This is a genomic window from Enterobacter chuandaensis (assembly GCF_039718975.1).
Classification (GTDB): Bacteria; Pseudomonadota; Gammaproteobacteria; order Enterobacterales; family Enterobacteriaceae; genus Enterobacter; species Enterobacter chuandaensis.
Map to the genome: position 1 here is coordinate 286930 of NZ_CP097173.1, position 54530 is coordinate 341459.

The 54530-nt window shown below is 55.9% G+C and carries 61 protein-coding genes and 2 pseudogenes (2 of these 63 only partly in view); 42 read left to right on the forward strand and 21 right to left on the reverse strand.

What is annotated here, in order from left to right; all coding sequences use genetic code 11:
- From MX657_RS01335 to MX657_RS01365, 7 genes and pseudogenes are all read left to right on the forward strand, one after another.
- Positions 1-1266, forward strand: partial view of a maltoporin LamB gene (locus MX657_RS01335; RefSeq protein ID WP_154643332.1) — the 3' portion only. Its footprint begins 72 nt before the window's first position; 1266 of the gene's 1338 nt are visible here — the last part of the coding sequence; the start codon falls outside the window, past its left edge; the stop codon is at positions 1264-1266.
- A 113-nt stretch (positions 1267-1379) separates the two neighbouring features.
- Positions 1380-2333: a maltose operon protein MalM gene (gene malM, locus MX657_RS01340; RefSeq protein WP_119916536.1), complete on the forward strand. Its 954-nt coding sequence runs from the start codon at positions 1380-1382 to the stop codon at positions 2331-2333.
- Positions 2334-2513: 180 nt separating this feature from the next.
- Positions 2514-3011, forward strand: coding sequence for a chorismate lyase (ubiC, locus tag MX657_RS01345; protein WP_119916537.1), 498 nt, complete (start codon positions 2514-2516; stop codon positions 3009-3011).
- Between the two features lie 12 nt (positions 3012-3023).
- Positions 3024-3893, forward strand: a complete 870-nt coding sequence (gene ubiA, locus MX657_RS01350; RefSeq protein WP_119916538.1) for a 4-hydroxybenzoate octaprenyltransferase — start codon at positions 3024-3026, stop codon at positions 3891-3893.
- Between the two features lie 200 nt (positions 3894-4093).
- Positions 4094-5066: pseudogene (locus MX657_RS01355) on the forward strand (TRAP transporter substrate-binding protein).
- Between the two features lie 12 nt (positions 5067-5078).
- Positions 5079-5588 (forward strand): TRAP transporter small permease, encoded by a 510-nt coding sequence (locus MX657_RS01360; protein ID WP_119916539.1) that lies wholly within the window; start codon positions 5079-5081, stop codon positions 5586-5588.
- A 10-nt stretch (positions 5589-5598) separates the two neighbouring features.
- Positions 5599-6885 carry a TRAP transporter large permease gene (locus MX657_RS01365; protein WP_119916540.1) on the forward strand — a complete coding sequence of 429 codons (1287 nt, stop codon included), beginning with the start codon at positions 5599-5601 and terminating at the stop codon, positions 6883-6885.
- Positions 6886-6977: 92 nt separating this feature from the next.
- On the opposite strand, the gene zntA is transcribed toward MX657_RS01365, so the two are convergent.
- Complete coding sequence (gene zntA, locus MX657_RS01370; protein WP_346807052.1) at positions 6978-9149, reverse strand: Zn(II)/Cd(II)/Pb(II) translocating P-type ATPase ZntA; 2172 nt, start codon at positions 9147-9149, stop codon at positions 6978-6980.
- A 76-nt stretch (positions 9150-9225) separates the two neighbouring features.
- Complete coding sequence (locus tag MX657_RS01375; protein WP_013099145.1) at positions 9226-9852, reverse strand: lysoplasmalogenase; 627 nt, start codon at positions 9850-9852, stop codon at positions 9226-9228.
- A 129-nt stretch (positions 9853-9981) separates the two neighbouring features.
- On the opposite strand from MX657_RS01375, the gene MX657_RS01380 reads away from it, so the two are divergent.
- Complete coding sequence (locus MX657_RS01380; protein ID WP_219366643.1) at positions 9982-10338, forward strand: DUF2500 domain-containing protein; 357 nt, start codon at positions 9982-9984, stop codon at positions 10336-10338.
- Between the two features lie 60 nt (positions 10339-10398).
- On the opposite strand, the gene MX657_RS01385 is transcribed toward MX657_RS01380, so the two are convergent.
- Positions 10399-10680: a DUF1145 family protein gene (locus MX657_RS01385; RefSeq protein WP_014882110.1), complete on the reverse strand. Its 282-nt coding sequence runs from the start codon at positions 10678-10680 to the stop codon at positions 10399-10401.
- Positions 10664-11266 carry a 16S rRNA (guanine(966)-N(2))-methyltransferase gene (rsmD, locus tag MX657_RS01390; protein WP_080329939.1) on the reverse strand — a complete coding sequence of 201 codons (603 nt, stop codon included), beginning with the start codon at positions 11264-11266 and terminating at the stop codon, positions 10664-10666. Before rsmD ends, MX657_RS01385 begins: the two co-directional genes overlap by 17 nt.
- A gap of 127 nt (positions 11267-11393) precedes the next feature.
- On the opposite strand from rsmD, the gene ftsY reads away from it, so the two are divergent.
- The 6 genes from ftsY (at position 11394) to livJ (ending at position 18379) form a co-directional block, all read left to right on the forward strand.
- Positions 11394-12854, forward strand: a complete 1461-nt coding sequence (gene ftsY / locus MX657_RS01395) for a signal recognition particle-docking protein FtsY (RefSeq protein ID WP_217480673.1) — start codon at positions 11394-11396, stop codon at positions 12852-12854.
- 2 nt (positions 12855-12856) lie between these two features.
- Positions 12857-13528: a cell division ATP-binding protein FtsE gene (gene ftsE, locus MX657_RS01400; RefSeq protein ID WP_346807055.1), complete on the forward strand. Its 672-nt coding sequence runs from the start codon at positions 12857-12859 to the stop codon at positions 13526-13528.
- Positions 13515-14570 carry a permease-like cell division protein FtsX gene (gene ftsX, locus MX657_RS01405; protein WP_119916543.1) on the forward strand — a complete coding sequence of 352 codons (1056 nt, stop codon included), beginning with the start codon at positions 13515-13517 and terminating at the stop codon, positions 14568-14570. Before ftsE ends, ftsX begins: the two co-directional genes overlap by 14 nt.
- 251 nt (positions 14571-14821) lie before the next feature.
- Positions 14822-15679, forward strand: a complete 858-nt coding sequence (rpoH, locus tag MX657_RS01410) for an RNA polymerase sigma factor RpoH (protein WP_028015143.1) — start codon at positions 14822-14824, stop codon at positions 15677-15679.
- A 136-nt stretch (positions 15680-15815) separates the two neighbouring features.
- Positions 15816-17081: a 4-aminobutyrate--2-oxoglutarate transaminase gene (locus MX657_RS01415; RefSeq protein WP_346807058.1), complete on the forward strand. Its 1266-nt coding sequence runs from the start codon at positions 15816-15818 to the stop codon at positions 17079-17081.
- 197 nt (positions 17082-17278) lie between these two features.
- Positions 17279-18379: a branched chain amino acid ABC transporter substrate-binding protein LivJ gene (gene livJ / locus MX657_RS01420; protein ID WP_072201786.1), complete on the forward strand. Its 1101-nt coding sequence runs from the start codon at positions 17279-17281 to the stop codon at positions 18377-18379.
- Between the two features lie 35 nt (positions 18380-18414).
- On the opposite strand, the gene panM is transcribed toward livJ, so the two are convergent.
- Positions 18415-18804, reverse strand: a complete 390-nt coding sequence (gene panM, locus MX657_RS01425; protein WP_119916546.1) for an aspartate 1-decarboxylase autocleavage activator PanM — start codon at positions 18802-18804, stop codon at positions 18415-18417.
- 424 nt (positions 18805-19228) lie between these two features.
- On the opposite strand from panM, the gene livK reads away from it, so the two are divergent.
- The 10 genes from livK (at position 19229) to ugpQ (ending at position 29273) form a co-directional block, all read left to right on the forward strand.
- Positions 19229-20338 (forward strand): high-affinity branched-chain amino acid ABC transporter substrate-binding protein LivK, encoded by a 1110-nt coding sequence (gene livK / locus MX657_RS01430; RefSeq protein ID WP_080329945.1) that lies wholly within the window; start codon positions 19229-19231, stop codon positions 20336-20338.
- Between the two features lie 46 nt (positions 20339-20384).
- The gene (gene livH, locus MX657_RS01435) at positions 20385-21311 is read left to right on the forward strand and encodes a high-affinity branched-chain amino acid ABC transporter permease LivH (protein WP_013099131.1); all 927 of its coding nucleotides are present in this window, start codon (positions 20385-20387) and stop codon (positions 21309-21311) included.
- Positions 21308-22585: a high-affinity branched-chain amino acid ABC transporter permease LivM gene (locus tag MX657_RS01440; RefSeq protein WP_080329946.1), complete on the forward strand. Its 1278-nt coding sequence runs from the start codon at positions 21308-21310 to the stop codon at positions 22583-22585. The genes livH and MX657_RS01440 overlap by 4 nt, the downstream gene beginning before the upstream one ends.
- The gene (livG, locus tag MX657_RS01445; RefSeq protein ID WP_080329947.1) at positions 22582-23349 is read left to right on the forward strand and encodes a high-affinity branched-chain amino acid ABC transporter ATP-binding protein LivG; all 768 of its coding nucleotides are present in this window, start codon (positions 22582-22584) and stop codon (positions 23347-23349) included. The genes MX657_RS01440 and livG overlap by 4 nt, the downstream gene beginning before the upstream one ends.
- Before the next feature lies 1 nt (position 23350).
- Entirely contained in the window at positions 23351-24064 is a 714-nt protein-coding gene (livF, locus tag MX657_RS01450; RefSeq protein ID WP_008500102.1) for a high-affinity branched-chain amino acid ABC transporter ATP-binding protein LivF, read from the forward strand.
- Between the two features lie 247 nt (positions 24065-24311).
- Positions 24312-25628, forward strand: coding sequence for a sn-glycerol-3-phosphate ABC transporter substrate-binding protein UgpB (gene ugpB, locus MX657_RS01455; RefSeq protein ID WP_021242738.1), 1317 nt, complete (start codon positions 24312-24314; stop codon positions 25626-25628).
- A 106-nt stretch (positions 25629-25734) separates the two neighbouring features.
- Complete coding sequence (gene ugpA / locus MX657_RS01460) at positions 25735-26622, forward strand: sn-glycerol-3-phosphate ABC transporter permease UgpA (protein WP_080329949.1); 888 nt, start codon at positions 25735-25737, stop codon at positions 26620-26622.
- The gene (gene ugpE / locus MX657_RS01465) at positions 26619-27464 is read left to right on the forward strand and encodes a sn-glycerol-3-phosphate ABC transporter permease UgpE (RefSeq protein WP_028015153.1); all 846 of its coding nucleotides are present in this window, start codon (positions 26619-26621) and stop codon (positions 27462-27464) included. The genes ugpA and ugpE overlap by 4 nt, the downstream gene beginning before the upstream one ends.
- 1 nt (position 27465) lies before the next feature.
- Complete coding sequence (locus MX657_RS01470; RefSeq protein ID WP_346807063.1) at positions 27466-28536, forward strand: sn-glycerol-3-phosphate import ATP-binding protein UgpC; 1071 nt, start codon at positions 27466-27468, stop codon at positions 28534-28536.
- Complete coding sequence (gene ugpQ, locus MX657_RS01475; RefSeq protein ID WP_080329951.1) at positions 28533-29273, forward strand: glycerophosphodiester phosphodiesterase; 741 nt, start codon at positions 28533-28535, stop codon at positions 29271-29273. The genes MX657_RS01470 and ugpQ overlap by 4 nt, the downstream gene beginning before the upstream one ends.
- On the opposite strand, the gene MX657_RS01480 is transcribed toward ugpQ, so the two are convergent.
- On the reverse strand, positions 29263-29634 hold the full coding sequence (locus MX657_RS01480) for a DUF2756 family protein (RefSeq protein ID WP_119916551.1): 372 nt from the start codon (positions 29632-29634) through the stop codon (positions 29263-29265). The genes ugpQ and MX657_RS01480 overlap by 11 nt on opposite strands.
- A gap of 123 nt (positions 29635-29757) precedes the next feature.
- On the opposite strand from MX657_RS01480, the gene ggt reads away from it, so the two are divergent.
- Complete coding sequence (gene ggt / locus MX657_RS01485; protein WP_218728182.1) at positions 29758-31503, forward strand: gamma-glutamyltransferase; 1746 nt, start codon at positions 29758-29760, stop codon at positions 31501-31503.
- An 87-nt stretch (positions 31504-31590) separates the two neighbouring features.
- On the opposite strand, the gene yhhY is transcribed toward ggt, so the two are convergent.
- On the reverse strand, positions 31591-32079 hold the full coding sequence (yhhY, locus tag MX657_RS01490; RefSeq protein WP_346807064.1) for an N-acetyltransferase: 489 nt from the start codon (positions 32077-32079) through the stop codon (positions 31591-31593).
- 256 nt (positions 32080-32335) lie between these two features.
- Between yhhY and MX657_RS01495 the strand changes: the two genes are divergently transcribed.
- From MX657_RS01495 to gntU, 5 genes are all read left to right on the forward strand, one after another.
- Complete coding sequence (locus MX657_RS01495) at positions 32336-33373, forward strand: oxidoreductase (protein WP_346807066.1); 1038 nt, start codon at positions 32336-32338, stop codon at positions 33371-33373.
- A gap of 123 nt (positions 33374-33496) precedes the next feature.
- Complete coding sequence (locus MX657_RS01500; protein ID WP_000639796.1) at positions 33497-34192, forward strand: pirin family protein; 696 nt, start codon at positions 33497-33499, stop codon at positions 34190-34192.
- A gap of 91 nt (positions 34193-34283) precedes the next feature.
- Positions 34284-35279, forward strand: coding sequence for a gluconate operon transcriptional repressor GntR (gene gntR / locus MX657_RS01505; protein WP_080329955.1), 996 nt, complete (start codon positions 34284-34286; stop codon positions 35277-35279).
- 126 nt (positions 35280-35405) lie between these two features.
- Positions 35406-35933, forward strand: coding sequence for a gluconokinase (gene gntK / locus MX657_RS01510; RefSeq protein ID WP_014882134.1), 528 nt, complete (start codon positions 35406-35408; stop codon positions 35931-35933).
- 3 nt (positions 35934-35936) lie between these two features.
- Complete coding sequence (gntU, locus tag MX657_RS01515; protein ID WP_014833577.1) at positions 35937-37277, forward strand: gluconate transporter; 1341 nt, start codon at positions 35937-35939, stop codon at positions 37275-37277.
- A 117-nt stretch (positions 37278-37394) separates the two neighbouring features.
- Here gntU and plsB read toward each other — a convergent pair whose 3' ends face one another.
- Positions 37395-39815, reverse strand: coding sequence for a glycerol-3-phosphate 1-O-acyltransferase PlsB (gene plsB / locus MX657_RS01520; protein ID WP_119916554.1), 2421 nt, complete (start codon positions 39813-39815; stop codon positions 37395-37397).
- A 154-nt stretch (positions 39816-39969) separates the two neighbouring features.
- On the opposite strand from plsB, the gene MX657_RS01525 reads away from it, so the two are divergent.
- The 4 genes from MX657_RS01525 to MX657_RS01540 all read left to right on the forward strand — a co-directional run bounded on the left by MX657_RS01525 (position 39970) and on the right by MX657_RS01540 (position 42786).
- A complete protein-coding gene (locus tag MX657_RS01525; protein WP_014830281.1) occupies positions 39970-40338 on the forward strand; it encodes a diacylglycerol kinase in 369 nt (122 codons plus the stop codon).
- Positions 40339-40446: 108 nt separating this feature from the next.
- Complete coding sequence (gene lexA / locus MX657_RS01530; RefSeq protein ID WP_008503366.1) at positions 40447-41055, forward strand: transcriptional repressor LexA; 609 nt, start codon at positions 40447-40449, stop codon at positions 41053-41055.
- 63 nt (positions 41056-41118) lie between these two features.
- A complete protein-coding gene (gene dinF, locus MX657_RS01535) occupies positions 41119-42456 on the forward strand; it encodes an MATE family efflux transporter DinF (protein ID WP_346807069.1) in 1338 nt (445 codons plus the stop codon).
- Between the two features lie 120 nt (positions 42457-42576).
- The gene (locus MX657_RS01540; protein WP_014882139.1) at positions 42577-42786 is read left to right on the forward strand and encodes a CsbD family protein; all 210 of its coding nucleotides are present in this window, start codon (positions 42577-42579) and stop codon (positions 42784-42786) included.
- Positions 42787-42834: 48 nt separating this feature from the next.
- Here the strand turns inward: MX657_RS01540 and zur are convergent, their stop codons facing one another.
- Positions 42835-43347 (reverse strand): zinc uptake transcriptional repressor Zur, encoded by a 513-nt coding sequence (gene zur / locus MX657_RS01545; RefSeq protein ID WP_346807070.1) that lies wholly within the window; start codon positions 43345-43347, stop codon positions 42835-42837.
- A 115-nt stretch (positions 43348-43462) separates the two neighbouring features.
- On the opposite strand from zur, the gene MX657_RS01550 reads away from it, so the two are divergent.
- From MX657_RS01550 to MX657_RS01565, 4 genes and pseudogenes are all read left to right on the forward strand, one after another.
- On the forward strand, positions 43463-43951 hold the full coding sequence (locus MX657_RS01550; protein WP_080329958.1) for a cupin domain-containing protein: 489 nt from the start codon (positions 43463-43465) through the stop codon (positions 43949-43951).
- Between the two features lie 225 nt (positions 43952-44176).
- Positions 44177-45436 (forward strand): conjugal transfer protein TraF, encoded by a 1260-nt coding sequence (gene traF / locus MX657_RS01555; protein ID WP_286088789.1) that lies wholly within the window; start codon positions 44177-44179, stop codon positions 45434-45436.
- Positions 45437-45470: 34 nt separating this feature from the next.
- Positions 45471-45590, forward strand: a pseudogene (locus MX657_RS01560) (tRNA dihydrouridine(20/20a) synthase DusA); the annotation flags it as partial.
- A gap of 284 nt (positions 45591-45874) precedes the next feature.
- Entirely contained in the window at positions 45875-46447 is a 573-nt protein-coding gene (locus tag MX657_RS01565) for a Panacea domain-containing protein (protein WP_322921305.1), read from the forward strand.
- 467 nt (positions 46448-46914) lie between these two features.
- Here the strand turns inward: MX657_RS01565 and MX657_RS01570 are convergent, their stop codons facing one another.
- The 10 genes from MX657_RS01570 to MX657_RS01615 form a co-directional block, all read right to left on the reverse strand.
- Complete coding sequence (locus tag MX657_RS01570; protein ID WP_322921306.1) at positions 46915-47187, reverse strand: pyocin activator PrtN family protein; 273 nt, start codon at positions 47185-47187, stop codon at positions 46915-46917.
- A gap of 38 nt (positions 47188-47225) precedes the next feature.
- The gene (locus MX657_RS01575; RefSeq protein WP_032620634.1) at positions 47226-47795 is read right to left on the reverse strand and encodes a 3'-5' exonuclease; all 570 of its coding nucleotides are present in this window, start codon (positions 47793-47795) and stop codon (positions 47226-47228) included.
- The gene (locus MX657_RS01580) at positions 47795-47998 is read right to left on the reverse strand and encodes a hypothetical protein (protein ID WP_322921309.1); all 204 of its coding nucleotides are present in this window, start codon (positions 47996-47998) and stop codon (positions 47795-47797) included. The genes MX657_RS01575 and MX657_RS01580 overlap by 1 nt, the downstream gene beginning before the upstream one ends.
- A complete protein-coding gene (locus MX657_RS01585) occupies positions 47988-48719 on the reverse strand; it encodes a DNA-methyltransferase (protein WP_182115537.1) in 732 nt (243 codons plus the stop codon). The genes MX657_RS01580 and MX657_RS01585 overlap by 11 nt, the downstream gene beginning before the upstream one ends.
- Complete coding sequence (locus MX657_RS01590; RefSeq protein ID WP_322921313.1) at positions 48716-49042, reverse strand: hypothetical protein; 327 nt, start codon at positions 49040-49042, stop codon at positions 48716-48718. The genes MX657_RS01585 and MX657_RS01590 overlap by 4 nt, the downstream gene beginning before the upstream one ends.
- Positions 49039-49239 (reverse strand): hypothetical protein, encoded by a 201-nt coding sequence (locus tag MX657_RS01595; protein ID WP_322921314.1) that lies wholly within the window; start codon positions 49237-49239, stop codon positions 49039-49041. The genes MX657_RS01590 and MX657_RS01595 overlap by 4 nt, the downstream gene beginning before the upstream one ends.
- Entirely contained in the window at positions 49224-49766 is a 543-nt protein-coding gene (locus MX657_RS01600) for an HD family hydrolase (RefSeq protein WP_322921316.1), read from the reverse strand. The genes MX657_RS01595 and MX657_RS01600 overlap by 16 nt, the downstream gene beginning before the upstream one ends.
- Before the next feature lie 134 nt (positions 49767-49900).
- Positions 49901-50728 carry a YfdQ family protein gene (locus tag MX657_RS01605; RefSeq protein WP_322921317.1) on the reverse strand — a complete coding sequence of 276 codons (828 nt, stop codon included), beginning with the start codon at positions 50726-50728 and terminating at the stop codon, positions 49901-49903.
- A 56-nt stretch (positions 50729-50784) separates the two neighbouring features.
- Complete coding sequence (locus MX657_RS01610; protein ID WP_032634314.1) at positions 50785-51156, reverse strand: hypothetical protein; 372 nt, start codon at positions 51154-51156, stop codon at positions 50785-50787.
- A gap of 356 nt (positions 51157-51512) precedes the next feature.
- Positions 51513-51668: a hypothetical protein gene (locus MX657_RS01615; RefSeq protein WP_346807074.1), complete on the reverse strand. Its 156-nt coding sequence runs from the start codon at positions 51666-51668 to the stop codon at positions 51513-51515.
- Between MX657_RS01615 and MX657_RS01620 the strand changes: the two genes are divergently transcribed.
- Positions 51667-51921, forward strand: coding sequence for a hypothetical protein (locus MX657_RS01620; protein ID WP_346807076.1), 255 nt, complete (start codon positions 51667-51669; stop codon positions 51919-51921). The genes MX657_RS01615 and MX657_RS01620 overlap by 2 nt on opposite strands.
- Here MX657_RS01620 and MX657_RS01625 read toward each other — a convergent pair.
- Both MX657_RS01625 and MX657_RS01630 read right to left on the reverse strand, forming a co-directional pair.
- On the reverse strand, positions 51899-52093 hold the full coding sequence (locus MX657_RS01625) for a hypothetical protein (protein WP_322921321.1): 195 nt from the start codon (positions 52091-52093) through the stop codon (positions 51899-51901). The genes MX657_RS01620 and MX657_RS01625 overlap by 23 nt on opposite strands.
- Before the next feature lie 391 nt (positions 52094-52484).
- Complete coding sequence (locus MX657_RS01630; protein ID WP_322921323.1) at positions 52485-53138, reverse strand: LexA family protein; 654 nt, start codon at positions 53136-53138, stop codon at positions 52485-52487.
- A 93-nt stretch (positions 53139-53231) separates the two neighbouring features.
- Between MX657_RS01630 and MX657_RS01635 the strand changes: the two genes are divergently transcribed.
- The 3 genes from MX657_RS01635 to MX657_RS01645 all read left to right on the forward strand — a co-directional run.
- A complete protein-coding gene (locus MX657_RS01635; RefSeq protein WP_322921325.1) occupies positions 53232-53429 on the forward strand; it encodes a Cro/CI family transcriptional regulator in 198 nt (65 codons plus the stop codon).
- Between the two features lie 28 nt (positions 53430-53457).
- Entirely contained in the window at positions 53458-54015 is a 558-nt protein-coding gene (locus MX657_RS01640) for a YmfL family putative regulatory protein (RefSeq protein WP_322921327.1), read from the forward strand.
- A 172-nt stretch (positions 54016-54187) separates the two neighbouring features.
- Positions 54188-54530, forward strand: partial view of a phage regulatory protein/antirepressor Ant gene (locus MX657_RS01645; protein ID WP_322921328.1) — the start only. 359 nt of this gene lie beyond the right edge of the window; the window shows 343 of its 702 coding nt (coding positions 1-343); its start codon is at positions 54188-54190; its stop codon lies off the right edge, out of view.

Here is a 54530-nt window from a genome sequence, read left to right on the forward strand (position 1 = left end):
GCCGTGGATTTCCATGGTTATGCTCGTTCCGGTATCGGCTGGACGGGTAGTGGCGGCGAACAACAGTGCTTCCAGGCAACCGGTGCTCAAAGTAAATACCGTCTTGGTAACGAATGTGAAACCTATGCGGAATTGAAACTGGGCCAGGAAGTGTGGAAAGAAGGTGACAAGAGCTTCTACTTCGACACCAACGTAGCGTACTCCGTGGCGCAGCAGAACGACTGGGAAGCGACTGACCCGGCGTTCCGTGAAGCTAACGTGCAGGGTAAAAACCTGATCGAATGGCTGCCGGGTTCCACCATCTGGGCCGGTAAGCGCTTCTATCAGCGTCACGACGTCCACATGATCGACTTCTACTACTGGGATATTTCAGGTCCTGGTGCGGGTCTGGAAAACATTGACGTCGGTTTCGGTAAGCTCTCTCTGGCTGCAACCCGTTCTTCTGAAGCAGGCGGTTCTTCATCCTTCGCCAGCAACAGCATCTATGATTACACCACCCGCACGGCGAACGATGTCTTTGACGTCCGTTTAGCCCAGATGGAAATTAACCCGGGCGGTACCCTGGAGCTTGGCGTTGACTACGGTCGCGCAAACCCACGTGATGATTATCATCTGATCGATGGCGCATCCAAAGATGGCTGGATGTTCACCGCTGAACACACGCAGAGCATGCTGAAAGGCTACAACAAGTTCGTTCTGCAATATGCAACTGACTCTATGACCTCTCAGGGCAAAGGTCTGTCGCAGGGTTCGAACATCGGTACCTCCGACGATATCAACTACGGCATCAACAACAACGGTCACCTGTGGCGCGTACTTGACCACGGTGCTATCTCTCTGGGCGATAGCTGGGACCTGATGTATGTCGGTATGTACCAGGATATCAACTGGGATAACAACAACGGTACCAAATGGTGGACCGTGGGCGTTCGTCCTATGTACAAATGGACGCCAATCATGAGCACCCTGCTGGAAGTGGGTTATGACAACGTCAAATCCCAGGAAACCGGCGAAACCAACGACCAGTATAAAATTACCCTGGCCCAGCAGTGGCAGGCAGGCGACAGCATCTGGTCACGTCCGGCAATCCGCGTATTCGCAACCTATGCGAAGTGGGATGAGAAGTGGGGTTATGCGCCAACCGGTAAAAACTCCGTTGCGGGTTACACCCCAGGCATGGCCTATAGCGATACCACTGCGAAAAGCTTCAGCCGCGGCGACAGCGATGAGTGGTCCTTCGGCGCCCAGATGGAAATCTGGTGGTAATCCCGTCTTAATCTGACGTAATGACCAAACTGAGGGGCGCAAGCCCCTCAATCCTTGGGACGGCGCGCTATTGCCTGGCTACCGCTGAACCTGTGCATTTTGAGGTGATAACAATGAAAATGAACAAAACTCTCCTTGCCCTTTGTTTATCCGCAGGGCTGCTGGCAAGCGCGCCTGCCGTAACGCTCGCTAACGTCAATTTCGTTCCGCAAAACACAACATCTGCGCCAGCCATTCCGACAGCGGCATTGCAACAGCTTGTCTGGACGCCTGTCGATCAGTCTAAAACCCAGACCACCCAGCTCTCAACGGCCGGCCAGTCGCTTAATGTTCCGGGTATTACCGGCCCGGTCGCTGCGTATAGCGTACCCGCCAATATCGGTGAACTGGCCATTACCCTGACCAGTGAAGTCAACAAGCAGACGAGCGTATTTGCGCCTAACGTGCTGATTCTCGATCAGAACATGACGCCATCTGCCTTTTTCCCAAGCGAATACTTTACCTATCAGGAACCCGGCGTGATGAGCGCAGATCGTCTGGAAGGCGTCATGCGCCTGACGCCTGCGCTGGGCCAGCAAAAACTCTACGTGCTGGTCTTTACCACCGAGCAGGATCTCCAGAAGACCACCACGCTGCTCGATCCGGCTAAAGCCTACGCAAAAGGCACCGGTAACGCGGTTCCGGATATTCCAGACCCGATCGCCCGTCACGTCACCGACGGAACGTTAAAGCTGAAGGTGAAAACAAACAGCGGTTCCAGCGTGCTGGTTGGCCCGCTGTTTGGCTCCTCCGGTAACGGCCCTGTTACGGTGGGCAACACGGCTGCACCTGCTTACGCCGCCCCAGCTGCCGCGGCAGCCGCACCGGTCGCTACCGCAGCGCCAGCCCCGGCGAAGAAAGCCGAACCGGTACTGAACGACACCGAAGAGTACTTCAACAACGCCATTAAGCAGGCGGTGAAGCGCGGCGACGTTGATAAAGCGCTGAAACTGCTTGATGAAGCCGAACGTTTAGGTTCAACCACTGCCCGTTCCACCTTTATCAGCAGTGTAAAAGGCAAGGGGTAACCGTTTCCCCACAGTGCTGATTTGTTAGTAGTTTAGTGCGCCTGAGTGGGCGCACTTTTTTTCGTATCCGCCAGGCTGTTGCGCCCATGTTGCGATCGTGATCGTTAAATAACGTTTGGCCCCCCTCAATCCGTGTTTCTGCGATACAATGCCATTACGTTATGTATCGGAGAGTCTGGCATGTCACACCCCGCGCTAACGCAACTGCGTGCGCTGCGCTATTTCGACCAAATACCTGCGCTTGATCCGCAGCAGCTGGACTGGTTGCTGCTGGAAGATTCAATGACCAAACGTTTTGAGCAACAGGGTAAAACGGTCACGGTAACCCTGATACACGAAGGGTTTGTCTCCGGCGATGAGATCGCCAGCGAGCTGCCGCTATTGCCGCAAGAGGAACGCTACTGGCTGCGCGAAATTTTGCTCTGTGCCGATGGCGAACCCTGGCTTGCCGGGCGCACCGTGGTACCCGAATCCACCCTGTCCGGGCCTGAGCTTGCGCTGCAACGGCTGGGGAAAACGCCGCTGGGACGTTATCTTTTCACCTCATCTGAGCTGACCAGGGATTTCATTGAGATTGGGCGTGATGCCGAACTGTGGGGACGCCGTTCCCGCCTTCGCCTGAGCGGTAAGCCGTTAATCCTGACGGAGCTATTTTTACCGGCATCACCGTTGTACTAAGAGGAAGAAAAAATGGAGTGGAGCCTGACGCAGAATAAGCTGCTGGCGTATCACCGCTTAATGCGTACTGATAAACCCATCGGCGCGTTGCTGCTACTGTGGCCGACCTTATGGGCGCTGTGGGTGGCCACGCCGGGCGTGCCGCCGCTGTGGATCCTGGGCGTGTTTGTTGCCGGCGTCTGGCTGATGCGCGCGGCGGGCTGCGTGGTGAATGACTATGCCGATCGTAAATTTGACGGCCACGTAAAGCGTACCGCCAATCGCCCGCTACCCAGTGGACAGGTCACCGGGAAAGAAGCTCGCGTGCTGTTCCTCGTTCTGGTGCTGCTCTCTTTCCTGCTGGTATTAACCCTGAACACCATGACGATTCTGCTGTCCGTCGCGGCGCTCGCACTGGCCTGGGTTTATCCCTTTATGAAGCGCTATACCCATCTGCCTCAGGTGGTGCTGGGGGCGGCGTTTGGCTGGTCAATTCCGATGGCGTTTGCGGCAGTTAGTGAGTCCTTACCGCTTAGCTGCTGGCTGATGTTCCTGGCGAACATCCTCTGGGCCGTGGCGTATGACACGCAATATGCGATGGTTGACCGCGACGATGACCTGAAAATTGGCATTAAATCCACCGCCATTCTCTTTGGACGCCAGGACAAACTTATCATTGGCATTCTGCAGGTTGCGGTACTGGCGCTGATGGTCGCGATTGCGCGCCTGAACGGACTGAACTGGGAATTTTACTGGTCGATACTGGTAGCAGGACTGCTGTTTGCCTACCAGCAGAAGCTGATTGCAAAACGCGAACGCGAAGCCTGCTTTAAAGCGTTTATGAACAATAACTATGTCGGTCTGGTGCTGTTTTTAGGACTGGTCATGAGCTATTTTTCCTGATTGACGTGCGGTCATGCCCAGCCGGGTATGACCGCATCGTTACCCGGCATTACCGCCCTCACAAATTTAAACCATCGTTTCATAAATTCGCGCTTTTGTGAGGCGCTTCACCTACGCTTCTCCCGGGCTAGTCTATTTTCTAAGCGTAAAAAAATAAAACACTGTTTTAACGCTGACATCACTACCCTGGAGCTGACTCAATGAAAACGACCCTCAAGCCGTTACTGGCCGCGCTGTGCCTGTCTGCTTTTGCCTGCACCGTTTCTGCCCAAACCATCAAAGCTGCCGATGTGCATCCTGAAGGCTACCCGAACGTGGTCGCGGTTCAGCACATGGGTGAAAAACTCAAACAGCAAACCGACGGCAAGCTGGAGATTAAGGTCTTCCCGGGCGGCGTGCTGGGGGATGAAAAACAGATGATTGAGCAGGCGCAAATGGGGGCGATTGACATGATCCGCGTCTCCATGGCGCCGGTTGCCGCTATCCTGCCGGATATCGAAGTCTTCACGCTGCCGTACGTTTTTCGCGATGAGGACCACATGCACAAGGTGATCGACGGGGATATCGGCAAGCAGATCGGCGACAAGCTGACCGCGAACCCGAAATCCCGCCTGGTGTTCCTCGGCTGGATGGATTCCGGTACCCGTAACCTCATCACCAAAGAGCCGATCGTGAAGCCGGAAGATCTGAAAGGGAAGAAAATCCGCGTGCAGGGCACCCCCGGTGGCGCTCGCCACGCTGAAGGACATGGGGGCGAACTCGGTGGCGATGGGCGTTAGCGAGGTGTACAGCGGCATGCAGACCGGCGTGATCGACGGCGCGGAGAACAACCCGCCCACCTTTATCGCCCATAACTACATGCCGGTTGCCAAAAACTACACCCTCAGCGGCCACTTTATCACTCCTGAAATGCTGCTCTACTCCAAAGTGAAATGGGACAAACTGAGCGCTGATGAACAGCAAAAAATTCTGACCCTGGCCCGTGAAGCGCAGTTTGAACAGCGCAAGCTGTGGAATGCGTATAACGACCAGGCGCTGGCGAAAATGAAGGCGGGCGGCGTGCAGTTCCACGACATCGATAAGTCAGTCTTCATCAAGGCCACAGAGCCGGTGCGCGCCCAGTATGGCGACAAGCATCAGGATCTGATGAAAGCCATTGCTGACGTCCAGTAATCCGGAGTACGTATGTCCGAACTCTACCTGAAGTGGATGGACCGTCTGTACCTCTTCGCTATGGCTGTGGCGGGTATTTCGCTGCTGGTGATGACGATTGTCATCCCCATCGGCATTTTTTCACGCTACGTGCTCAATCGCGGCGAATCCTGGCCGGAGCCGATCGCCATTATCTGCATGGTGACGTTCACCTTCATCGGCGCGGCGGTGAGCTACCGTGCCGGGTCGCATATCGCGGTCAATATGCTCACCGACCGTCTGCCCGCGTCGCTGCAAAAGCTGTGCGCGCGGGTGGTGGATCTGCTGATGCTGCTGATCTCCGGCCTGATGTGCTGGTACAGCTACTGGCTGTGCGTCGAGCTGTGGGAGCAACCGGTGGCGGAGTTCCCGATCCTGACCTCCGGCGAAAGTTATCTGCCGCTGCCGATCGGGTCGGCGATTTTGATCCTGTTTGTGCTTGAACGCCTGCTGTTTGGCTCACAGGAAAACCGTCCGGTCGTGCTGATCGGCAATCACAGTTAAGGGGTGAACGATGGATGCTTTTGTTTTGTTATTCACCCTCGCCATTTTGCTGGCGCTGGGGATGCCGGTGGCGTTTGCCGTGGGGCTGAGCGCCGTGGCAGGTGCGCTATGGATTGATTTACCGCTGGAGGCGCTGATGATCCAGATCACCAGTGGGGTGAACAAATTTACCCTGCTGGCGATCCCGTTCTTCATCCTCGCCGGAGCGATCATGGCGGAAGGGGGCATTGCCCGACGGCTGGTCAACTTCGCCTATGTGTTTGTCGGCTTTATTCGCGGCGGGCTGTCGCTGGTGAACATTGTTGCCTCAACGTTCTTCGGCGCGATTTCCGGATCGTCGGTGGCGGACACGGCGTCTATCGGCAGCGTGATGATCCCGGAGATGGAGAAGAAGGGCTATCCGCGCGAATACGCTGCGGCGGTCACGGCGAGCGGGTCGGTGCAGGCGATTCTGATCCCGCCCAGCCACAACTCGGTAATTTACTCCCTGGCGGCGGGGGGCACGGTCTCTATTGCCACGCTGTTTATTGCGGGCGTACTGCCGGGTCTGCTGTTGGGTATGAGTTTGATGGCGCTCTGCCTGTGCTTCGCCCGCAAGCGCGGCTATCCGAAGGGGGACAAAATCCCCCTTAAACAGGCGCTGAAAATCATGCTCGATGCCCTGTGGGGGCTGATGACGGTGGTGATTATCCTGGGTGGGATCTTGTCCGGGATATTCACGGCGACCGAATCCGCCGCTGTGGCCTGCCTGTGGGCGTTCTTCGTCACCATGTTCATCTACCGCGACTACAAGTGGAATGAACTGCCGAAGCTGATGTGTCGCACGGTCAAAACCGTCACCATCGTGATGATTTTGATTGGCTTTGCGGCGGCGTTTGGTGCGGTGATGACCTACATGCAGCTGCCGATGCGCATCACCGAGTTCTTTACGTCGCTCTCCGATAACAAGTACGTGATCCTGATGTACCTCAACATCATGCTGTTGCTGATTGGCACCCTGATGGACATGGCACCGATCATTCTGATCCTGACACCGGTGCTGCTGCCGGTGACCAACTCGCTGGGGATCGACCCGGTGCATTTCGGGATGATCATGATGGTGAACCTGGGGATCGGGCTGATCACCCCGCCGGTCGGGTCGGTGCTGTTCGTGGCGAGCGCGGTGAGCAAACAGAAGATCGAGCACGTTGTGCGAGCGATGCTGCCGTTTTACGGTATGTTGCTGATCGTGCTGGGGATGGTGACCTATATCCCGGCGATCTCATTATGGCTGCCAGGGGTGTTAGGAATGCAGTGATGTCGTTTTATGCCGGGTGGCGGCTACGCCTTACCCGGCCTACGGTTCGGAGATGTTGTAGGCCCGGTAAGGCGTAGCCGCCACCGGGCGTTTTACTGACGGCGCAACAGCCTCAACGCGTTCGCCGTCACCAGCACCGTCGCCCCCGTATCCGCCAGCACCGCCAGCCACAGGCCAGTCATGCCGAGCAGCGTGGTCACGAGGAAAATCCCCTTCAGACCCAGCGCAATGCCGATGTTCTGGCGGATATTGGCCCGCGTCGCTCGCGCCAGGCTAATCATCTGCGCCAGGCCGGTCAGGCGGTTGTGCGTCAGTGCCGCATCCGCCGTCTCCAGCGCCACGTCGGTTCCGCTGCCCATCGCAATGCCGATGGTGGAAGCTTTCATCGCAGGTGCATCGTTGATCCCGTCGCCGACCATCGCCAGCGGAGCGCGTGCGTTCAGCTCCGTGACCGCGCTGACCTTATCCGCTGGCAACAATCCGGCCTCAAATTCCAGCCCCAGCTCGCCGGCAATCGCAGCCGCGGCGCGCGGGTTATCGCCGGTGAGGATCACGCCCTGTACGCCCAGCTGATGCAACGCCGCTACGGCGTCTCTGGCGTCATCGCGCAGAGTGTCGCGCATTGCCAGCATGCCCTTCGACACGCCGTCCTGCATCACGGCAACGACCGTCTGCCCGGCCTGCTCTAACGCCTCAACCTGTGGATGAGAGAACGCGTCCGCCGCGACAATCAGCACCTTTTTACCGTCGACGATAGCCTCAATCCCTGACCCGACCAGCGCCCGTTGGGCGGTTGCCGGAGGGATGTTCAGCCCGCGCCCCTGCGCTTCACGCACTATCGCCTGCGCCAGCGGGTGAGTTGAACCCTGCTCAACGGCGGCGGCCATTATCAGCAGTTCGTCTTCACTGATGTCCTGCGGATAGACGCCGGTGACCTGCGGCTTGCCAACCGTCAGCGTGCCGGTTTTATCGAAGGCGATGTGCTGAACCTGGCTCAGCTGTTCCAGCGCCGCGCCGCCCTTAATCAGCGCTCCGCGACGTGCCGCCGCTGCCAGCCCCGAGGTAATCGCCGCGGGCGTGGAGATCACCAGTGCGCACGGACAGCCGATCAGCAGCAGGGTCAGCCCTTTGTAAATCCAGCCCTCCCACGGCGCGCCGAAGAAAAGCGGTGGCACCACGGTAACCAGCAGGGCGACCAGCATGATGGCGGGGGTGTAAATCCGGCTAAAGCGGTCAATAAAGCGCTCAACTGGCGCGCGGCGCTCTTCGGCTTCTTCAATCAGCCTGAGGATGCGGTCGATGGCGCTGTCGCCCGGCTCGGACAGGACTTTGAGCTGCACCAGACGGTCAACGCTGGTGGCACCGGCAGGGACTTTTTCGCCTGCCGCACGCTCCACGGGAATGGATTCCCCGGTCAGGGCACTTTCGTCAAAGCTCGCGGTGGCGGTAACCAGCGCACCATCGGCGGGTAAACGCCCGCCCGCGGCGACTTCAATCACGTCGCCCGGGCGCAGCGTGCTGATGGCGACCGTTTCACGCTTGCCTTCATTAACTCGCGTGGCGGTTTCGGGCTTCAGCGCCATCAGCGCACTCACCCCTTTACGCGCCCGGCTCGCCGCCCAGCCCTCAAGCTGTTCGCCGATCAGGAACAGCAGCAGCACCATCGCCGCTTCCGCCGTCGCGCCAATGAACAGCGCGCCGATGGCCGCCACGCTCATCAACGTTTCAATGGCAAACCAGCTGCCGCTTCTCATCAGTCGCAGCGCCTGGCGGGCAATCGGGAACAGGCCGACCAGCGTGGTGGCGATAAACGCCAGATTGCCGAACGGGTGGTTAATCTGCTCCAGCCCCCAGCTCAGGGTCATCATGATGACGAGCGTGATAAGGGGCAGGTTTTCTTTTAACGGGGACGTTTTTTCAGCAAGAGCCGTTTCGCTGCGCAAGGCATAGCCCGCTTTGCTGACGGCGGCTTCAACCTGTTTGCTGACGTCATTATCGGCGCTGACCAGCAGCTTTTCGGTGGCGAACAGCACCTGAACGTGATTCACGCCCGGCACCTGTTTCACCGCATTTTCCACTTTACGGGCGCAGGCCGCGCAGTCCATGCCGTTGACGATCCAGCTGTAGTGATTGCCGCTTTCAGGCAGCGCTTTGACCTGCGTTTCGCACGCGCCCTCGCAGCAGCAGTCGTCTTTCGGCGGAACCGGACTGAGCTTAAGTGCCGAGAATTGTGGGACTTTTTTGGGTGTTTCTGGAGTCGACATGGCAGTCTCCGGTAATGATAATTTTCTCATTAACCGCAGCATACACTCTGGAGTCGACTCCAGAGTCAAGCGTTATTTAGATATACAATGAACGCACGATCAGGAAGTGCCCGGCAAAGTAGCAGGCGGACGCAATCGCGTTATCGGCGCGGAAGCGGCGGCGATAGTGGCTGCCCAGCCAGACAATATTGCCGATTAACAGCAACGCCGCCCCGAAGAACGCGGACATAGCCTGAGATGTCGGACGGAAGAACCACAGCTCCCCGGCCAGCCACACCATCACCAGCGTCATGGCGATAAACGTGCATACCGGCAGACGCATCTCTTCCAGGCGCGACCAGATCACCGCAATCAGCAGCGCGCCAATCACCAGCAGCACCAGCGGCAGCGGCCAGAAGAAGGAGAGCGTCATCTGGCTGGCAAAGTAGATGGTATACAGCAGATGGGAAAGGAAGAACGCCCCAACGGCGTACAGCAGGCGCTGACGCGGCAGCAGGGTTAAGGCATCGCCAATCAGGGAGGCACACAGCCCGGCGAGCACCAGATAGCTGATGGCGTTAAACATCGGGGCCTGCCAGGCGAGCAGCAGAAGCAACAGCAGCGTGACGGGTTTAAACAACCAGCGCTGCCAGGCTGGACCGCGATAGGACGCATCGACATAAAGCCATGCGGAAAAACAGACAGCGATAAATGACCAAAGCATATTAACTCCCTGTAACTGTTGAGGCTGAATAATCAGTTTCTGATCCAGTGTAGTGACGCGGGCAGGCGTTTGGCAATGACGGGGAAGGCGAGGTATCCTGAATTCCGCATAATCTGATGGGATGTTTCAATGAGCAAGATGCCGCTGTTTTTCATTATTGTGGTGGCGATTATCGTCATTGCCGCCTCGTTTCGCTTCGTTCAGCAGCGCCGCGAAAAGGCGGACAACGACGCCGCGCCGCTGGTGCAAAAGCGCGTGGTCGTAACGAACAAGCGCGAGAAGCCGCTTAACGATCGCCGCTCGCGCCAGCAGCAGGTGACGCCTGCGGGATCCGGTATGCGCTATGAAGCGAGCTTTAAGCCGGAAACCGGCGGCCTGGAGATGACCTTCCGCCTGGAGGGGCAGCAGTACCACCAGCTGACGGTAGGGGAGAAAGGCACGCTGAGCTATAAAGGGTCGCGGTTTGAAGGGTTCAGGACGGAATAATGCACGAACGGTTCCCTCTCCCCGTGGGAGAGGGTTAGGGTGAGGGCATCAGGCCGCACCTTACTTCTTCACCTGCGCCTTAAACTTCTTCATCCACACCAGCAGTTCAAACACGCCGAAAATAAACACCCGCAGCTGCTGCCAGCCGGTCATCGGCGGGCCATCTTTCGGCAGGCCGTTTTTCAGCATCACCATCTGCAGGGCGTGCATGAACGAGGTGAAAATCAGCGCCACGTTAACGAAGATGTTCAGCGGGCGCGGGAACGGGTGCACCAGATTCAAAATCAAAAATGCCCAGACGCCCAGCATCAGCAAACGTCCCAGGTTAATCAGTACCGGCATCGGATCCTCCTTGTGCCTGACGGTGATACAGACGATAAGCAACCTGACCTGCGACCTTTTCGCGGTGCAGATCCCAGTGCGCGGGCACCGGCGGCAAACCGTTTTCCACTTCGCTTTCTACATAAATTAGCGCGTCATCCGCCAGCCAGCCATTGTGCTCCAGCAGGGATAACGTCTCTTCCAGCAGCCCCTTGCGGAACGGCGGATCGACAAATACTACGGTATGCGGCGTGCCCGGTTGCGCGAGAAAGCTCAGCGTATTGGTGTTCACGACTTTTGCATTCGTCGCCTTCAGCGTCGCCAGATTTTGCTGCAGCGTCTGCGCGACGCCGCGCTCCATCTCCAGCAGCGTGGCGCTGGCGGCATAACGCGACAGCGCTTCCAGCCCTAATGCGCCGCTTCCGGCGAAGCAGTCCAGGCAGCGGGCGTCTACCATTGACGGGGCGAGCCAGTTAAACAGCGTCTCGCGCACGCGGTCGGTGGTGGGGCGTAAACCGGGGCTATCCGGCACCGGTAATTTCCGGCCTCGCCACTGGCCGCCGATAATGCGAATTTGACCGGCCGGGGCGCGGGTGGGTTTCTTCATCTCAGGAAAGCTCTGTTAACCATTGCCCTACGATTGCGGGCGGTGATGTCAATTAAGTAAAGTGTTAGACTATTTCATCATTTTTTTAGCTTCCCTGTATATAGCGCCGCGAGGAGTGTAGTCGCAGATGGCAAAACAAAAAAAACGTGGCTTCTTTTCCTGGTTGGGTTTCGGTGAAAAAGAGCAAGAAACAGAACAGAAAACCGAAGAACAACAGGTTGTAGAAGAGCAGTCACAGCCTGAAACGCCAGTAGAAACCGCTGCGGTTGTCGAAGCGGAAGAGCCTGCCCACAGCAAAGAAGAGATCGAGTCCTTTGCTGAAGAGGTGGTTGAGGTCACTGAGCAGGTTCAGGAGAGCGAGAAGCCAGAACCTGTCGTCATCGAAGCCGTTACCGAGGCGCCGCAGGCTGTAATCGAACACGAAGAGCTGCCGCTGCCGGAAGAGGTCAACGCCGAAGAGGTGTCTGCCGAAGAGTGGCAGGCTGAAGCGGAAACCGTTGAAATCGTTGAGGCGGTGGAAGAAGAGGCGGCACTTGAGCCAGAGCTGACCGACGAAGAGCTGGAAGCCCAGGCGCTGGCGGCGGAAGCGGCTGAAGAAGCGGTTATCGTCGTGCCGGTGGAAGAGCAGGCCGAAGAAGAGATCGTTCAGGAGCAGGAAAAACCGACCAAAGAAGGTTTCTTCGCGCGCCTGAAGCGCAGCCTGCTCAAAACCAAAGAAAACTTAGGTTCCGGATTTATCAGTCTGTTCCGCGGCAAGAAGATCGACGACGATCTGTTTGAAGAGCTGGAAGAGCAACTGCTGATTGCGGACGTGGGCGTGGAAACCACCCGTAAGATCATCGCCAACCTGACCGAAGGGGCGAGCCGCAAACAGCTTCGCGACGCCGAGGCGCTGTACGGCCTGCTGAAAGACGAGATGGGTGAAATTCTCGCAAAAGTTGACGAACCGCTTAATATTGAAGGCAAAACGCCATTTGTTATTCTGATGGTTGGCGTGAACGGCGTGGGTAAAACCACCACCATCGGCAAGCTGGCGCGCCAGTTTGAGCAGCAGGGCAAATCGGTGATGCTGGCGGCGGGCGATACCTTCCGTGCGGCAGCGGTTGAGCAGCTTCAGGTGTGGGGCCAGCGCAACAACATCCCGGTGATTGCTCAGCACACCGGCGCGGATTCCGCGTCCGTGATTTTCGATGCCATTCAGGCGGCGAAGTCGCGCAACGTGGACGTGCTGATTGCCGATACCGCAGGGCGTTTGCAGAACAAATCGCACCTGATGGAAGAGCTGAAGAAAATCGTCCGCGTCATGAAGAAGCTGGACGAAGATGCACCGCATGAAATTATGCTGACTATCGACGCCAGCACCGGGCAGAACGCCATCAGTCAGGCGAAGCTGTTCCATGAAGCGGTAGGACTGACGGGGATCGCGCTGACCAAGCTGGACGGCACCGCGAAAGGCGGGGTGATCTTCTCCGTGGCCGACCAGTTCGGCATTCCTATCCGTTACATCGGTGTGGGCGAGCGTATTGAGGATTTGCGTCCGTTTAAGGCGGACGACTTTATTGAGGCATTATTTGCCCGAGAGGACTAACAATGATTCGCTTTGAACACGTCAGCAAGGCCTATCTCGGTGGGAGACAAGCGCTGCAGGGGGTCACGTTCCACCTGCAGCCAGGCGAGATGGCATTCCTGACCGGCCATTCCGGCGCGGGGAAAAGTACCCTGCTCAAGCTTATCTGTGGGATCGAACGGCCAAGCGCCGGGAAAATCTGGTTCAGCGGCCACGAAATTAGCCGTCTGAAAAACCGTGAAGTGCCGTTTCTGCGTCGTCAGATCGGCATGATTTTCCAGGATCACCACCTGCTGATGGATCGCACCGTTTTTGATAACGTGGCGATCCCGCTGATTGTTGCCGGCGCCAGCTATGACGATATCCGCCGTCGCGTCTCTGCGGCTCTGGACAAGGTCGGGCTGCTGGACAAAGCGAAGAACTTCCCGATCCAGCTCTCCGGCGGTGAACAGCAGCGCGTGGGCATCGCCCGCGCGGTGGTGAACAAGCCTGCGGTGCTGCTGGCGGATGAACCGACCGGTAACCTGGACGATGCCCTGTCCGAAGGGATTTTGCGTCTGTTTGAGGAATTCAACCGCGTAGGGGTAACGGTACTGATGGCAACGCACGACATGGGGCTGATTTCCCGCCGTTCGTACCGCATGCTGACCCTGAGCGACGGGCATTTGCACGGAGGCCACGGTGAACAAGCGTGATGCAATGAACCAGATTCGGCAGTTCGGGAACCGGTTCGACCGTTTCCGTAAGCCGCAGGGCGGCGGTGACGGCAATCGTAATGCGCCTAAGCGCCAGAAAGCGGCGCCGAAGCCGGCCTCCCGCAAGACCAACGTCTTTAACGAGCAGGTGCGCTACGCCTTCCACGGCGCGCTGCAGGACCTGAAAAGCAAACCGCTGGCGACGTTCCTGACGGTGATGGTGATCGCCATCTCCCTGACGCTGCCAAGCGTCTGCTACATGGTCTATAAGAACGTCAACCAGGCGGCGTCGCAGTATTATCCGTCACCGCAGATCACCGTTTATCTGGATAAAGCGCTCGACGATAACGCGGCGGCGCAGGTGGTCGGGCAGATTCAGGCCGAGCAGGGCGTGGAGAAGGTCAACTATCTCTCGCGCGATGAAGCGCTGGGCGAGTTCCGCAACTGGTCAGGCTTTGGCGGCGCGCTGGATATGCTCGAAGAGAACCCGCTGCCTGCGGTGGCGGTGGTGATCCCGAAACTGGATTTCCAGGGCACCGATTCGCTGAATACCCTGCGCGACCGCATCACCCGCATCAACGGGATTGATGAAGTGCGCATGGACGACAGCTGGTTTGCCCGTCTTGCGGCGCTGACCGGGCTGGTGGGACGCGTGTCGGCGATGATCGGCGTGCTGATGGTGGCGGCGGTGTTCCTCGTCATCGGTAACAGCGTGCGTCTGAGCATCTTCGCCCGTCGCGATACCATCAACGTCCAGAAACTGATTGGCGCAACGGACGGCTTCATCCTGCGTCCGTTCCTTTACGGTGGCGCACTGCTCGGTTTTTCCGGCGCATTTCTTTCACTGATATTGTCAGAAATTTTGGTGATGCGGCTTTCGTCTGCCGTCACTGAAGTGGCGCAGGTTTTCGGAACCAAGTTTGATATCAGTGGCTTAGGCTTCGATGAGTGCCTGCTGTTGCTGCTGGTGTGCTCCATGATCGGCTGGGTGGCCGCATGGCTGGCAACGGTTCAACATTTACGCCACTTTACTCCCGACTAATAAAAGCGTGATATAATCTTTCCCTGCACCGAGATGTTCGCTCTGCAGGGAAAGCGTCCCTGTTGTCTCTTCCCCTGTTATCATCTCCATGTCACATTTTGTGCGTAATTTATTCACCGTTGCACCTGGAACTTGTGGATAAAATCACTGTCTGATAAAAGAGTGAATGCTAATCTCGTTGCTCAAACGCTTTGGCATGGTTGTTGCCTGACGGGGACAACCTGGACCAGAAGAAACATTGAGAGGAATGAATGACCAAAGAAATGCAAACTTTAGCTTTAGCCCCTGTTGGTAACCTGGAATCTTACATCCGGGCTGCGAACACCTGGCCGATGTTAACGGCCGAGGAAGAAAAGGAGCTTGCTGAAAAGCTGCATTACCAGGGCGATCTGGAAGCAGCGAAAAAGCTGATCCTGTCTCACCTGCGCTTTGTTGTTCACATTGCTCGTAACTATGCGGGCTATGGCCTGCCGCAGGCGGACTTGATTCAGGAAGGTAACATCGGCCTGATGAAGGCTGTACGTCGCTTTAACCCGGAAGTGGGCGTGCGACTGGTCTCCTTCGCCGTGCACTGGATCAAAGCAGAAATTCATGAATACGTGCTGCGCAACTGGCGTATCGTGAAAGTAGCCACGACAAAAGCGCAACGTAAACTGTTCTTCAACCTGCGTAAAACCAAGCAGCGTCTGGGCTGGTTCAACCAGGATGAAGTGGAAATGGTGGCGCGCGAGCTGGGCGTATCCAGCAAAGACGTGCGTGAGATGGAATCCCGTATGGCCGCGCAGGACATGACCTTTGATATGTCCTCCGACGACGACGCATCTGACAGCCAGCCGATGGCACCGGTTCTGTATCTGCAGGATAAAACCTCTAACTTTGCCGACGGCATTGAAGAGGACAACTGGGAAGATCAGGCCGCGAACAAGCTGACCCATGCGATGGAAGGCCTCGACGAGCGTAGCCAGGACATTATCCGCGCCCGCTGGCTGGACGAAGACAACAAGTCCACGCTGCAGGAGCTGGCCGACCGCTACGGCGTTTCTGCGGAACGTGTCCGTCAGCTTGAGAAGAACGCCATGAAAAAACTTCGCGCCGCTATCGAAGCGTAATCTAAGCGAAGTACACCGAGAACCCCTGGATGCGAGTCCGGGGGTTTTGTTTTTTTGGCGCCCGCTCTGGCGAATTCCCTCCCCCTGGCAAACACTTACTGATGCGCTAAGCAGGCGACTTTCTCAGGGGGACAGGGTGAAAAATAACGAACTGAACGACCGGCGTTTACAGGCGACGCCGCGCGGTATCGGCGTCATGTGTAACTTCTATGCCGATAAAGCCGAAAACGCCACGGTGTGGGACGTGGAAGGCAACGAGTATATCGACTTCGCCGCCGGGATCGCGGTGCTGAATACCGGCCATCGCCATCCCAAAGTCATCTCCGCCATCGAAAAACAACTCTACGCCTTTACCCACACGGCCTATCAGATTGTGCCGTACGAGGGCTATGTGGCCCTTGCCGAGCGCATCAACCAGCGTGTGCCGATTGACGGCCCTGCCAAAACCGCGTTCTTCTCGACGGGCGCTGAAGCGGTTGAAAACGCGGTCAAGATTGCCCGCGCGTACACCAGGCGCCCTGGCCTTATCACCTTCGGCGGCGCGTTCCATGGCCGCACCTTTATGACCATGGCGCTGACCGGCAAGGTCGCACCGTATAAGCTGGGCTTCGGCCCGTTCCCCGGCTCGGTGTATCACGCGCAGTATCCGAACGATCTGCACGGCGTCAGCACGGCGGAAGCGTTGAAAAGCCTGGAACGCATCTTTAAAGCGGATATCGCCCCAGACCAGGTGGCGGCCATTATTCTCGAACCGGTTCAGGGGGAGGGCGGTTTCAACATCGCGCCCGCTGATTTTATGCAGGCTCTGCGCGCCCTGTGCGATACCCATGGTATTTTGCTGATTGCCGACGAGGTGCAAAGCGGTTTTGCCCGCACTGGCAAGCTATTCTCCATGGAGCACCACTGCGTGAAGCCGGACCTGATCACCATGGCAAAAAGCCTCGCGGGCGGGATGCCGCTCTCTGCGGTATCGGGCCGTGCGGAGGTGATGGACGCCCCCGCGCCGGGCGGACTGGGCGGCACTTACGCGGGTAACCCGCTGGCGATTGCCGCGGCCCACGCGGTGCTGGACGTGATTGACGAGGAAGATCTCTGCACGCGCTCGGCGCATCTCGGTCATCATCTGGTGGAAGTGCTTAACAAAGCGAAGGAAAACTGCCCGTTCATCGCCGACATCCGTGCCCAGGGCTCAATGGTGGCGGTGGAGTTTAACGATCCGCAATCCGGGCAACCGTCGCCGGAATTCACCCGCCAGGTGCAGGAGCGCGCGCTGAACGAAGGGCTGCTGCTCCTGAGCTGCGGCGTGTACGGCAACGTGATCCGCTTCCTCTATCCGCTCACTATCCCCGAAGCGCAGTTCCGTAAAGCGCTGGACATTATCTTCGCGTCGCTGACTCGTTAAAGCCACCAGCCCGGCGGTAAATCCTGTCGGGCTTATCATATATTCATTTCAAATTAGCTATTCCAAAATCATAAAAATGGGGTATGTTTTAGCAGAGTATGCTGAAAAAGCGCGAACAGCACACCAATAACTGAAATAAAGCGCTGCACAACAACATCACAACAATCGTAATAACCATAATAATGGGGAATCTCAGGATGAACATGAAGGGTAAAGCGTTACTGGCAGGATGTATTGCGTTGGCATTCAGCACCATGGCGCAGGCAGACATAAAAGTGGCTGTGGTGGGCGCAATGTCCGGTCCGGTAGCACAGTACGGCGACCAGGAGTTTACGGGCGCTGAACAGGCGGTTGCAGACATTAATGCCAAGGGCGGCATCAAGGGCGAAAAACTGCAGATCGTAAAATACGATGATGCCTGTGACCCGAAACAAGCGGTCGCGGTGGCGAACAAAGTGGTCAACGACGGGATCAAATACGTTATCGGTCACCTGTGTTCCTCTTCCACTCAGCCAGCGTCTGACATCTACGAAGACGAAGGCATTCTGATGATCACCCCAGCGGCAACCGCACCAGAGCTGACCGCGCGTGGCTACAAGCTGACTCTGCGCACCACCGGTCTGGACTCCGATCAGGGCCCAACGGCGGCTAAGTACATTCTGGAAAAAGTGAAGCCGCAGCGTATCGCGATTGTTCACGATAAACAGCAGTATGGCGAAGGTCTTGCCCGTGCAGTGCAGGACGGTCTGAAAAAAGGCAATGCCAACGTGGTCTTCTTTGACGGGATCACCGCCGGTGAGAAAGACTTCTCCACGCTGGTGGCGCGTCTGAAGAAAGAGAATATTGATTTCGTTTACTACGGCGGCTACCACCCGGAAATGGGCCAGATCCTGCGCCAGGCGCGTGCGGCGGGTCTGAAAACCCAGTTCATGGGGCCGGAAGGCGTGGCGAACGTTTCCCTGTCTAACATCGCGGGTGAATCTGCCGAAGGTTTGCTGGTGACCAAGCCGAAGAACTACGACCAGGTGCCTGCGAACAAACCTATCGTGGATGCCATCAAGGCGAAAAAACAGGATCCAAGCGGCGCGTTCGTCTGGACCACCTATGCGGCGCTCCAGTCTCTGCAGGCGGGTCTGAACCAGTCAGCCGATCCGGCTGAGATTGCCACCTGGCTGAAAGCCAACACGGTCGAAACCGTCATGGGGCCGCTGTCCTGGGATGCGAAAGGCGATCTGAAGGGCTTCGAGTTCGGCGTGTTTGACTGGCATGCCAACGGCACGGCGACTGACGCAAAATAATGCTGGTGCGGGGTGAGGGCATCACCCCGCACACATCAACTCTGGCGCTTCTCCCACCCGCTCTCCTGCGCCGTAAACCCTAACGCCTGCATAAACGCCGCCATCACGCCGCGGTCTTCCACGCCCACGTCGGCCATCCACCAGGAGGTTACGCTCGGGTTTTCGCGGATCACTTCTTCAATCAAATACTGTCCGACCCCGCGACGACGGGTGACGTCACGCACGCGCAGGGAATCCAGCGCCCCTTCCGTGCCGCTCAGGGTCACGCGAACGGCGGCCAGCAGGCGCTCGTTAAAGCGCGCGGCATAGATGCGGTGATTCTCGTCGACGGCCAGCGACGAAGGGGAATATTCCGGCCAGATCTTGCCCAGGTCGATATGATCCTGGTCGCTAAAGGTCACCAGACGCACGATAGTCAGTTTCATTAGCAGCGTGTCCAAATCAAAAAGAGTACGGCCAGTGTACTCAATTTATTTGCTCAGGCGCTGTCTCTTTTTATTCCCATTTGCCAGGTGATTAGTTTTTTGGCAACGCAATGGGCAGTTTGAAAACACATGGATCGAAAAATAAGCAGAATTTTAACCTGAATGGTAGTGATTTATTCGGCGCATTGTGCCGTTATTTTATGCTGCAAAATGCACTTTTATTTGTTTATCTCTGCCTTATTTCAGAATATTATCTTTGCTTAATCGCCTGAAAAATAGAGATTTTAGTCTGGTTTTTGACAAAAAACTGCGCTAAACCATTAAGGGCACTGGTAAAAATAGCGTTGTTCATTAAAAGTACAGAATGCTTTTTAACCATAATAAAACAAAATATAAACACGACATCACGAATGGGGATTCTGAGATGAAAAGGAACGCGAAGACGTTAATCGCGGGGATGGTCGCACTGTCGATCTCGCATGCCGCTATGGCAGACGACATTAAAGTTGCGGTAGTGGGTGCGATGTCCGGCCCTGTTGCCCAGTGGGGTGACATGGAGTTCAACGGCGCGCGTCAGGCCATAAAAGACATCAATGCTAAAGGCGGCATCAAAGGCGACAAGCTGGTAGGCGTGGAGTATGACGACGCCTGCGATCCGAAACAGGCCGTCGCGGTTGCCAACAAAATCGTCAACGACGGCATCCAGTACGTCATCGGTCACCTGTGCTCATCCTCCACACAGCCCGCGTCTGATATCTATGAAGACGAAGGCATCCTGATGATCACCCCTGGCGCAACTAACCCGGAGCTGACCCAGCGCGGCTATCAGCACATCATGCGTACCGCCGGGCTGGACTCCTCGCAGGGCCCCACCGCCGCCAAATACATCCTCGAAACCGTTAAGCCACAGCGCATTGCCATTATTCATGACAAACAGCAGTACGGCGAGGGCCTGGCGCGCTCCGTGCAGGACGGCCTGAAAAAAGGCGGCGCGAACATCGTCTTCTTCGACGGCATTACCGCCGGTGAGAAAGACTTTTCTGCGCTGATCGCTCGTCTGCAAAAAGAGAATATCGACTTCGTCTACTACGGCGGCTACTACCCGGAAATGGGCCAGATGCTGCGCCAGGCGCGCGCCACCGGCCTGAAAACCCAGTTTATGGGGCCAGAGGGCGTGGGCAACGCCTCTCTGTCGAACATCGCGGGAGATTCTGCCGAAGGCATGCTGGTGACGATGCCAAAACGCTATGACCAGGATCCGGCGAACAAAGCTATCGTGGATGCGCTCAAGGCGCAGAAGAAAGATCCGAGTGGTCCGTACGTCTGGATCACCTACGCGGCCGTGCAGTCTCTGGCTACCGCGCTGGAGCGTACCGGCAGCAAAGAGCCGCTGGATCTGGTGAAAGATTTAAAAGCACACGGGGCGAACACCGTGATTGGGCCGCTGAACTGGGATGAGAAAGGCGATCTGAAGGGATTTGAGTTTGGTGTCTTTAAGTGGCACGCCGACGGTTCGTCCTCGGTCGCCAAATAATTATCCCACCGCCCGGCTCACCGGGCGGGTATAAAAAGGTTTGCATATGTCCGAGCAGTTTCTCTATTTCCTGCAGCAGATGTTTAACGGCGTCACGCTGGGAAGCACTTACGCGCTGATTGCCATCGGCTATACGATGGTTTACGGCATTATCGGCATGATCAACTTCGCCCACGGCGAGGTGTACATGATCGGTAGCTACGTCTCCTTTATGATTATCGCCGCCCTGATGATGATGGGCATCGACAGCAGCTGGCTGCTGGTGGCCGCCGGGTTTGTCGGCGCGATTGTGATTGCCAGCGCCTACGGCTGGAGCATTGAGCGCGTGGCCTACCGGCCAGTGCGCAGCTCCAAGCGTCTGATTGCGCTCATCTCCGCCATCGGGATGTCCATTTTCCTGCAAAACTACGTCAGCCTGACCGAAGGCTCGCGCGACGTGGCGCTGCCAAGCCTGTTTAACGGCCAGTGGATTGTGGGGGCCAGCGAAAACTTCTCGGCCTCTATCACGACCATGCAGCTGGTGATTTGGGTCGTGACTTTTATCGCGATGCTGGCCCTGACGCTGTTCATCCGTTACTCCCGCATGGGACGCGCCTGTCGCGCCTGCGCGGAAGACCTGAAGATGGCGAGCCTGCTCGGCATCAACACCGACCGCGTAATTGCGCTCACCTTCGTGATCGGCGCGGCGATGGCTGCCGTCGCAGGTGTTCTGCTCGGCCAGTTCTATGGCGTGATCAACCCGTACATCGGCTTTATGGCCGGGATGAAAGCCTTCACCGCGGCGGTATTGGGCGGCATCGGCAGCATTCCGGGCGCGATGATCGGTGGCCTGATCCTGGGCGTGGCGGAAGCGCTCTCCTCGGCGTATCTGAGCACGGAATATAAAGATGTGGTGTCGTTTGCCCTGCTGATTCTGGTTCTGCTGGTGATGCCTACCGGTATTCTGGGCCGTCCGGAGGTAGAGAAAGTATGAAACCGATGCATTTTGCAATGGCGCTGCTCTCTGCCGCCATGTTCTTCGTGCTGGCGGGCGTCTTTATGGGCGTCCAGTTAGGTCTGGACGGCACGAAGCTGGTGGTGGATACCGCCCCCGACATCCGCTGGCAGTGGGTGTTTATCGGCACCGCCGTGGTGTTCCTGTTCCAGCTGCTGCGCCCGCTGTTCCAGAAGACGCTGAAAAACGTCTCCGGGCCGAAGTTCGTGCTGCCGGCAATCGACGGCTCTACCGTTAAGCAGAAGCTGTTCCTCGTGGCGCTGCTGGTGGCCGCCGTGGCGTGGCCGTTTGTAGTGTCGCGTGGCACCGTGGATATCGCCACTCTGACCATGATTTATGTGATCCTTGGTCTCGGCCTGAACGTGGTCGTGGGGCTGTCTGGCCTGCTGGTGCTGGGCTACGGCGGCTTCTACGCCATCGGTGCCTACACCTTTGCGCTGTTGAACCACTATTACGGCCTCGGCTTCTGGACCTGTCTGCCGCTGGCGGGGCTGGTCTCTGCCGCCGCGGGCTTCCTGCTCGGCTTCCCGGTGCTGCGCCTGCGCGGTGACTACCTGGCGATTGTGACCTTAGGCTTCGGCGAAATCGTCCGTATCCTGCTGCTCAACAACACCGAAGTGACCGGCGGCCCGAACGGCATCAGCCAGATCCCGAAACCGACCTTCTTCGGCCTGGAGTTTAGCCGTACCGCTCGCGAAGGGGGCTGGGATACCTTCAGCAACTTCTTCGGCATCAAATATGACCCGTCCGACCGCGTGATCTGGCTTTACCTGGTAGCGCTGCTGCTGGTGGTGATTACCCTGTTCGTGATCAACCGTCTGCTGCGCATGCCGCTGGGCCGCGCGTGGGAAGCGCTGCGTGAAGATGAGATCGCCTGCCGCTCCCTGGGCCTGAACCCGACCCGCATCAAGCTGACCGCGTTTACCATCAGCGCCGCGTTTGCCGGTTTCGCCGGAACGCTGTTTGCCGCGCGTCAGGGCTTCGTTAGCCCGGAATCGTTCACCTTTGCCGAATCCGCTTTCGTGCTGGCGATTGTGGTGCTCGGCGGGATGGGATCGCAGTTCGCCGTGATCCTCGCGGCCATCCTGCTGGTGGTTTCGCGCGAGCTGATGCGCGATTTTAACGAATACAGCATGCTGATGCTGGGTGGTTTGATGGTGCTGATGATGATCTGGCGTCCGCAGGGCCTCCTGCCGATGACGCGTCCACAGCTGAAGCTTAAGAGTGCGGAAGCGAAAGGAGAGCAGGCATGAGTCAGCCATTATTATCCGTTAACGGTCTGATGATGCGTTTTGGCGGCCTGCTGGCGGTCAACAACGTGAATCTGGATCTGCACAAGAAAGAGATTGTCTCCCTGATTGGCCCGAACGGCGCGGGGAAAACCACGGTCTTTAACTGCCTGACCGGCTTCTACAAGCCGACCGGCGGCACCATCATGCTGCGCGACCAGCACCTTGAAGGGCTGCCGGGCCAGCAGATCGCCCGCATGGGCGTGGTGCGTACCTTCCAGCACGTGCGTCTGTTCCGCGAGATGACGGTGATTGAGAACCTGCTGGTGGCTCAGCATCAGCAGCTGAAAACCGGGCTGTTCTCCGGCCTGTTGAAAACCCCGGCCTTCCGCCGCGCGCAGGAGGAGGCGCTCGACCGCGCCGCCACCTGGCTCGACCGTATCGGCCTGCTCCAGCACGCTAACCGTCAGGCCAGCAACCTGGCCTACGGCGATCAGCGTCGCCTGGAGATTGTGCGCTGCATGGTGACGCAGCCGGAAATCCTGATGCTCGACGAACCGGCGGCGGGTCTTAACCCGAAAGAGACCAAAGAGCTGGACGAGCTGATTGCCGAGCTGCGCGATAGTCACGACACCACCATTCTGCTGATTGAACACGACATGAAGCTGGTGATGGGTATTTCGGACCGTATCTATGTGGTAAACCAGGGCACGCCGCTGGCAAACGGCACGCCGGAAGAGATCCGCAATAACCCGGACGTGATCCGCGCATACCTTGGTGAGGCATAAGATGGAAAAAGCGATGTTAACGTTCGACAAGGTCAACGCGCACTACGGCAAGATCCAGGCGCTGCACGATGTCAGCCTGCACATCAATCAGGGTGAAATCGTCACCCTGATTGGTGCCAACGGCGCGGGCAAAACCACGCTGCTCGGCACCCTGTGCGGCGACCCGCGCGCCACCAGCGGGCGGATTGTGTTTGATGGCAAAGACATTACCGACTGGCAGACCGCCAGAATCATGCGCGAGGCGGTGGCGATTGTGCCGGAAGGGCGCCGCGTGTTCTCGCGTATGACGGTGGAAGAGAACCTGGCGATGGGCGGTTTCTTCGCCCATCGGGATGAATACCAGACCCGCATCAAGTGGGTATACGAACTCTTCCCGCGCCTGTGGGAGCGCCGCATCCAGCGTGCGGGCACCATGTCCGGCGGCGAGCAGCAGATGCTGGCAATTGGCCGCGCGCTGATGAGCCAGCCGCGCCTGCTGCTGCTGGATGAACCGTCGCTCGGCCTTGCGCCGATCATCATTCAGCAGATCTTCGACACTATCGAGCAGCTGCGTAAAGAGGGGATGACCATCTTCCTCGTCGAGCAGAACGCCAACCAGGCGCTGAAGCTTGCTGACCGTGGCTACGTGCTGGAGAACGGCCGCGTGGTGCTGGAGGATACCGGCGATGCACTGCTGGCGAACGAAGCGGTGCGGAGCGCGTACTTAGGCGGCTGAGCCGTCTGTATCGCCCGGTGGCGCTTACGCTTACCGGGCCTACGGGATCGACCAGGCCGGGTAAGGCGAAGCCGCCACCCGGCTTTTTTTTAACCCAACCCCCTTCACACAACCATCATCCCGCTGACCTTTTGTTGTCACTTATCTGTAAACAAACAGTTATTTTTCTGTCATTCGAGCATGTCATGTTACCTCGCGAGCATAAAACGCGTGATATCGCGCATCCGGCACAATAAGAGAGATGACAATGACATCGTTACGACACACAGCTTTGGGTCTGGCACTGGGTCTGGCTTTTGCGACGAACGCAATGGCTGTGACCACCATTCCGTTCTGGCATTCCATGGAAGGGGAGTTGGGTAAAGAGGTTGACTCCCTGGCGCAGCGTTTCAACGACACCCACCCGGATTACAAAATTGTGCCGGTGTACAAAGGCAACTACGAGCAGAGCCTGAGTGCGGGCATCGCCGCCTTCCGTACCGGCAACGCGCCGGCTCTGTTACAGGTTTACGAAGTGGGTACCGCCACCATGATGGCTTCCAAAGCCATCAAGCCGGTGTATGAAGTGTTCAAAGAGGCGGGTATCAACTTCGACGAATCGCAGTTTGTGCCGACCGTAGCGGGTTACTACACCGATTCCAAAACCGGCCATCTGCTGTCCCAGCCGTTTAACAGCTCCACGCCGGTGCTGTACTACAACAAAGACGCCTTCAAAAAAGCCGGTTTAGATCCGGAACAGCCGCCAAAAACCTGGCAGGACCTGGCCGAGTATACCGCGAAGCTGAAAGCGGCGGGCATGAAGTGCGGCTACGCCAGCGGCTGGCAGGGCTGGATCCAGATTGAAAACTTCAGCGCCTGGCACGGCCTGCCGGTTGCGACAAAAAACAACGGTTTCGACGGCACCGACGCGGTGCTGGAGTTCAACAAGCCGGAGCAGGTGAAGCACATCGCATTGCTGGAAGAACTCAACAAGAAGGGCGATTTCAGCTACTTCGGGCGTAAGGACGAATCCACCGAGAAGTTCTACAACGGCGACTGCGCCATTACTACCGCCTCGTCCGGCTCGCTGGCGGATATCCGTCACTACGCCAAATTCAACTACGGCGTGGGCATGATGCCGTATGACGCCGACGTTAAGGGCGCGCCGCAGAACGCCATCATCGGCGGGGCGAGCCTGTGGGTGATGCAGGGTAAAGATAAGGGCACTTACAAAGGGGTGGCCGAGTTCCTCGACTTCCTGGCTAAGCCGGAAAACGCCGCCGAGTGGCACCAGAAGACTGGCTATCTGCCGATCACCAAAGCCGCGTACGACCTGACCCGCGAGCAGGGCTTCTACAGCAAGAACCCGGGCGCAGATATCGCGACGCGTCAGATGCTGAACAAGCCGCCGTTGCCGTTCACCAAGGGCCTGCGTCTGGGCAACATGCCGCAGATCCGCACCATCGTGGATGAAGAGCTGGAAAGCGTCTGGACCGGGAAGAAAACGCCACAGCAGGCGCTGGACTCTGCGGTAGAGCGCGGCAATCAGCTGCTGCGCCGCTTTGAGCAGTCGACGAAATCGTAATCGCTGAAACGCCCGGTGGCGCTGCGCTTACCGGGCCTACGATGTGCCCCATGTAGGCCGGGTAAGGCGCAGCCGCCACCCGGCATTGTTCAGGAATCAAATCTCAATGTCCTCATCCCGTCCGGTGTTCCGTTCCCGCTGGCTGCCGTACCTGCTGGTCGCGCCGCAGCTGGTCATCACCGTTATCTTCTTTATCTGGCCTGCGGGCGAAGCGCTGTGGTACTCGGTACAAAGCGTCGATCCGTTCGGGCTTTCCAGCCAGTTTGTCGGGCTGGACAATTTCACTGCGCTGTTCCACGACAGCTACTACCTGGACTCCTTCTGGACGACGATGAAGTTCAGCGCCCTCGTAACCGTCAGCGGCCTTGTTGCCTCGCTGTTCTTCGCCGCGCTGGTGGATTACGTGGTGCGCGGCAGCCGTCTTTACCAGACGCTGATGCTGCTGCCTTACGCCGTGGCTCCCGCCGTCGCCGCCGTGCTGTGGATCTTCCTGTTTAACCCCGGACGCGGGTTGATTACGCATTTTCTGGCAGAGTTCGGCGTTGACTGGAACCACGCCCAGAACAGCGGTCAGGCGATGTTCCTGGTGGTGTTCGCCTCGGTGTGGAAGCAGATCAGCTACAACTTCCTGTTCTTCTTTGCCGCGCTGCAGTCCATTCCGCGTTCGCTGGTGGAAGCCGCGGCAATTGACGGCGCAGGGCCCATTCGTCGCTTCTTCAGGCTGTCACTGCCGCTGATCGCCCCGGTGAGTTTCTTCCTGCTGGTGGTTAACCTCGTGTACGCCTTCTTCGACACCTTCCCGGTGATCGACGCGGCGACCGCAGGCGGCCCGGTACAGGCGACAACGACGCTGATCTACAAGATCTACCGCGAAGGTTTTGCGGGGCTGGATCTCTCCGCCTCTGCCGCCCAGTCGGTCGTGCTGATGTTCCTCGTCATCATCCTCACGGTGGTGCAGTTCCGCTATGTCGAAAGTAAGGTGCGCTACCAATGATTGAGAACCGTCGCGGGCTGACGATTTTCAGCCATACCATGCTGATTTTAGGGATTATCGTCATTCTCTTCCCGCTGTACGTGGCGTTTGTCGCCGCCACGCTGGACACCAAAGCGGTGTTCGACACGCCGATGACGCTGATCCCAGGCGGGCATCTTTTTGAGAACATGAAAACCATCTGGACCCAGGGCGTGGGTGCCAATAGCGCGCCGTTCTGGCTGATGATGCTCAACAGCTTCATCATGGCGTTCGGCATCACCGTCGGCAAAATCACCGTGTCGATGCTCTCGGCCTTCGCCATCGTCTGGTTCCGCTTTCCGCTGCGTAACCTGTTCTTCTGGATGATCTTCATTACCCTGATGCTGCCGGTGGAAGTGCGTATCTTCCCGACGGTGGAAGTGATCGCCAACCTCAAGATGCTCGACAGCTACGCGGGCTTAACCCTGCCGCTGATGGCCTCGGCGACCGCCACCTTCCTGTTCCGCCAGTTCTTTATGACCCTGCCGGACGAGCTGATTGAGGCCGCGCGCATCGACGGCGCGTCGCCGATGCGCTTCTTCCGCGACATCGTGCTGCCGCTGTCGAAAACCAATCTCGCGGCGCTGTTTGTGATCACCTTTATCTACGGCTGGAACCAGTACCTGTGGCCGCTGCTGATTATTCAGGACGTCAACCTCGGCACCGCCGTAGCAGGCATCAAAGGCATGATCGCCACCGGCGAAGGCACCACTCTCTGGAACCAGGTGATGGCGGCGATGCTGCTCACCCTTATCCCCCCGGTCGTTATCGTTTTAGCCATGCAGCGTGCGTTTGTGCGTGGTTTAGTGGACAGTGAGAAATAAGATGGCAGGTTTAAAATTACAGGCAGTTACCAAAAGCTGGGACGGCAAAACCCAGGTGATTCAGCCGCTGACGCTCGACGTGGCGGACGGGGAATTCATCGTCATGGTCGGCCCGTCCGGCTGCGGAAAATCCACCCTGCTGCGCATGGTGGCGGGGCTGGAGCGCGTGACGTCCGGGGATATCTGGATTGACCGTCAGCGCGTCACCGAGATGGAGCCAAAAGACAGAGGCATCGCGATGGTGTTCCAGAACTACGCCCTCTATCCGCACATGAGCGTGGAGGAGAATATGGCCTGGGGGCTGAAAATTCGCGGCATGGGCAAAGGCCATATCGACGAGCGCGTGAAAGAAGCCGCGCGCATTCTGGAACTCGACGGCCTGCTGAAGCGCCGCCCGCGCGAGCTCTCCGGTGGCCAGCGCCAGCGCGTGGCGATGGGGCGCGCCATCGTGCGCGATCCGGCGGTATTCCTGTTCGACGAGCCGCTGTCTAACCTCGATGCTAAGCTGCGCGTGCAGATGCGTCTTGAGTTGCAGCAGCTGCACCGTCGTCTGAAAACCACCTCCCTGTACGTGACCCACGATCAGGTCGAAGCCATGACCCTCGCCCAGCGCGTAATGGTGATGAACAAAGGCATCGCCGAGCAGATTGGCACGCCGGTGGAGGTCTACGAAAAACCGGCCACCCGCTTTGTGGCGAGCTTTATCGGCAGCCCGGCGATGAACCTGCTGGAGGGGCGCATCAGCAGCGCGGGCACGCACTTTGAGCTGGAAAGCGGGATGGCGTTGCCGATCAACTGGTACTATCGTGGCTACGCCGGGCGTAAGATGACGCTCGGTATCCGCCCCGAGCATATTGGCTTAACGTCTCAGGCGGACGGCGGCGTGCCGCTGGTGATGGACACGCTGGAGATGCTGGGTGCAGATAACCTGGCGTACGGGCGCTGGGGCGAGCAAAAAATGGTGGTGCGTCTGGCACATCAGGAGCGCCCGAAAGCGGGCAGCACGCTGTGGCTGTACCTGCCGGAAAACCATCTGCACCTTTTTGACGGTGAAACAGGACAACGAGTATGAGCAACTGGCCTTATCCCCACGTCGTCGCCCACCGCGGCGGCGGTAAGCTGGCCCCGGAAAACACCCTGGCGGCGATTGATGTCGGCGCGCGCTACGGCCACACGATGATTGAGTTCGACGCTAAGCTCTCGAAGGACGGTGAAATTTTCCTGCTGCATGACGACAACCTCGAACGCACCAGCAACGGCTGGGGCGTGGCGGGCGAGCTGCCGTGGCGCGATCTGCTGAAGGTAGACGCCGGAAGCTGGTACAGCGGCGAGTTCAAAGGCGAACCGCTGCCGCTGCTGGCGGAAGTGGCCGATCGCTGTCGCCAGCACGGCATGATGGCCAATATCGAAATCAAACCGACCACCGGCACCGGTCCGCTGACGGGCAAAGTGATTGCGCTGGCCGCGCGCGAGCTGTGGGATGGGATGACCGCGCCGCTGCTGTCGTCGTTTGACATCGACGCGCTGGAAGCCGCACAGGCGGCCGTACCTGAGCTGCCGCGCGGGCTGCTGCTGGACGAGTGGCGTGAGGACTGGCGCGAACTAACGGGCCGCTTAGGCTGCGTCTCTATTCATTTGAACCACAAGCTGTTGGATGAAGCACGGGTGAAAATGCTGAAAGACGCGGGTCTGCATATTCTGGTCTATACCGTTAACAAACCCCAGCGCGCAGCCGAGCTGCTGCGCTGGGGCGTGGACAGCATCTGCACCGATGCGATTGACCAGATCGGGCCGAAGTTTATTTATTGAGCATACTGCCGTTCTGCTGGGTCGGCAGCATATGCTGCTGACCGCTGCTTTGCGACATCCCGCCCCCTAACATTCCGCCGTTTGCATTTGGCAACGGCTGCTCGCGCACCTGTCCCTGCTGCACGCGCTGGGTGTTGGCGTTCATCTGGTTTTGCAGGCTCTGCTGCTGCATCTGGGTCTGTGTTCTCAGCTGCTGATTCAGCATCCCTTTCTGCTGCTGTTGCTGGCTCATCATCTCGGTCTGCATGCGCTGCTGGCTCGGGATAACGTAACCCTGCTGGTTCGGGTTGTTCATGGTGTTGAGTGGCTGTGCGAGCGCGGCAAACGGGATCAGCGCCGCAAGAATCATCAAGCGTTTCATTGTCATTTCCTCCTCTTGAGGGCTCTCTTAAGTTTACCCTGATTTCACCATGACGATGATTTTTTAGGAGTTGTGAACCAGGCTTAAGCGGGGAATATGGATCCCTTCACCTGGAGAACAATAATGATGAAACCAACGTTTTTGCGCTGGGTCGCCATCGCCGCGCTGATGGCAGGCGGTACATTTACCGTGGCGGCCAACCCGCCAGCGGCTCCTCCGGTCTCTTACGGCGTGGAGGAAGATGTTTTTCATCCCGTGCGGGCAACCCATGGCATGGTGGCGTCGGTGGATGCGCTGGCAACTAACGTGGGCGTCGATATTCTTAAGCAGGGCGGTAACGCGGTGGATGCGGCGGTCGCCGTCGGTTATGCGCTGGCGGTGACGCACCCGCAGGCGGGTAACCTCGGCGGCGGCGGCTTTATGATGCTGCGCACCAAAGACGGCAAAACTACCGCCATCGACTTCCGCGAAATGGCGCCATCTCAGGCGTCCCGCGATATGTTCCTCGACGACCAGGGTAACCCGGACAGCAAGAAATCCCTGACCTCGCATCTCGCCTCCGGCACGCCGGGCACCGTTGCGGGCTTCTCGCTGGCGCTGGAAAAATACGGCACGATGCCGCTGAACAAGGTGGTGCAGCCTGCCATCAAGCTGGCGCGGGAAGGCTTTGTGGTCAATGACGCCCTGGCTGACGACCTCAAAACCTACGGCAGTGAAGTCATTCCCAATCACGAAAACAGCAAGGCGATCTTCTGGAAGGACGGCGAGCCGCTGAAGAAGGGCGATAAGCTGGTGCAGAAGAACCTCGCTAAAAGTCTGGAGCTGATTGCGGAGCACGGTCCGGACGCCTTCTACAAAGGGGCGATTGCTGACCAGATTGCGCAAGAGATGCAAAAGAATGGTGGGCTCATCACCAAAGCGGATCTGGCGGAATACAGGGCGGTGGAGCGCGAGCCGATTAGCGGCACCTACCGCGGCTACGAGGTCTTCTCCATGCCGCCGCCGTCTTCCGGGGGCATTCACATCGTGCAGATCCTCAACATTCTTGAAAACTTCGATATGCACAAGTTCGGCTTCGGCAGCGCGGATGCCATGCAGGTGATGGCGGAGGCAGAAAAACGCGCCTACGCCGACCGCTCGGAATACCTCGGCGATCCGGACTTCGTGAAGGTACCGTGGCAGGCGCTGACCAACAAGGCGTATGCGAAATCCATTGCCGATGAAATCGACATCAACAAGGCTAAGCCGTCGAGCGAGATCCGCCCCGGCAAGCTGGCACCGTATGAAAGCAACCAGACCACCCACTTCTCGGTGGTGGATAAAGACGGCAACGCGGTGGCGGTGACCTATACGCTGAATACCACCTTTGGTACCGGGATTGTGGCGGGCAACAGCGGTATTCTGCTAAACAACGAGATGGATGACTTCTCTGCCAAGCCGGGCGTGCCGAACGTCTACGGGCTGGTCGGCGGCGATGCGAATGCGGTCGGGCCGAAAAAACGTCCGCTGTCGTCCATGTCGCCCACTATCGTGGTGAAAGACGGTAAAACCTGGCTGGTGACCGGCAGCCCGGGCGGCAGCCGGATTATCACTACCGTGCTGCAGATGGTGGTGAACAGCATCGACTTTGGCATGAACGTCGCCGAAGCCACCAACGCTCCGCGTTTCCACCACCAGTGGCTGCCGGACGAGCTGCGCGTGGAGAAGGGCTTTAGCCCGGACACCATCAAGCTGCTGGAACAGCGCGGACAGAAGGTGGCGGTGAAAGAGGCGATGGGCAGCACCCAGAGCATTATGGTCGGGCCGGACGGCGCGCTGTTTGGGGCGTCGGACCCGCGTTCGGTGGATGATTTAACGGCGGGGTATTGATTTTTTTGCCCGGTGGCGCTGCGCTTACCGGGCCTACAACGGCACGAACGTAGGCCGGGTAAGGCGAAGCCGCCACCCGGCAACAAACTACTTCATACGCGCCATATAATACGCATCCACATACTCGCCGTTGCGCAGGGCGTAGCGCCTGCCGGTGCCTTCAATCTCAAACCCGTGCTTTTTGTACACCTCGATTGCCGGTTCGTTATCCACAAACACCGTTAACTCGATGCGATCGACGCGCAGCCAGTTGTCGCACATATCGATCATGGTGCGAATCAGTGCGCTGGCCACGCCGCGGTTATGCCACTGCGCGCCAACGCAGATACCGAAATCTGCAACGTGGCTGCGGCGTGGTCGCTGGGCGACATCAATGGTGAGGTGGCCGACCACGATATCATCAATGCAGGCAACCAGCTGTTTAATGCCCGGCTGCTCGCCTAGCCGCATTTGCCACATTTCTATTGAAGGATGAGGAACCTGTAGCGTGTTGTGGTACACCTCCGGCTGGGCGTGGATCTGACGAATGGCGTCGTAATCTCTCGGTTCAGCGTGGCGTATCACTATCTCACTCATTCCTTGTTCCTCAGTTAGTTAAAAGTCCCCTCCAACATCAATGACTTTAAAATTTGAGTCAACCGCTATTTTTTGCAAAAAGTATTGGACAAGTGCGAATGAGAATGATTATTATTGCTTTGCATTCAGGAAGACCCCTACGGGAACCTGAAAGCACGACATTGCTCACATTGCTTCCAGTATTACTTTAGCCAGCTTCTCGCTGGCTTTTTTTTTGTTATGGTTAGATTCAGTAACCTTCCAAAAGGACTGAGCCATGACACTACATTGCGCATTTATTGGATTTGGCAAAAGCACGACGCGTTACCACCTTCCGTATGTCCTCCATCGTAAAGACACCTGGCACGTCGCCCACATCTACCGCCGCAGCGCGAAGCCGGAAGAGCAGTCTCCGCAGTATTCCCACATTCACTTCACCAGCGATCTTGATGAAGTGTTGAATGACCCGCAGGTAAAGCTGGTGGTTGTCTGCACCCATGCCGACAGCCATTTTGACTATGCGAAACGCGCGCTCGAAGCGGGTAAGAACGTGCTGGTGGAAAAGCCGTTCACCCCGACCATTGCCGAAGCGAAAGCGCTGTTTGCGCTGGCGAAAAGTAAAGGGCTGACCGTCACCCCGTATCAGAACCGTCGCTTTGACAGCTGTTTCCTGACGGCGAAAAAAGCGATTGAGGGCGGCAGGCTGGGCGACATCGTGGAAATTGAAAGCCACTTCGATTACTACCGCCCTGTGGCGGAGACCCAACCCGGTCTGCCGCAGGACGGCTCGTTCTATGGTCTGGGCGTACACACCATGGACCAGATCATCTCCCTGTTTGGTCGCCCGGACCATGTGGCGTATGACATCCGCAGCCTGCGCAATAAAGCCAACCCGGACGACACTTTTGAAGCGCAGCTTTTCTACGGCGACCTGAAAGCCATCGTCAAAACCAGCCATCTGGTGAAAATCGACTACCCGAAATTTATCGTTCACGGCACCAGAGGCTCGTTCATTAAGTATGGCATTGACCAGCAGGAGACCAGCCTGAAGGCCAACATCATGCCGGGCGAACCGGGCTTTGCGGCGGATGATTCCGTGGGCTTGCTGGAGTATGTGAACGATGAGGGTGTGACGGTCAAAGAAGAGCTGAAACCGGAAACCGGCGACTATGGTCGCGTCTACGATGCGCTGTATGAAACCCTCACCAGCGGCGCACCGAATTACGTCAAGGAATCTGACGTTCTGACCAACCTTGAAATCCTTGAGCGGGCCTTTGAGCAGGCTTCTCCTGCCACGGTAACCCTAGCGAAATAAGCAAAAACGGCTCCTCTGCACTTATTCATAATTTTTGAACAGAGGAGTCAATTTTCACCCTCTATGATCCCCGACCGTTTGCGTCCACACTTACTCCATCGAAACGAACTGAGGGTGAAAACAATGATCTACTTACGCAAAGCAAACGAACGTGGTCACGCAAATCATGGCTGGCTGGACTCATGGCATTCATTCTCGTTTGCCGACTACTACGACCCGAACTTCATGGGCTTCTCCGCACTGCGCGTGATTAACGACGACGTGATTGATGCAGGCCAGGGCTTCGGTACTCACCCGCACAAAGACATGGAAATCCTGACCTATGTGCTGGAAGGGGCGGTTGAGCACCAGGACAGCATGGGCAACAAAGAGCAGGTTCCGGCGGGCGAGTTTCAGATTATGAGCGCGGGTACCGGGGTGCGCCACTCCGAGTACAACCCGAGCAAAACGGAAAAACTGCACCTGTATCAAATCTGGATCATTCCAGAAGAGACCGGCATCACGCCGCGCTACGAACAGCGCCGCTTCGACGCGAAACAGGGCAAACAGCTGGTGCTCTCCCCGGATGCGCGTGAAGGTTCCCTGAAGGTGCATCAGGATATGGAGCTGTACCGCTGGGCGCTGGCAAAAGACGAACAGTCTGTGCACCAGATTGCCGCCAACCGCCGCGTCTGGATCCAGGTGGTAAAAGGTGAAGTGTCCATTAACGGCACCAAAGCCACTACCGCCGATGGTCTGGCAATCTGGGATGAGCAGGCGCTCTCCGTGCATGCCGACAGCGAAAGTGAAATCCTGCTGTTTGACCTGCCTCCGGTCTAAATAATTTCTCAACCTTCCCTTTAAACGGGGAAGGTTGAGCTTTGTCCGTGATAAACTGAGCAAATCTCTCACTTCAAGATTTCTCAGGACGATGAAAAAGAAACGCCCCGTACTTCAGGATGTCGCCGATCGCGTCGGTGTGACCAAAATGACGGTCAGCCGCTTTTTACGTAACCCGGAGCAGGTTTCCGTGGCGTTGCGTGGCAAGATTGCTGCCGCTCTTGATGAACTGGGTTATATCCCTAACCGCGCACCCGATATTCTCTCCAATGCGACCAGCCGTGCGGTAGGTGTCCTGCTTCCTTCCCTGACCAACCAGGTTTTCGCCGAAGTTCTGCGCGGCATTGAAAGCGTCACCGATGCTTTTGGCTACCAGACCATGCTTGCCCACTATGGGTACAAGCCGGAACTGGAAGAAGAACGTCTTGAATCGATGCTTTCCTGGAACATCGACGGCCTGATTTTAACCGAACGTACCCACACTGCCCGTACGCTCAAAATGATTGAAGTCGCCGGTATCCCGGTGGTGGAGCTGATGGACAGCCAGTCGCCATGCCTCGATATCGCCGTTGGGTTCGATAACTTTGAAGCGGCTCGTCAGATGACCGCGGCCATCATTGCCCGCGGTCATCGTCATATTGCTTATCTGGGTGCGCGTCTTGATGAACGTACTATCATCAAACAGAAGGGATACGAGCAGGCGATGCTCGACGCGAACTTAACCCCGTACAGCGTGATGGTGGAGCAGTCCTCATCTTACACCTCGGGTATTGAGCTGATGCGTCAGGCACGACGCGAGTATCCGCAACTGGACGGTATTTTCTGTACCAACGATGACCTTGCGGTCGGTGCAGCGTTCGAATGCCAGCGTCTGGGGTTGAAGATCCCTGAGGATATGGCGATTGCTGGCTTCCACGGCCACGATATTGGTCAGGTGATGGAGCCGCGTCTGGCGAGCGTTCTGACACCGCGTGAGCGTATGGGCCGCATTGGCGCAGAACGCCTGCTGGCGCGTATTCGTGGCGAAGCGGTTACCCCTAAAATGTTAGATTTAGGTTTCACCTTGTCACCGGGTGGATCTATTTGAGCTGACAAGTTTGAAGTAGGTCACACTTATTTACTTCGCGCACGTTTGGATATTGCTTCTCTTTTGCCCCGGCAGGACAATGTTACCGATAACTGTTACCCGTAACAATTGACTGAGGGACACCCTTTGAGCACGACTAATCACGATCACCACGTTTACGTCCTGATGGGCGTGTCCGGTAGCGGTAAATCTGCCGTGGCGAGCGAAGTGGCGCATCAACTTCAGGCTGCGTTTCTTGATGGTGACTTCCTCCATCCCCGCAGCAACATTATGAAAATGGCCTCCGGCGAACCGCTGAACGACGACGACCGCAAACCGTGGTTGCAGGCGCTGAACGATGCCGCCTTTGCGATGCAGCGTACCAACAAAGTTTCCCTGATTGTTTGCTCCGCGCTGAAAAAAACCTACCGCGATCTGCTGCGCGACGGCAACCCAAACCTCTCCTTTATCTACCTGAAGGGCGATTTCGAAGTGATTGAAAGCCGTCTGAAGGCGCGCAAAGGTCACTTCTTCAAAACCCAGATGCTGGTCACGCAGTTCGACGCGCTGCAGGAGCCGGGTGAAGACGAAAAAGACGTCTTAGTGGTTGATATCGATCAGTCACTGGAGGGTGTTGTAGCCAGCACCATCGAGGTCATTAATAAAAGGCAGTAAGTTTTGAGTACATTAACGCTAGTGTTGACAGCAGTGGGTTCGGTTTTGCTGCTGCTGTTTTTAGTGATGAAGGCGCGTATGCACGCCTTCGTTGCTTTGATGGTGGTTTCTATTGGTGCAGGTCTCTTTTCCGGTATGCCGCTCGACAAGATCGCCGCGACGATGGAAAAAGGGATGGGAGGCACGCTGGGCTTCCTGGCGATTGTGGTCGCGCTGGGCGCGATGTTTGGCAAGATCCTGCATGAGACGGGCGCGGTCGACCAGATTGCCGTCAAGATGCTCAAATCCTTCGGTCACAGCCGCGCGCACTACGCGATTGGCCTGGCCGGTCTGATTTGCGCGCTGCCGCTGTTCTTCGAAGTGGCGGTGGTGCTGCTCATCAGCGTCGCGTTCTCAATGGCGCGCCATACCGGCACTAACCTCGTGAAGCTGGTTATTCCACTGTTTGCGGGCGTGGCGGCGGCGGCAGCGTTTCTGCTGCCTGGACCTGCGCCGATGCTGCTGGCCTCACAGATGCACGCCGATTTTGGCTGGATGATCCTGATTGGCCTGTGCGCTGCGATCCCGGGAATGATTATCGCCGGTCCGCTGTGGGGCAACTTCATCAGCCGTTACGTTGAGCTGCACATTCCTGACGACATCACCGAGCCGCACCTTGGCGAAGGCAAAATGCCGTCCTTCGGCTTTAGCCTGTCGCTGATCCTGCTGCCGCTGGTGCTGGTGGGCCTGAAAACCATCGCCGCGCGCTTTGTGCCGGTCGGTTCTACCGCGTACGAATGGTTTGAGTTTATCGGCCATCCGTTCACGGCGATTCTGGTGGCGTGTCTGGTGGCGATTTACGGCCTGGCGATGCGCCAGGGTATGCCGAAAGACCGCGTGATGGAGATCTGCGGTGCGGCGCTGCAGCCTGCGGGGATTATCCTGCTGGTGATCGGTGCCGGTGGCGTGTTCAAGCAGGTGTTGGTGGATTCCGGCGTGGGCCCGGCTCTGGGTGAAGCGCTGACCGGGATGGGTCTGCCGATTGCGGTAACCTGCTTCGTGCTGGCTGCGGCGGTGCGTATCATTCAGGGTTCCGCGACCGTCGCGTGCTTAACCGCCGTGGGTCTGGTGATGCCGGTGATTGAACAGCTCAACTACTCTGGTGCGCAGATGGCCGCGCTGTCTATCTGTATCGCGGGCGGTTCGATTGTCGTCTCGCACGTTAACGATGCTGGCTTCTGGCTGTTCGGTAAGTTTACCGGCGCGACCGAAGCGCAAACCCTGAAAACCTGGACGCTGATGGAAACCATCCTCGGCACGACGGGTGCGATTGTCGGGATGATTGCCTTTACGCTTCTGAGCTGAATACGGTGATTTAATAAGGCTCAAAAATAAGGCCCGGTAGCGTTAGCGCTTACCGGGCCTTTCTGTTATGCAGAACGTCAGGCCGGGCAAGGTGAAACACCACCCGGCTTTTTCACATCACTCGCCCTGCGTCGCGCTCTCAATCGTCAAACGCACGTCCGACGTAATCAGCTCAGCCAGCATCTGGTAAACCTTCAGCGTCTCTTCCGGCTCGGCATCGCCCGTATCGCTGATGAAGCCTTCGTCACGCAGCGTCAGCACCAGCGAGCTGAAGACCGCCTTGTCGAAGAATTCCGGGGCGTTAATGCCGTGCAGAACGGACAGGCGCTGTGCCAGCGTCCGGCTCTCTTTCTCCAGCGTACCGCGGTTGATAGACGGGTTCGCGCTCAGCAGCCAGAACGTAATGGCGTAGCGCTGCAGCGTTTCGCGCGCACCGGCCGCCAGCAGTTGCAGAGTACGGGAGCGTGACGGATTGATGTGCAGCTCGTCGTTCGCAACGGTGATCAGCCCCTGACGGCGCAGCTCTTCCGTCAGTTTTTCCAGCTCAACGGCCAGCTCTTCCTTGCTCCAGCGCAGGAACAGCTCCGCTTTCAGCATCGGGTAGAGCGTCTCAACGTGACGCAACAGCTCCTGACGTGAAATGCGGCGATGCTGGGTGATAATGGCCGCCATGAGCGACGGCAGCATTAGCATATGGGCGATGTTGTTGCGATAGTACGTCATCAGCACCGCCTGCTCGCGTGGCAGAATGATGATGTCGCCGATCGTGTCCTTCTCGACTTCAAACTTATTCATCTGCAACGCGTGATCGATAAGCTCGCTGGCGGTAGCAGAAGGCGCTGTCGAATCAACCGAGTACGGTACGTTGCGCATCATGTCCAGGTAGCAGTCCAGCTGCTCCGTGAGCTGTTCACGGGTCAGGGAACGCTGACGGGAAGCCAGCAGCGCCGTACAGCACAGGTTCATGGCATTGGCCGCACCGGCGTTGTTAATGCGCACCATCAGCTCGGACGCGATACCGTTCACCGTTGGCGTCAGCCAGGCCGGACGAACCGCTTCGATAGGATCGATAGACTCGCGCCAATCCGGAACATGATGGTTCAGATACGTCATCAGCGGCATCGGCTCGCCAAAGTTTACGTAGCCCTGACCCAGGTTGCGTAACTTGCTCAGGCCGCGCAGCATCTGCGGCAGGCTCTCTTTCTCTTTGGTCGCACCACGCAGCTCTTTGGCGTACGTGCCCACTTCCATCACGTGCTCATAGCCAATGTAAATTGGCACCAGCGTAATCGGACGGGTTCCACCGCGCAGCATCGCCTGAATGGTCATCGACAGCGTGCCGGTCTTCGGATCGAGCAGACGACCGGTACGGGAACGTCCCCCTTCCACGAAGTACTCTACGGAATAACCGCGGCTGAACAGCTCGCCCAGATACTCGCGGAACACGGTGGAGTAGAGCTTGTTGCCCTTGAAGGTGCGACGAATAAAGAACGCACCCAGGCGGCGGAAGATCGGACCGGCTGGCCAGAAGTTCAGGTTAATACCGGCGGCAATGTGCGGCGGTACCAGCCCCTGATGATAGAGCACGTAGGAGAGAAGCAGGTAGTCCATGTGGCTGCGGTGGCAGGGGACATAGACAATCTCATGGCCATCGTGCGCCAGCTGCCGCACACGTTCGGCGTTATGTACGTTGATGCCCTGATAAAGGCGGTTCCAGGTAAAGCCGAGAATACGATCGGAAAGACGAATCATCTCGTAAGAGAAGTTCGCTGCGATCTCTTCCATCAGCGCAATGGCGTTCTGCTGGGCTTTCTCATGGGAAATTTTCTTGCTGCGCGCTTCGTCTTCAACGGCGCGGGCGATTGCTTTGGAGGCCAGCAGCTTGTTGAACAGATCCTGACGCGCAGGGAGACGTGGCCCTACGGCCGCCAGGCGCTGACGGGCGAAGTGCATACGCGCCACGCGCGCCAGTTTTTGCGCGATGATCTTATCGGTGCCGTGCTCGTCCGCCATTCGGCGAAGGGAGACGGAAGGGGAGAAGCGCACAAAGCTGTCGCGTCCCAGCCAGGAGACCGCGAAGAACTTCTGGATGCCGTTAAGCATGCGCAGCGGCGGGTTCTCTTCGCCTTTTTCGCGGCCCGGACGGCGGCCAAACATCACCGATACCGGCACCATCTGCACATCCAGGTCAGGATTGCTGCGGTGCAGGTCGAGATAGTCGTGGAACAGCTTGATGGACTCTTCTTTCGGTGTGTAATAGGTAAACACGCGCGGCCCGCCATGAATGAACACGTAGCGCGGCAGCAAAGTGCCGTCAACTTCCAGCGGTTCAAGCGGGTCGGGTAAATCATGCGCCAGACACTGGGCGCGAAGTGTCAGCAGGTCTGCCTTCGAGTTATAAGGCAAAACATACATAATAGGGCGCGACGTATCGAGCCCCAGTTCCAGCGCGGGTTCTGCTGGGATAGACTTGCTTTTTACCAGTATGCTTAATGGTAAATTAAGTAATTTGTAGTAAATTCGTGGCCAGCCGGACATAAACGATGTAAAGCCTCTGGTTAATAATGCAATTGCGGCGCAAGGATAACAGAAAGCGCGCAAAATTTCTGTTGTTACCCGTCATACTTCAGGCGGCAGCGCAACGCGCTACGCCTTCTGTTACTGACGCTCTTTTTTAAAAAAGGTTCTTTTAATGGCCAATAATACCACTGGGTTAACGCGTATCATCAAAGCTGCCGGTTATTCATGGAAAGGTTTCCGTGCCGCCTGGGTTAATGAAGCCGCTTTTCGCCAGGAAGGTGTCGCCGCTATCGTCGCGGTTATCATCGCCTGTTTCCTTGATGTAGATGCCATTACCCGCGTGCTTCTCATCGGTTCCGTACTTCTGGTGATGATAGTGGAAATTCTCAATAGCGCTATTGAGGCCGTGGTCGACCGGATCGGCTCTGATTTCCACGAGCTTTCTGGCCGCGCGAAAGATATGGGCTCCGCCGCTGTCCTGCTGGCGATTATCACAGCAGCCATTACCTGGGTCACGCTGCTTTGGTCACATTTCCGATGAGCCTCGAGGAATAATTAAGTCCCTGGTTTTTTGTGCAGTTTTTGGTTCCAAAATCGCCTTTGACTGTATATACTCACAGCATAACTGTATATACACCCAGGGGGCGGAATGAAAGCATTAACGACCAGGCAGCAAGAGGTGTTTGATCTCATTCGGGATCATATCGGCCAGACGGGTATGCCACCCACGCGCGCGGAAATCGCGCAGCGTCTGGGTTTCCGTTCTCCGAATGCTGCCGAGGAACACCTGAAAGCGCTGGCGCGTAAGGGTGTGATTGAGATTGTGTCAGGCGCGTCGCGTGGTATCCGCCTGCTGGTGGAAGAAGAGACGGGCATTCCGCTGATAGGCCGCGTTGCTGCAGGTGAACCGCTGCTGGCACAACAGCATATTGAAGGTCACTACCAGGTCGATCCTGGCATGTTCAAACCGAGCGCTGATTTCCTGCTGCGCGTCAGCGGGATGTCCATGAAAGACATCGGTATCCTGGACGGCGATCTGCTGGCCGTTCACAAAACGCAGGATGTACGTAACGGCCAGGTGGTGGTCGCGCGTATTGATGACGAAGTGACCGTTAAGCGTTTGAAAAAACAGGGTAACACCGTTCAGCTGCTGCCCGAAAACAGCGAATTCACTCCGATTGTGGTCGATCTCCGCGAACAGAGCTTCTCTATTGAAGGTTTGGCTGTTGGCGTGATTCGTAACGGCGAATGGCTGTAATCACTTCCTGACAGGCTACGCTTCCGCTGTAGCCTGCTTCATTTACCCTTGCCGGTATCTCTCATGTCACTGCTGACGGCATCTGATAAGGCATTGTGGCGTCTTGCCCTGCCGATGATTTTTTCCAATATCACCGTGCCCTTGCTGGGTCTGGTCGACACGGCCGTTATTGGCCATCTCGATTCCCCTGTTTATCTTGGCGGCGTGGCGATTGGCGCAACCGCAACCAGCTTCCTGTTTATGCTGCTGCTCTTTTTGCGGATGAGCACTACCGGGCTCACGGCACAGGCGTATGGTGCAAAAGACCCGTTACGTCTGGCGCGCGCGCTGGTGCAGCCGCTGATCCTGGCGCTTGGCGCGGGGGCGCTCATTGTTTTACTGCGCACGCCCCTGATAGACCTTGCGCTCCATGTTGTTGGCGGCAGCGAGGCGGTACTGGAGCAGGCGCGTCGCTTCCTGGAAATCCGCTGGCTCAGCGCGCCTGCCTCGCTGGCGAATCTCGTTCTGCTGGGGTGGCTACTGGGCGTGCAGTACGCCCGTGCGCCCGTAATTTTACTGGTCGTGGGAAACCTGCTTAACATCGCGCTCGATCTCTGGCTGGTGATAGGCCTGCATATGGACGTGCGCGGGGCGGCACTGGCGACGGCAATTGCCGAATACGGAACCTTATTCATTGGGCTGTGGATGGTCTGGCGCGTACTGGTCCTGCGCGGGATATCCCTCGTAATGCTGAAAACCGCATGGCGCGGCAATATCCGTAAACTGCTGGCGCTCAACCGTGACATCATGCTGCGCTCGCTTCTGCTACAGCTCTGTTTTGGCGCGTTGACGGTTTTTGGTGCCCGCCTTGGGCCTGAGATTGTCGCGGTGAATGCGGTCCTGATGACATTGCTGACGTTTACCGCCTACGCGCTGGACGGTTTCGCCTACGCCGTTGAGGCGCATTCAGGGCAGGCGTACGGTGCGCGTGAAAGTGGCCAGCTTCGTGAAGTATGGCGCGCGGCATGCCGTCAGTCGGGCCTGGTCGCGCTGGCATTCGCACTGATTTACGCCTGCTTTGGGCGCGACATTATTGCATTACTCACTTCGATCCCGTCTTTACGCGAACTTGCGGATCACTACATCGTCTGGCAGGTGATCTTGCCGGTGGTAGGTGTCTGGTGTTATCTGCTGGACGGCATGTTTATCGGTGCGACGCGCGGGGCGGAAATGCGTAATAGTATGGCGGTCGCGGCGGCGGGGTTTGGTCTGACGCTGCTGACGCTTCCCTGGCTGGGTAATCACGGTTTGTGGCTGGCGCTTGCGGTATTCCTCTCCCTGCGCGGCCTGTCGCTTGCTTTTATCTGGCATCGTCACTGGCAAAATAATACCTGGCTTCCTTCCCGTCACGATATATCGTGACGGTTAAAGATTCCGAATATGAAATCAACTGCCGAATCCTTAACTACAATAATTATCACGTCCAGCAGAAAAGAACGTAACGGACGTTACGACCCGACGCTTAACTAAGAGGACACGATGATGAATAAAGACGAAATCGGCGGCAACTGGAAGCAGTTCAAAGGTAAAGCGAAAGAACAGTGGGGTAAGCTGACTGATGACGATATGACCGTCATTGAAGGTAAACGCGATCAGCTTGTCGGTAAAATTCAGGAACGTTACGGCTACGCGAAAGATCAGGCAGAAAATGAAGTCAAAGACTGGGAAACCCGTAACGACTACCGCTGGTAACGCTGAATAACCCACACAGGCGGCTCTAAGCCGCCTTTTCTTTTGCCCTTAACGCGGCTTTTTCTTCACCAGGATTGAGTGATCGTGCTGACACGCATCCTGATGCCGACAGGCTTCCACCTCAACGCATTCAGAACACAACCCGTGTGCTTCAATCACGTTATGACGCAGGGCAAAACCCATTTTTGCCGCCAGCGTATGCATAATATCCTCTACGCCCTCCGCTCCCTCTTCTTTCACCACGCCGCAACGATCGCAGATAAACATGGCCGATGTATGCGTTGGCTGATCGAAAAGATGGCAGAGGACATAGCTGTTTGTGGATTCGACCTTATGCACAAACCCTTGTTCCAGCAGGAAATCCAGCGCGCGATACACCGTCGGCGGTTTAGCCTGCGGCTCGCTTTCGCGGAGCAGGTCGAGGAGGTCATATGCGCTGATGGCACCCTGCTGCAGGCTCATCAGACGCAGGACTTCAAGGCGCTGCGGGGTCAGGCGCACATTGCGTTGCGCGCACAGCTTTTCGGCCTGCGCTAACAGCTCTTTTGTGGACTTATCCATATAGCACCTCGGATGTTCTGGGACGTAAAACCCTCACTTTACCATGTTCTGGTAAAAACACCGATATCCGCCAGGCTGTGCTATACCTGACGCATCGCAAACCGGGAATACAACCATGAAAAAACCAGACTGTATCAAGCACTGGCGCGACGTAGAAGGGCCCGATGACGCCACCTACCCCGACAGTAACGAGCTTTTTTCCATCGGATCGCCGCTGGCGCGCAGCCTCGGCCTCAGGCGCATTGGCATTCACCATGAGCGTTTACCGCCGGGGCGTCGGACATCCTATCCCCATGCGGAAAGTGACGAAGAAGAGTTTATCTATGTACTTGAAGGTTATCCCGAAGCCTGGATTAATGGCTATTTGTGGAAACTAGAACCAGGAGACAGCGTGGGCTTTCCCGCCGGAACCGGCGTCTGCCATACCTTTATCAACAACACGGAAGAAGAGGTGCGGTTGCTGGTTGTGGGGGAAGCCAACAAGAAGCACAACCGCATCTACTATCCGCTCAACCCGGTCTATGCCGCCACGCGGGAAGACCGCTGGGTGGACCATCCACCGCAGTTTTTCGGGCCGCATAATGGAAAACCTGGGAAAAAATAATTTCCTCTTCTATAAATATTGAGGGCCGTCACAAATTACAACAGGCCGTAAGGAAGTTTTACTTAGGGAATGAATTAGCGGGTCTTTTTATCTTTATTCACAGCAATAGTTCGCGCCTGTTTGGGGGATAACAGACAGGGGTTATTTCATAACAGACTATAAGACGAGCATACTGTGAAAAAACATTTTAAATTTTCGGTGGTTAGCATCGCTGTCTCCTTGTTTATGGCAAATCAGGCGGGAGCAGCCAATACCTGGACAGAATCACGAAGCGACGCCATGGGCGGCACCGGCGTTGCTTCGGGCAATTATGGTAGCGGGGCGTTAATTAACCCAGCGCTGCTGGCAAAGGCAAAACCGGACGATGACGTGACGGTCATTTTACCGTCCGTTGGGGTGCAGGTAACGGATGAGGACAATCTTCAGGATGAGATTGATACCATCAACGACAAAATCAATCACTATAAGGATGTGGTTGATAACCTTACGCCAATTCAGGTCATCACTAATCCTTTAGGCTCAATCAACCAGTTCCAGGGCGCGGCCAAAGATCTGGCCGATGAGCTGGACTATCTTAAGGGCAAAACCGCTCGCGCGACGGCAGGAGCAGGCCTCGCCGTGAGTATCCCTAACGATGTGCTTTCCGTGGCCTTTATGGCGAAAGGCTATGCCCATGGCCGGGTAAGTTCGTCTATCGACCAGCAGGATATTGATTATCTGCGCGGTATTCAAAGAAGCAATGTGGTGGCTGCCGGCGTTGCTCTGGACGCTGCACTGAGGGGCACGGACCAGATTACCAAAAACCTTAACTCAACGGCGTCTGGCCGGGCGGCAATTGTCTCCGACTACGGTATTGCCGTAGCGCGTCAGTTTGACCTCGGCGGCGTTCCGGTTTCCGTGGGCGTGACGCCAAAACTGCAGAAAACCTGGGTCTACAACTACACCACCTCAATCTACGATTACGACAGTAATAAGTGGAACGACAGCCGCTACCGCACGGACGACACGGGCTTCAACGTCGATGCCGGTATTGCCGCTGACTTAGGCGAACATTGGACGGTCGGCGTGAGCGGGCAAAACCTGATGTCGCGCGATATCGACACCAAAGATGTCCGCATTCGCAACGGGCGTACGGGGGAAGTGGTGAGCTATAAAGACACCTACCAGATTCGTCCGCTGGTGACCGCGGGCGCCGCCTGGCACAACGATCTGGTGACCCTGACCGCCGATGGCGATCTGACCGAAACCAAAGGCTTTAAGAGCGAAGATACGTCGCAGTATGTTGGGGTCGGCGCTGAAGTAACTCCGCTCAGCTGGCTGGCGGTGCGTGCCGGTTATCGTGCGGATATGAAAGGGAACGACAGCAACGTCTTTACCGGTGGTGTCGGTTTCGCGCCGTTTAATACCGTGCATGTTGACCTGATGGGCCTGTACGGTGAAGACGAAACCTGGGGCGCGGGGGCTCAGCTGAGCATGACGTTCTAAAGTACACCGGAGGCGCTGCGCCTCCGGCTTTTCTTTGTGCTATAGTAGCGCCCCTTTTCCACCAGATGCTTATAACTTCGCCATGTCGTCAGAACACCAGACCGCTTTTCCTGCACACCGTTTCTCCATTGCGCCAATGCTCGATAGGACGGATAGTTCAGTAAAATAGGTGGGTTTTGTGTATCATGGGGTTCTATTGGGAACCTGTTGTCGTAACTTTTCTATTCATATCTATTCATACCGCATCATTTGTATCCGTATCTGATTGACCAATCATAACTGCGGTTATAGACTTTGCTCCAAACAACCTCCGTTGTATTCGCTTAATGAGCACAATTTTGCAGCGGTGACTGAAAATAATAGATAGGCACTAGGTATTGGCTCGCCAGCTAGACTAGTTGGCTTTTGAGATATGCGATTGGTATCGAGGTTTCCCTTATGTTTTGCGAAGAAAAAGTAGCTCAAATGGCTGCATACTTGCTGCTTAAACGCGGTGGGCGCATGGCATATTTGAAGCTTATGAAGTTGTTATACCTTGCAAACAGAAAATCAATCCTGAAGCATGGCAGAATGATCGGAGAGGATAGTTTATACTCTATGAAATTCGGCCCTGTGATGTCTAACACCTTGAATCTCATCAGAGGTCGGGGGGAAGGATTTGGTGAATATTGGTATGAACTGATTGAGACCAATGGGCATGATGTTGTGCTGTGTTCTGATCCTCGTGAAATGGACGCAGATGAGTTTTTCGATGAGTTGAGCCGGGCTGATGTTCGTATTCTCGATGAGATTTATTCTCAGTATGGACATATGAATCGGTTTGACCTTGCAAACATGACTCATCTTCAAACAGTATGTCCTGAATGGCATGATCCAGGCAATTCAAGAGTACCAATTGATCTGAAAGAGATGCTTCTTAGGGAAGGCAAAAAGGAAGATGAAGCAGATCGCATCCTTCAGAGCATGGAAGAATCTCAACAACTCAAGGCGTTTTCTTCTCAATTATTATGACGCAATATCAGCCTTACAGGAAAGGTACTGTCTTGGCGCCCACAGGGCCATGCAATCATTTACATGTTATATGTAATGATCCCGTTTACTATCCTGTAAATGACTGTTATTGCGTTCTTGTTGTCAATATTTCCAGCATAAAGGAAGGCGTCCCGCATGATGATGCGTGCGTCCTAGATGCTGGTGACCATCGATTTATTAAGCATCCGAGTTATGTCGTGTATGCGGAAGCGGTGATTTGGCGTGTAGACAACATGGTCCGTAAGCAAACGTCTGGAGAAATAAGCGTCCACGACGATATGCCTGAGGCTTCGTTTGTTAGGATTTTGAACGGTTTCGATATTTCTGATGAAGTACGACCAAAGAATCTGAGATTCAAAAATAATTATTGTGTACCTCAACCCCTTCTAGGTGATGAATCTCAACTTACAGGATCCTGAAAAACCCGCCATTTGGCGGGTTTTTTTCTAATTGTTTTTCTGTTTGTTCGTCCTGACTGATTCCCACTCTTTGCGTCCCTCTTCGCGTCGATTGTCAATGTACTCAGCAAGGTCTTGTATATTGATGCAACGCTTTGCTTTCTGAGAGGTTCCCACACGGTAGGTTGGAACAGGTAAAAGACATGCATTGGCTTTTGCTTCTGCTGTTGCTTGGCTCATGCCGAAATACTTCTGACATACCGCAGAAAGCTCAATATTTGGGGTGTTGAACTCAGCCATAAGGAAAAACAAAGTATTCATGGATTCTCCATAGCCCGGCTGCACCCGGGCGTTTAGGTTTATTCTTCGGTGCTGGTGGGCAGCAGGCGCTGCCAAATTGCTGACACATATTTTGCCTGGTGGCGGGCATCGGCTAGTGCGTTGTGGGCTACACCATCAAATGGCATATTGCGCTTTGGGTCGAATCCAAGTTCTTTGCCAAGCAGTACCATAGTGCGCACGTCGCTGTCGTTCCAGAATTGCCATGGGCAGGTTTGGCCGGCACGTTCATAGGCTGAGCGCAAAATCACGTTGTCGAAGTTGGCACCATTACCCCAGACTTTCAGATAGCGTGGGTTGTCAGAGTTACGACTGATAAATGAGCTCAACTCGGAGAGAGCAAAGGTAATGCTTCTCGTATCGTCGGTACAAATAGCAGCGCGAGCCTCCGCTGATTGCTTCAGCCACCACAGGATCGTGTCACCGTCAGGGGTAGCACCCTGATCCATGGCGCTGGCGAGGTTGACGGCCACATAGAACTCGGCGCCCAGCTCGCCGTTTTTCGGGTCGAAAAACACAGCGCCGATCGCGACAATTGGCGCAGTAGGCTTATTGCCCATGGTTTCGAGGTCTATCATAAGGTGGTTCATTACATGTGCTCCAAATCTGATGGTTTAAAAGAATGCCAGTAACCCTCTTCACGGGTCTCTGTTCTGGTCTTGCCGCAGCCATTACACCCATAGTGGAAAATAATAGTTGGCTGCAGCCCGTTAAGGGATTGATATGGGTGAAGCTCTTTCTTGAACAGCACCCATTTATGAAGTTTGAAAAACAGCGGATCTTCATGCTGCATGCTCCTGCTTAATCCCTATACGATGACGCGCGACCTGAAATATTGAGGTGTCTTTCTCAATGCCAATAAAGCAGCGCCCGATACGCAGGCAGGCTACTCCTGCGGTACCGCTTCCCATTGTGAAATCCAGCACCGTATCGCCGGGGTTGCTGTAGGTCTCGATCAGGTACTGAACCAGTGCCAGCGGCTTCTGGGTTGGATGGAAATTACCGATTTGCTTGTCACTCGAGAAAAACTGCACATCGCGTGGGTACCGGCTGGTTGAGTCATACTTAGTCAGCGTCAGCGCTTTGCCGTAGCACTCCGAATTGACGGTTTTGCGCTTCGATGTTCTGCGCGCATGGCCATGGGTAAACTGCGGGTTATATGTCGGCTGGCGACGATAAAACACCTCGATATTTTCATGGGCACGCAACGGCTGTTTTTTGGCATTAAGGAAGCCGGTGGCGTTGCCTTTTTCCCAAATCCACTCGGATCGCCAGTCCGCCAGGTTGCTGCCGACCAGCACAGCGGTAAACGGTTGAGCCGAAAACAGGACAATTGCCGCCGACGGTTTGGCGATGCGGTACAGTTCATGCCACATCACCTTGAGGTCAAGCACCGAATCCCAGCAGCACTGCGTGGTACCGTAGGGAATATCCGCACACACCATGTCTACGGAACCGCTGGCAATCGTGGGAAAAATATCGAAGCAGTCGGCGTTATGCAGGGTAATGCTCATTCATCTTCCTCTGACAAAACCAGAATGGTGTCGTCCGGCACTGAGATGGTGAGCTGGACACTATAACCACGCTCATGCATGGCGTAAGAGACGGGCCACGCTGGCAGCGGCGTATCTTCGGCAACCTGACTGATGCCGATGCTCCACAGCCCGCTGTCGAGGTAATAACCGACCACCTGAATTTCACCCTCGGCGGATTTGAGGTGATAGATGCCTGGAGAGTTGTAGCAACCAATCTCCTCGCGGATCGCGCCTTCGCATTCCAGCAAATCGTCGCTGGCACCGTAGAAATGGAGGTGTTTAACTTTAGTTTGTTCGTTCATTGCGATTTCTCCCCGCGTAAAATTTCGTTCTCTGCCATAAGGGTGACGCGCTGATCCAGAGCTTCACTTAGGGCAACAAAGGTCACATCCAGTCTGGTGGCGACTTCACGCATTAACTGTGCCTCTGCTGGTGGAAGGTCTGACGCTGCTATGTGTGCCGCTGTGACCAATTCTTTTACTTTCATATGTTGTTGCATGCGCGCAGCTCCATCAGTTCGTTAAAGCGGGTCATGAACAGTCCGTAGGCCTGACCAGGGCGAAGTGGAATGATCTGAATAATATCGCTGGTGGGGATCCCTTTAAGGCATGGCCATTCGGTGCCGTCGTCAATTTCCAGATCGCGGCGTTCGGTCGCTAACATTGTGAGATCTGCATACTTCACAACAGGCGACATTTCTGCGGGTAAATCAAAGACAGTACGAATCAGACCATCAACGCGGGCTTCAATACGGCGATAATCAGGAAGCAGGGCTTTAAGCGGTGCCGGTACATCCTGGCAATACGCTTCAGCCGCATCATGCATCAGGGCTTCAAATGCAAACTCAGGCGGTACAATTTGGCTCGCTAAGACAGAATGCTGGGCAACGCTGTAGAACTCTGGAAGATGGCCAGCAAAGCGACAAATGTTAGACAGAGCGTTTGCGATATCTTCAATATCAACATCGCCAGCTGTCGGGTTAATGAAATTAAACTTCTTGCCAGAAAGTGTCAGTATATAACTCATAATAGAATCTTCTCCATATTTGCAGCTGCACCTGCGGCGATTTTTGGTTGTACGAATCCCTCTCCGGATGGAGATATTTAAAGGAATTACGCTTCACTAATAACCCCGTAGCCGGGGTTATTAAGGCTGAGAAATTACGCTTTAAAATTACCGATGAAAGTTTCAACTGTGTCGCCGTCGAATTTCTCGATCAGCAGATCACGGAATTCATTGGCAATAGCTTCTTCCTGCGCCTCCAGCTGGACAATACGAAGAACAAAACATGGCTCATCGGTAGTCAGCAGGCTGTTACGCAGGCTGAGACGGCGTTCGGAAAGACCTTCATACGGTACGCATTTAAATTCAAACGCCACAGGCATAACGTCTTTGCTACTGGCTTCAACGCTCTGCATGAGGGATTTTTTACCGCTGAAATCACCGTCTTCGTGATCCTGCTGAGTTGCCTGCTGGATAGTGATACGACGGACCGCCTGAGCAGCCTGGGAAATTTGCATGGCCCCGCCTTCCGCATCGAACGCCAAAAGGTAATCGCTCCAGTCTTCCAACCATTCAGCGATCTGCTTCTGTTTCAGTCGCTGACCGTTGATCTGCAGAAGTGCGCGGAACGGAGCGGTTTGTTTCAGGCTGATCGAAGCAATGTTGTCCGCATGACCAGGATTATCCAGCGTGCCAATATTGAAGATGGAACGGGCAGTCATATTGTCAGCATCGATAAAGCAGCGGGCTTTCTCGGTTGCGCTGGCGTATCCCTTTGAGTAACGGACAAAGTCTTCAATGCTGGTTGTGCCCATGGCGCCACGGAAGCGGAAACGCTCTAAAGAGAAGCGCTCAAGGCTTTCGACATTTGTGCCGTCCGGAAGCAATGCAGTCGGGCAAGCCAGACCATGGATATCATTCAGATGATAGCCGGACAAAACCAGGTCTTTGACCTGCTGAAAGGTACCGCTGTCTAACTGAGGCATAAAAAATCCTTATTAACAAATGATTGAAGTGGTTACAGTGAATTGGTCGAGGCGGTTCACTGAGCCGCTTTAAGCTTTCCGTCAGTGCCACCGTTGATGCTGAACAGCTGACCCTGATCCTCCTGGAGGATGGTTAGCTTGCCGCCTTTATTGACCCACATCGGTGTTTCGGTGGTGTCTTCTTCGGAGGCTTTACCGCGCGGGGTCGGGGTGCTGTAGTTCAGCTTGTGCTTGATCTTGACGCGCTTCTCTTCAACGGAATTACCCATACGCTCAAAATCAAAGGTGAGGACTACTTTGCCTTTATTGCCGTTGTTCAGAACGCCGAGAGCGGTGGTGTTGAGCGCCGCTGCGATTTTGTTCATGAACACTCCGGCATCCAGCTCGCCCAGAAAGTCGGGCACTACGGTCATGCGGTCATTACTCATGGTTTTACCCTCATGAAAGGCGGCTGCAACCGCCAGTGAAACTACTCCATACACAACAGAGAAGGACACCTGCGCGATTATCATGGGTAGATAGGCCACTTTCCTCGCGCCCGGGTGGATTGGGTTATGAGCCCGTCACCCGGTGATGCCCTTGTCTGTTGTGTAAAAAGGGCAGTACCAGGGACTTCTAAGGTTGGTACTGGTACCGCCAAGACTACACACAGCAATTCAAATGTTGTGGCGGTGGTGCCTCCACCTGCCGGCCCGGCCAGAACCGGCGACGCTACACCTTAAGAAACGTATTCATTTCAAAGTTGAAATAAACTTATTGGCCTCGTCACGTGCGCATAGCCGCATTACCACAACTGGAAGCGCACTCCGCCTGTTTGCTTACCTGTCATCCACAACCGATAGTTGATGGAGTGCGCTTTCATGTTGTGCGCCTGTCTTTTCACCACTTCAGGCTCGGTGGTACTCTGGTCGCTCTCACACAGCCAGAAGGAAACTTTCATGCGCGGAGTCGTCGTACATCATGAACACCGCATTGGTTACATCGTTATCCGTGACCAAATCGGAGAATTCACGGTCGCTGAGCTGCTCGGTGGGTATGACGTCGAGAAGGGGCACGTCATATCCGGTGAACTCCACAGTCTCGGTGGTGAAACTTTCATTAACGAGACTGAGGAAGAAGAGATTGAAGTGTTTGTTCAGGGTTACGGTATGTCTGAACAGCAATCAATTCTCATGATCCGAGGTACTCGTTGAGCCATAGACGAAAGAGGCCACAGTTCTTTAACGTCGCGTTGCAGTATTCAACTGAGACCACTTGGCCTTGTGTTATATGAGGCTTAATCTCTTCGTTGAACTGCAACCCTCGTTTGGCTGCCAGCTCCAGACGCGCAATCTTTTCGAAAAACGCTTCTAACTTCTCATCCATCGGACTTCTCCAGTACGGTTTGCTTCACGCCTAAGTATCTTCGGGCGGGGTGCTAAGGGGGTGATTAGCCCTGATCCTTAACACTCCTGCTGGTTTTCGGTATTCCTGGCTTGGGTATCGCCACCAGCTATAGGAATTTGACTACGAGTTGCGGTTAATCAGGCCGCGCCTCTGTTACCCCTCCCGAAGACACCTTCCAGCGAATCATCCCGGTCTTCATCTGCCCCGGGCGGCTACTTCGTGGGCGTCCTGCCTGTTCGCTGTTGACGGATTTAATGTAGGATATCCAACACGCAAGTGTCAAGATTAAATGTAGGAATCCCAACATCAAAATGTAGGGATATAAAAAAACCGGGCATGAGCCCGGCTAGTTTGAAAGGGTAATGTTAGATTAGAAATCCATTACTACTTGTTTAACGAGACCCACAATGCGGCAGTTTTCTCCGCACTCTATGGTCTTAAAATTTGGATTAAGCGGGACCAGATATCTGTTTGGCCAATCCTCAACAAACTTTTTGAGGGTGGCTTCTTGGCCGCCATTTATATGGGCAACCACGATTTTACCGTTGAGATATTCAATATCCATAATGTCAGGTTCAACGATAACTATAGATCCTTCTGGTATTGAGGGAGCACCTAATGGATTTGTCATCGAGTCGCCGCGTACTCTTAATGCAAATGCCATGTCGGATACAAGCGCCGTTGTATAAACCCACTGCTCGGCGTCATCCTCCTTGACACCTGGGTCTGTCATCGTCCAAGACCCGGCTTGAACCCATGATATCAACGGCACTTTTCTAACCGAGAATATTTCTGGCTTTAGATTCACCTTTGGTTCAGGAGAGCCCTTCCCACTTACAAGCCATAGAGGATCGCATTTTAACGCGTTGGCAAGGGCTTGAAGGTTAGCACCGTTAGGTTGGTAGTCGTCCTTTTCCCATCCTGTAACCGTGACACGATTCACACCAGCTATATCAGCTAGTGCTTGCTGCGTCAGATTCAGTTCCTTTCGCCTTTGGCGGATTCGATCGCTCATATTCATCATGTAGGTAATCCTACCACTTGTTGAGGTAAGATTCTTGACATTGTAATGTTGGATATCCTACATTGTGCAAGTGTCAACTAACTGGAGTTAACAATGCGGAAGTCCGATGTGATTAATTTTTTCGGCGGTGTATGTAAAACCGCCGAAGCCCTTGGAATTAAGCACCCGTCGGTTTCAGAGTGGCCGGAAATTATTCCGGAGGGGCGAGCTTATCAGCTCGAAAACATCACTCGCGGAAAACTAAAAGTCGACGTGTCTTTATACCAAAAGCATAACGATACAGCAGCTTGAGTGTAACCACAGAAGAGAGGTGTAGACCGTGGGTATAGAACCTGAATGGAAAGTGGAAAAGCAGCCCGCTTGGCTGGTGGCCGCAATCAGGAAGACGATCGCCGCGTTGCCAGGCGGGTACGCTGAAGCGGCGGAAATTCTGGACGAAACCCAGAATTCTCTTTTTAACCGCCTGCGCGCTGGTGGCGATCAGATTTTCCCGATGGGCTGGGCAATGGTGCTTCAGAGGGCTGCTGGTGTGAGTTACATCGCCGATGCGTTCTCTCGTGAGACTGATAACGGGACTCATGTTCCTGGTGCCGTACCGGATGACGAAAACGAAGAGATTAGTTTGAAGCTAGCCGAGCTGGTGGGGAGGCTTGGAGAACTGGTCAACGCATATCGTTGGTATATCGATGACGGTGTTGTTGATAAGGGGGAGTGGCAGAGCCTTAACGACATTGCATATCAGTTCAGGGTAACACTGATGACCTTCCTGAATTTGATTGCCCGTGTTTACTGCCTGCCAGAAAAGAGTGACGCCCGCGAGTGTGCAGCTCCGGGCGTCGTGGCAGATAAATCTATGTGTATGGAGAAATCCGCATGAGCAATTTAACCGCAATTCCTCGTTTACCGCAACTTCGGTCGTTTCCGCTCCCGGACTCGCCGTTGTTCAGGTATGAGCGAATGGTAGCAGGGCGCTGGGTTGCATGTAACCACAGTCGCGCGGCTCTCATTGTGGGGGGATTCAACCGGAGGGCTGCGGCATGGTACGGCAGATGAACCAAACAGGCGCGACGGCGTCACTACCAGCTTTTAGCTCCAGTCCTATGACCATGGGAAGCCGTGAGATCGCCAGACTGACAGAAAAGCGTCACTCAGACGTCATTCGCGACATTGAACGAATGTTTGAACAACTGGGAGAGGATGTAAGCGGGTATGCGCAAAACTTCGTACACCCCCAAAATGGACAAACTTACCGCGAGTATCGCTTAGACCGCGAGCATACCGAATGCCTCGTTGCAGGTTATAGCGCTCCTTTGCGTATGAAGATCATCCGTCGCCTGCGTGAGCTTGAGGGTGGGGCACCGTCAGTTCCTCAGTCCCTGCCTGAAGCGTTAC

Excerpts from the sequence above, each read along its gene's own strand:
- malM (WP_119916536.1), top strand. The coding sequence starts at position 1,380 with ATGAAAATGAACAAAACTCTCCTTGCCCTTTGTTTATCCGCAGGGCTG.
- ubiC (WP_119916537.1), top strand. The coding sequence starts at position 2,514 with ATGTCACACCCCGCGCTAACGCAACTGCGTGCGCTGCGCTATTTCGAC.
- ubiA (WP_119916538.1), top strand. The coding sequence starts at position 3,024 with ATGGAGTGGAGCCTGACGCAGAATAAGCTGCTGGCGTATCACCGCTTA.
- MX657_RS01360 (WP_119916539.1), top strand. The coding sequence starts at position 5,079 with ATGTCCGAACTCTACCTGAAGTGGATGGACCGTCTGTACCTCTTCGCT.
- MX657_RS01365 (WP_119916540.1), top strand. The coding sequence starts at position 5,599 with ATGGATGCTTTTGTTTTGTTATTCACCCTCGCCATTTTGCTGGCGCTG.
- zntA (WP_346807052.1), bottom strand. The coding sequence starts at position 9,149 with ATGTCGACTCCAGAAACACCCAAAAAAGTCCCACAATTCTCGGCACTT.
- MX657_RS01375 (WP_013099145.1), bottom strand. The coding sequence starts at position 9,852 with ATGCTTTGGTCATTTATCGCTGTCTGTTTTTCCGCATGGCTTTATGTC.
- MX657_RS01380 (WP_219366643.1), top strand. The coding sequence starts at position 9,982 with ATGAGCAAGATGCCGCTGTTTTTCATTATTGTGGTGGCGATTATCGTC.
- MX657_RS01385 (WP_014882110.1), bottom strand. The coding sequence starts at position 10,680 with ATGCCGGTACTGATTAACCTGGGACGTTTGCTGATGCTGGGCGTCTGG.
- rsmD (WP_080329939.1), bottom strand. The coding sequence starts at position 11,266 with ATGAAGAAACCCACCCGCGCCCCGGCCGGTCAAATTCGCATTATCGGC.
- ftsY (WP_217480673.1), top strand. The coding sequence starts at position 11,394 with ATGGCAAAACAAAAAAAACGTGGCTTCTTTTCCTGGTTGGGTTTCGGT.
- ftsE (WP_346807055.1), top strand. The coding sequence starts at position 12,857 with ATGATTCGCTTTGAACACGTCAGCAAGGCCTATCTCGGTGGGAGACAA.
- rpoH (WP_028015143.1), top strand. The coding sequence starts at position 14,822 with ATGACCAAAGAAATGCAAACTTTAGCTTTAGCCCCTGTTGGTAACCTG.
- livJ (WP_072201786.1), top strand. The coding sequence starts at position 17,279 with ATGAACATGAAGGGTAAAGCGTTACTGGCAGGATGTATTGCGTTGGCA.
- panM (WP_119916546.1), bottom strand. The coding sequence starts at position 18,804 with ATGAAACTGACTATCGTGCGTCTGGTGACCTTTAGCGACCAGGATCAT.
- livK (WP_080329945.1), top strand. The coding sequence starts at position 19,229 with ATGAAAAGGAACGCGAAGACGTTAATCGCGGGGATGGTCGCACTGTCG.
- livH (WP_013099131.1), top strand. The coding sequence starts at position 20,385 with ATGTCCGAGCAGTTTCTCTATTTCCTGCAGCAGATGTTTAACGGCGTC.
- MX657_RS01440 (WP_080329946.1), top strand. The coding sequence starts at position 21,308 with ATGAAACCGATGCATTTTGCAATGGCGCTGCTCTCTGCCGCCATGTTC.
- livG (WP_080329947.1), top strand. The coding sequence starts at position 22,582 with ATGAGTCAGCCATTATTATCCGTTAACGGTCTGATGATGCGTTTTGGC.
- livF (WP_008500102.1), top strand. The coding sequence starts at position 23,351 with ATGGAAAAAGCGATGTTAACGTTCGACAAGGTCAACGCGCACTACGGC.
- ugpB (WP_021242738.1), top strand. The coding sequence starts at position 24,312 with ATGACATCGTTACGACACACAGCTTTGGGTCTGGCACTGGGTCTGGCT.
- ugpA (WP_080329949.1), top strand. The coding sequence starts at position 25,735 with ATGTCCTCATCCCGTCCGGTGTTCCGTTCCCGCTGGCTGCCGTACCTG.
- ugpE (WP_028015153.1), top strand. The coding sequence starts at position 26,619 with ATGATTGAGAACCGTCGCGGGCTGACGATTTTCAGCCATACCATGCTG.
- MX657_RS01470 (WP_346807063.1), top strand. The coding sequence starts at position 27,466 with ATGGCAGGTTTAAAATTACAGGCAGTTACCAAAAGCTGGGACGGCAAA.
- ugpQ (WP_080329951.1), top strand. The coding sequence starts at position 28,533 with ATGAGCAACTGGCCTTATCCCCACGTCGTCGCCCACCGCGGCGGCGGT.
- MX657_RS01480 (WP_119916551.1), bottom strand. The coding sequence starts at position 29,634 with ATGAAACGCTTGATGATTCTTGCGGCGCTGATCCCGTTTGCCGCGCTC.
- ggt (WP_218728182.1), top strand. The coding sequence starts at position 29,758 with ATGATGAAACCAACGTTTTTGCGCTGGGTCGCCATCGCCGCGCTGATG.
- yhhY (WP_346807064.1), bottom strand. The coding sequence starts at position 32,079 with ATGAGTGAGATAGTGATACGCCACGCTGAACCGAGAGATTACGACGCC.
- MX657_RS01495 (WP_346807066.1), top strand. The coding sequence starts at position 32,336 with ATGACACTACATTGCGCATTTATTGGATTTGGCAAAAGCACGACGCGT.
- MX657_RS01500 (WP_000639796.1), top strand. The coding sequence starts at position 33,497 with ATGATCTACTTACGCAAAGCAAACGAACGTGGTCACGCAAATCATGGC.
- gntR (WP_080329955.1), top strand. The coding sequence starts at position 34,284 with ATGAAAAAGAAACGCCCCGTACTTCAGGATGTCGCCGATCGCGTCGGT.
- plsB (WP_119916554.1), bottom strand. The coding sequence starts at position 39,815 with ATGTCCGGCTGGCCACGAATTTACTACAAATTACTTAATTTACCATTA.
- MX657_RS01525 (WP_014830281.1), top strand. The coding sequence starts at position 39,970 with ATGGCCAATAATACCACTGGGTTAACGCGTATCATCAAAGCTGCCGGT.
- lexA (WP_008503366.1), top strand. The coding sequence starts at position 40,447 with ATGAAAGCATTAACGACCAGGCAGCAAGAGGTGTTTGATCTCATTCGG.
- dinF (WP_346807069.1), top strand. The coding sequence starts at position 41,119 with ATGTCACTGCTGACGGCATCTGATAAGGCATTGTGGCGTCTTGCCCTG.
- MX657_RS01540 (WP_014882139.1), top strand. The coding sequence starts at position 42,577 with ATGAATAAAGACGAAATCGGCGGCAACTGGAAGCAGTTCAAAGGTAAA.
- zur (WP_346807070.1), bottom strand. The coding sequence starts at position 43,347 with ATGGATAAGTCCACAAAAGAGCTGTTAGCGCAGGCCGAAAAGCTGTGC.
- MX657_RS01550 (WP_080329958.1), top strand. The coding sequence starts at position 43,463 with ATGAAAAAACCAGACTGTATCAAGCACTGGCGCGACGTAGAAGGGCCC.
- traF (WP_286088789.1), top strand. The coding sequence starts at position 44,177 with ATGGCAAATCAGGCGGGAGCAGCCAATACCTGGACAGAATCACGAAGC.
- MX657_RS01565 (WP_322921305.1), top strand. The coding sequence starts at position 45,875 with ATGTTTTGCGAAGAAAAAGTAGCTCAAATGGCTGCATACTTGCTGCTT.
- MX657_RS01570 (WP_322921306.1), bottom strand. The coding sequence starts at position 47,187 with ATGAATACTTTGTTTTTCCTTATGGCTGAGTTCAACACCCCAAATATT.
- MX657_RS01575 (WP_032620634.1), bottom strand. The coding sequence starts at position 47,795 with ATGAACCACCTTATGATAGACCTCGAAACCATGGGCAATAAGCCTACT.
- MX657_RS01580 (WP_322921309.1), bottom strand. The coding sequence starts at position 47,998 with ATGCAGCATGAAGATCCGCTGTTTTTCAAACTTCATAAATGGGTGCTG.
- MX657_RS01585 (WP_182115537.1), bottom strand. The coding sequence starts at position 48,719 with ATGAGCATTACCCTGCATAACGCCGACTGCTTCGATATTTTTCCCACG.
- MX657_RS01590 (WP_322921313.1), bottom strand. The coding sequence starts at position 49,042 with ATGAACGAACAAACTAAAGTTAAACACCTCCATTTCTACGGTGCCAGC.
- MX657_RS01595 (WP_322921314.1), bottom strand. The coding sequence starts at position 49,239 with ATGCAACAACATATGAAAGTAAAAGAATTGGTCACAGCGGCACACATA.
- MX657_RS01600 (WP_322921316.1), bottom strand. The coding sequence starts at position 49,766 with ATGAGTTATATACTGACACTTTCTGGCAAGAAGTTTAATTTCATTAAC.
- MX657_RS01605 (WP_322921317.1), bottom strand. The coding sequence starts at position 50,728 with ATGCCTCAGTTAGACAGCGGTACCTTTCAGCAGGTCAAAGACCTGGTT.
- MX657_RS01610 (WP_032634314.1), bottom strand. The coding sequence starts at position 51,156 with ATGAGTAATGACCGCATGACCGTAGTGCCCGACTTTCTGGGCGAGCTG.
- MX657_RS01620 (WP_346807076.1), top strand. The coding sequence starts at position 51,667 with ATGCGCGGAGTCGTCGTACATCATGAACACCGCATTGGTTACATCGTT.
- MX657_RS01615 (WP_346807074.1), bottom strand. The coding sequence starts at position 51,668 with ATGAAAGTTTCCTTCTGGCTGTGTGAGAGCGACCAGAGTACCACCGAG.
- MX657_RS01625 (WP_322921321.1), bottom strand. The coding sequence starts at position 52,093 with ATGGATGAGAAGTTAGAAGCGTTTTTCGAAAAGATTGCGCGTCTGGAG.
- MX657_RS01630 (WP_322921323.1), bottom strand. The coding sequence starts at position 53,138 with ATGATGAATATGAGCGATCGAATCCGCCAAAGGCGAAAGGAACTGAAT.
- MX657_RS01635 (WP_322921325.1), top strand. The coding sequence starts at position 53,232 with ATGCGGAAGTCCGATGTGATTAATTTTTTCGGCGGTGTATGTAAAACC.